Source organism: Kitasatospora sp. NPDC004615 (genome assembly GCF_042873545.1).
Classification (GTDB): domain Bacteria; phylum Actinomycetota; class Actinomycetes; order Streptomycetales; family Streptomycetaceae; genus Kitasatospora.
The window spans coordinates 114,902-169,400 of the sequence record NZ_JBIALQ010000004.1; the positions used below are offsets into that span (position 1 = coordinate 114,902).

At 72.0% G+C, this 54,499-nt stretch carries 57 protein-coding genes and 2 pseudogenes (1 of these 59 only partly in view); 32 read left to right on the plus strand and 27 right to left on the minus strand.

Annotated features, from left to right (window positions below; genetic code table 11):
* Positions 1-1,638, plus strand: the 3' portion of a protein-coding gene (locus tag ACFYS8_RS15355; RefSeq protein ID WP_387640953.1) for an RICIN domain-containing protein. 843 nt of this gene lie to the left of the window's left edge; the window shows 1,638 of its 2,481 coding nt (coding positions 844-2,481); its start codon lies beyond the left edge, outside the window; its stop codon occupies positions 1,636-1,638.
* Between the two features lie 59 nt (positions 1,639-1,697).
* Here the strand turns inward: ACFYS8_RS15355 and bioD are convergent, their stop codons facing one another.
* The 6 genes from bioD to ACFYS8_RS15385 form a co-directional block, all read right to left on the minus strand.
* Positions 1,698-2,432 (minus strand): dethiobiotin synthase, encoded by a 735-nt coding sequence (gene bioD, locus ACFYS8_RS15360; RefSeq protein WP_387640956.1) that lies wholly within the window; start codon positions 2,430-2,432, stop codon positions 1,698-1,700.
* A gap of 22 nt (positions 2,433-2,454) precedes the next feature.
* Positions 2,455-3,705: an adenosylmethionine--8-amino-7-oxononanoate transaminase gene (locus tag ACFYS8_RS15365; RefSeq protein ID WP_387642134.1), complete on the minus strand. Its 1,251-nt coding sequence runs from the start codon at positions 3,703-3,705 to the stop codon at positions 2,455-2,457.
* A gap of 59 nt (positions 3,706-3,764) precedes the next feature.
* Positions 3,765-4,988, minus strand: coding sequence for a biotin synthase BioB (gene bioB, locus ACFYS8_RS15370; RefSeq protein ID WP_387640958.1), 1,224 nt, complete (start codon positions 4,986-4,988; stop codon positions 3,765-3,767).
* Positions 4,989-5,144: 156 nt separating this feature from the next.
* The gene (locus tag ACFYS8_RS15375; RefSeq protein WP_387640961.1) at positions 5,145-5,750 is read right to left on the minus strand and encodes a DUF4328 domain-containing protein; all 606 of its coding nucleotides are present in this window, start codon (positions 5,748-5,750) and stop codon (positions 5,145-5,147) included.
* Between the two features lie 101 nt (positions 5,751-5,851).
* Positions 5,852-6,649, minus strand: a complete 798-nt coding sequence (locus ACFYS8_RS15380; protein WP_387640964.1) for a DUF1963 domain-containing protein — start codon at positions 6,647-6,649, stop codon at positions 5,852-5,854.
* A 69-nt stretch (positions 6,650-6,718) separates the two neighbouring features.
* Entirely contained in the window at positions 6,719-7,540 is an 822-nt protein-coding gene (locus ACFYS8_RS15385) for an SAM-dependent methyltransferase (protein WP_387640967.1), read from the minus strand.
* A 203-nt stretch (positions 7,541-7,743) separates the two neighbouring features.
* On the opposite strand from ACFYS8_RS15385, the gene ACFYS8_RS15390 reads away from it, so the two are divergent.
* The 4 genes from ACFYS8_RS15390 to ACFYS8_RS15405 all read left to right on the plus strand — a co-directional run bounded on the left by ACFYS8_RS15390 (position 7,744) and on the right by ACFYS8_RS15405 (position 9,585).
* Positions 7,744-8,007 carry a hypothetical protein gene (locus ACFYS8_RS15390; protein ID WP_387640969.1) on the plus strand — a complete coding sequence of 88 codons (264 nt, stop codon included), beginning with the start codon at positions 7,744-7,746 and terminating at the stop codon, positions 8,005-8,007.
* Entirely contained in the window at positions 8,004-8,264 is a 261-nt protein-coding gene (locus ACFYS8_RS15395) for a hypothetical protein (protein ID WP_387640970.1), read from the plus strand. Before ACFYS8_RS15390 ends, ACFYS8_RS15395 begins: the two co-directional genes overlap by 4 nt.
* A 4-nt stretch (positions 8,265-8,268) precedes the next feature.
* Positions 8,269-8,691: a hypothetical protein gene (locus ACFYS8_RS15400; protein ID WP_387640972.1), complete on the plus strand. Its 423-nt coding sequence runs from the start codon at positions 8,269-8,271 to the stop codon at positions 8,689-8,691.
* Positions 8,692-8,847: 156 nt separating this feature from the next.
* A complete protein-coding gene (locus ACFYS8_RS15405) occupies positions 8,848-9,585 on the plus strand; it encodes a hypothetical protein (RefSeq protein ID WP_387640975.1) in 738 nt (245 codons plus the stop codon).
* Here the strand turns inward: ACFYS8_RS15405 and ACFYS8_RS15410 are convergent.
* From ACFYS8_RS15410 to ACFYS8_RS15445, 8 genes are all read right to left on the minus strand, one after another.
* Entirely contained in the window at positions 9,572-10,780 is a 1,209-nt protein-coding gene (locus ACFYS8_RS15410) for an MFS transporter (RefSeq protein ID WP_387640977.1), read from the minus strand. The two genes, ACFYS8_RS15405 and ACFYS8_RS15410, sit on opposite strands and share 14 nt — an antisense overlap.
* 208 nt (positions 10,781-10,988) lie before the next feature.
* On the minus strand, positions 10,989-11,477 hold the full coding sequence (locus tag ACFYS8_RS15415) for an RrF2 family transcriptional regulator (protein WP_387640980.1): 489 nt from the start codon (positions 11,475-11,477) through the stop codon (positions 10,989-10,991).
* 62 nt (positions 11,478-11,539) lie between these two features.
* Complete coding sequence (locus ACFYS8_RS15420) at positions 11,540-15,394, minus strand: hypothetical protein (protein ID WP_387640983.1); 3,855 nt, start codon at positions 15,392-15,394, stop codon at positions 11,540-11,542.
* Between the two features lie 144 nt (positions 15,395-15,538).
* Positions 15,539-17,173, minus strand: coding sequence for an MFS transporter (locus tag ACFYS8_RS15425; RefSeq protein ID WP_387640986.1), 1,635 nt, complete (start codon positions 17,171-17,173; stop codon positions 15,539-15,541).
* 121 nt (positions 17,174-17,294) lie between these two features.
* A complete protein-coding gene (locus tag ACFYS8_RS15430) occupies positions 17,295-17,639 on the minus strand; it encodes a VOC family protein (protein ID WP_387640988.1) in 345 nt (114 codons plus the stop codon).
* Between the two features lies 1 nt (position 17,640).
* The gene (locus ACFYS8_RS15435) at positions 17,641-17,829 is read right to left on the minus strand and encodes a CopG family transcriptional regulator (protein WP_387640990.1); all 189 of its coding nucleotides are present in this window, start codon (positions 17,827-17,829) and stop codon (positions 17,641-17,643) included.
* Between the two features lie 68 nt (positions 17,830-17,897).
* On the minus strand, positions 17,898-19,682 hold the full coding sequence (locus ACFYS8_RS15440) for an acyl-CoA dehydrogenase (protein WP_387642137.1): 1,785 nt from the start codon (positions 19,680-19,682) through the stop codon (positions 17,898-17,900).
* A gap of 146 nt (positions 19,683-19,828) precedes the next feature.
* Positions 19,829-22,333, minus strand: coding sequence for a penicillin acylase family protein (locus ACFYS8_RS15445; RefSeq protein WP_387640993.1), 2,505 nt, complete (start codon positions 22,331-22,333; stop codon positions 19,829-19,831).
* Positions 22,334-22,489: 156 nt separating this feature from the next.
* Between ACFYS8_RS15445 and ACFYS8_RS15450 the strand changes: the two genes are divergently transcribed.
* Positions 22,490-23,080, plus strand: coding sequence for a GrpB family protein (locus ACFYS8_RS15450; RefSeq protein WP_387640996.1), 591 nt, complete (start codon positions 22,490-22,492; stop codon positions 23,078-23,080).
* A gap of 5 nt (positions 23,081-23,085) precedes the next feature.
* Here ACFYS8_RS15450 and ACFYS8_RS15455 read toward each other — a convergent pair whose 3' ends face one another.
* On the minus strand, positions 23,086-23,469 hold the full coding sequence (locus ACFYS8_RS15455; protein ID WP_387640999.1) for a VOC family protein: 384 nt from the start codon (positions 23,467-23,469) through the stop codon (positions 23,086-23,088).
* An 87-nt stretch (positions 23,470-23,556) separates the two neighbouring features.
* On the opposite strand from ACFYS8_RS15455, the gene ACFYS8_RS15460 reads away from it, so the two are divergent.
* The 5 genes and pseudogenes from ACFYS8_RS15460 to ACFYS8_RS15480 form a co-directional block, all read left to right on the plus strand.
* Positions 23,557-24,138 (plus strand): hypothetical protein, encoded by a 582-nt coding sequence (locus tag ACFYS8_RS15460; RefSeq protein ID WP_387641001.1) that lies wholly within the window; start codon positions 23,557-23,559, stop codon positions 24,136-24,138.
* A 193-nt stretch (positions 24,139-24,331) separates the two neighbouring features.
* A pseudogene (locus ACFYS8_RS15465) lies at positions 24,332-24,496 on the plus strand (Tn3 family transposase); the annotation flags it as partial.
* A 61-nt stretch (positions 24,497-24,557) separates the two neighbouring features.
* Positions 24,558-25,100 (plus strand): RNA polymerase sigma factor, encoded by a 543-nt coding sequence (locus ACFYS8_RS15470; RefSeq protein ID WP_387641003.1) that lies wholly within the window; start codon positions 24,558-24,560, stop codon positions 25,098-25,100.
* On the plus strand, positions 25,097-25,648 hold the full coding sequence (locus ACFYS8_RS15475) for a hypothetical protein (protein WP_387641005.1): 552 nt from the start codon (positions 25,097-25,099) through the stop codon (positions 25,646-25,648). Before ACFYS8_RS15470 ends, ACFYS8_RS15475 begins: the two co-directional genes overlap by 4 nt.
* An 84-nt stretch (positions 25,649-25,732) precedes the next feature.
* A pseudogene (locus ACFYS8_RS15480) lies at positions 25,733-25,852 on the plus strand (ABC transporter ATP-binding protein); the annotation flags it as partial.
* 180 nt (positions 25,853-26,032) lie between these two features.
* Here ACFYS8_RS15480 and ACFYS8_RS15485 read toward each other — a convergent pair.
* Positions 26,033-26,788 (minus strand): maleylpyruvate isomerase N-terminal domain-containing protein, encoded by a 756-nt coding sequence (locus tag ACFYS8_RS15485; protein WP_387641007.1) that lies wholly within the window; start codon positions 26,786-26,788, stop codon positions 26,033-26,035.
* A gap of 127 nt (positions 26,789-26,915) precedes the next feature.
* Here ACFYS8_RS15485 and ACFYS8_RS15490 point away from each other — a divergent pair, with 127 nt between their 5' ends.
* Positions 26,916-27,809 (plus strand): class I SAM-dependent methyltransferase, encoded by an 894-nt coding sequence (locus ACFYS8_RS15490; protein ID WP_387641009.1) that lies wholly within the window; start codon positions 26,916-26,918, stop codon positions 27,807-27,809.
* Positions 27,810-27,824: 15 nt separating this feature from the next.
* Here ACFYS8_RS15490 and ACFYS8_RS15495 read toward each other — a convergent pair whose 3' ends face one another.
* The 6 genes from ACFYS8_RS15495 to ACFYS8_RS15520 form a co-directional block, all read right to left on the minus strand.
* Positions 27,825-28,733 carry an aminoglycoside phosphotransferase family protein gene (locus tag ACFYS8_RS15495; protein WP_387641012.1) on the minus strand — a complete coding sequence of 303 codons (909 nt, stop codon included), beginning with the start codon at positions 28,731-28,733 and terminating at the stop codon, positions 27,825-27,827.
* 110 nt (positions 28,734-28,843) lie between these two features.
* Entirely contained in the window at positions 28,844-29,374 is a 531-nt protein-coding gene (locus ACFYS8_RS15500) for a hypothetical protein (protein ID WP_387641015.1), read from the minus strand.
* Between the two features lie 63 nt (positions 29,375-29,437).
* The gene (locus ACFYS8_RS15505) at positions 29,438-30,205 is read right to left on the minus strand and encodes a hypothetical protein (RefSeq protein ID WP_387641017.1); all 768 of its coding nucleotides are present in this window, start codon (positions 30,203-30,205) and stop codon (positions 29,438-29,440) included.
* 96 nt (positions 30,206-30,301) lie between these two features.
* Positions 30,302-30,595: a hypothetical protein gene (locus tag ACFYS8_RS15510; protein WP_387641018.1), complete on the minus strand. Its 294-nt coding sequence runs from the start codon at positions 30,593-30,595 to the stop codon at positions 30,302-30,304.
* Between the two features lie 117 nt (positions 30,596-30,712).
* Complete coding sequence (locus tag ACFYS8_RS15515) at positions 30,713-31,141, minus strand: carboxymuconolactone decarboxylase family protein (protein WP_387641020.1); 429 nt, start codon at positions 31,139-31,141, stop codon at positions 30,713-30,715.
* A 131-nt stretch (positions 31,142-31,272) separates the two neighbouring features.
* Complete coding sequence (locus tag ACFYS8_RS15520; RefSeq protein WP_387641022.1) at positions 31,273-32,283, minus strand: zinc-binding dehydrogenase; 1,011 nt, start codon at positions 32,281-32,283, stop codon at positions 31,273-31,275.
* 268 nt (positions 32,284-32,551) lie between these two features.
* Here ACFYS8_RS15520 and ACFYS8_RS15525 point away from each other — a divergent pair, with 268 nt between their 5' ends.
* The 6 genes from ACFYS8_RS15525 to cpt all read left to right on the plus strand — a co-directional run bounded on the left by ACFYS8_RS15525 (position 32,552) and on the right by cpt (position 36,211).
* Entirely contained in the window at positions 32,552-33,088 is a 537-nt protein-coding gene (locus ACFYS8_RS15525; protein WP_387642140.1) for a TetR-like C-terminal domain-containing protein, read from the plus strand.
* Positions 33,089-33,168: 80 nt separating this feature from the next.
* Positions 33,169-33,897, plus strand: a complete 729-nt coding sequence (locus ACFYS8_RS15530) for a maleylpyruvate isomerase family mycothiol-dependent enzyme (protein ID WP_387641024.1) — start codon at positions 33,169-33,171, stop codon at positions 33,895-33,897.
* A gap of 158 nt (positions 33,898-34,055) precedes the next feature.
* Complete coding sequence (locus tag ACFYS8_RS15535) at positions 34,056-34,928, plus strand: MBL fold metallo-hydrolase (RefSeq protein WP_387641026.1); 873 nt, start codon at positions 34,056-34,058, stop codon at positions 34,926-34,928.
* A gap of 70 nt (positions 34,929-34,998) precedes the next feature.
* On the plus strand, positions 34,999-35,178 hold the full coding sequence (locus ACFYS8_RS15540) for a hypothetical protein (protein WP_387641028.1): 180 nt from the start codon (positions 34,999-35,001) through the stop codon (positions 35,176-35,178).
* A 5-nt stretch (positions 35,179-35,183) separates the two neighbouring features.
* The gene (locus ACFYS8_RS15545; protein WP_387641030.1) at positions 35,184-35,648 is read left to right on the plus strand and encodes a hypothetical protein; all 465 of its coding nucleotides are present in this window, start codon (positions 35,184-35,186) and stop codon (positions 35,646-35,648) included.
* A complete protein-coding gene (gene cpt, locus ACFYS8_RS15550) occupies positions 35,645-36,211 on the plus strand; it encodes a chloramphenicol phosphotransferase CPT (protein ID WP_387641033.1) in 567 nt (188 codons plus the stop codon). Before ACFYS8_RS15545 ends, cpt begins: the two co-directional genes overlap by 4 nt.
* A 131-nt stretch (positions 36,212-36,342) precedes the next feature.
* Here the strand turns inward: cpt and ACFYS8_RS15555 are convergent, their stop codons facing one another.
* Entirely contained in the window at positions 36,343-38,877 is a 2,535-nt protein-coding gene (locus ACFYS8_RS15555; protein WP_387641036.1) for a DEAD/DEAH box helicase, read from the minus strand.
* A gap of 156 nt (positions 38,878-39,033) precedes the next feature.
* Between ACFYS8_RS15555 and ACFYS8_RS15560 the strand changes: the two genes are divergently transcribed.
* The gene (locus ACFYS8_RS15560; RefSeq protein ID WP_387641039.1) at positions 39,034-39,345 is read left to right on the plus strand and encodes a hypothetical protein; all 312 of its coding nucleotides are present in this window, start codon (positions 39,034-39,036) and stop codon (positions 39,343-39,345) included.
* 1 nt (position 39,346) lies between these two features.
* Here ACFYS8_RS15560 and ACFYS8_RS15565 read toward each other — a convergent pair whose 3' ends face one another.
* Positions 39,347-40,297: a beta-ketoacyl-ACP synthase III gene (locus ACFYS8_RS15565; RefSeq protein ID WP_387641041.1), complete on the minus strand. Its 951-nt coding sequence runs from the start codon at positions 40,295-40,297 to the stop codon at positions 39,347-39,349.
* Between the two features lie 699 nt (positions 40,298-40,996).
* Here ACFYS8_RS15565 and ACFYS8_RS15570 point away from each other — a divergent pair.
* The 3 genes from ACFYS8_RS15570 to ACFYS8_RS15580 all read left to right on the plus strand — a co-directional run bounded on the left by ACFYS8_RS15570 (position 40,997) and on the right by ACFYS8_RS15580 (position 43,667).
* The gene (locus ACFYS8_RS15570) at positions 40,997-41,398 is read left to right on the plus strand and encodes a spore-associated protein A (RefSeq protein WP_387641044.1); all 402 of its coding nucleotides are present in this window, start codon (positions 40,997-40,999) and stop codon (positions 41,396-41,398) included.
* Positions 41,399-41,700: 302 nt separating this feature from the next.
* Positions 41,701-42,039, plus strand: coding sequence for a hypothetical protein (locus tag ACFYS8_RS15575; protein ID WP_387641047.1), 339 nt, complete (start codon positions 41,701-41,703; stop codon positions 42,037-42,039).
* 467 nt (positions 42,040-42,506) lie between these two features.
* The gene (locus ACFYS8_RS15580; protein WP_387641050.1) at positions 42,507-43,667 is read left to right on the plus strand and encodes a hypothetical protein; all 1,161 of its coding nucleotides are present in this window, start codon (positions 42,507-42,509) and stop codon (positions 43,665-43,667) included.
* A 13-nt stretch (positions 43,668-43,680) separates the two neighbouring features.
* Here the strand turns inward: ACFYS8_RS15580 and ACFYS8_RS15585 are convergent, their stop codons facing one another.
* A complete protein-coding gene (locus ACFYS8_RS15585; protein ID WP_387641052.1) occupies positions 43,681-44,115 on the minus strand; it encodes an ester cyclase in 435 nt (144 codons plus the stop codon).
* Between the two features lie 237 nt (positions 44,116-44,352).
* Between ACFYS8_RS15585 and ACFYS8_RS15590 the strand changes: the two genes are divergently transcribed.
* The 3 genes from ACFYS8_RS15590 to ACFYS8_RS15600 are packed head-to-tail and all read left to right on the plus strand — an operon-like array spanning position 44,353 to position 46,510.
* Entirely contained in the window at positions 44,353-44,964 is a 612-nt protein-coding gene (locus tag ACFYS8_RS15590; RefSeq protein WP_387641054.1) for a TetR/AcrR family transcriptional regulator, read from the plus strand.
* 28 nt (positions 44,965-44,992) lie between these two features.
* The gene (locus tag ACFYS8_RS15595) at positions 44,993-45,556 is read left to right on the plus strand and encodes a YrhB domain-containing protein (protein ID WP_387641057.1); all 564 of its coding nucleotides are present in this window, start codon (positions 44,993-44,995) and stop codon (positions 45,554-45,556) included.
* A gap of 57 nt (positions 45,557-45,613) precedes the next feature.
* Positions 45,614-46,510 carry a serine hydrolase gene (locus ACFYS8_RS15600; RefSeq protein ID WP_387641060.1) on the plus strand — a complete coding sequence of 299 codons (897 nt, stop codon included), beginning with the start codon at positions 45,614-45,616 and terminating at the stop codon, positions 46,508-46,510.
* 7 nt (positions 46,511-46,517) lie between these two features.
* Here ACFYS8_RS15600 and ACFYS8_RS15605 read toward each other — a convergent pair whose 3' ends face one another.
* On the minus strand, positions 46,518-46,883 hold the full coding sequence (locus tag ACFYS8_RS15605; RefSeq protein WP_387641063.1) for a VOC family protein: 366 nt from the start codon (positions 46,881-46,883) through the stop codon (positions 46,518-46,520).
* Positions 46,880-47,485: a TetR/AcrR family transcriptional regulator gene (locus tag ACFYS8_RS15610; protein ID WP_387641065.1), complete on the minus strand. Its 606-nt coding sequence runs from the start codon at positions 47,483-47,485 to the stop codon at positions 46,880-46,882. Before ACFYS8_RS15610 ends, ACFYS8_RS15605 begins: the two co-directional genes overlap by 4 nt.
* A gap of 117 nt (positions 47,486-47,602) precedes the next feature.
* Here ACFYS8_RS15610 and ACFYS8_RS15615 point away from each other — a divergent pair, with 117 nt between their 5' ends.
* From ACFYS8_RS15615 to ACFYS8_RS15645, 7 genes are all read left to right on the plus strand, one after another.
* Positions 47,603-48,064: a hypothetical protein gene (locus ACFYS8_RS15615; RefSeq protein WP_387641068.1), complete on the plus strand. Its 462-nt coding sequence runs from the start codon at positions 47,603-47,605 to the stop codon at positions 48,062-48,064.
* Between the two features lie 193 nt (positions 48,065-48,257).
* Entirely contained in the window at positions 48,258-49,100 is an 843-nt protein-coding gene (locus ACFYS8_RS15620) for a nitrilase-related carbon-nitrogen hydrolase (RefSeq protein WP_387641069.1), read from the plus strand.
* A 5-nt stretch (positions 49,101-49,105) separates the two neighbouring features.
* Entirely contained in the window at positions 49,106-50,494 is a 1,389-nt protein-coding gene (hydA, locus tag ACFYS8_RS15625; RefSeq protein WP_387641071.1) for a dihydropyrimidinase, read from the plus strand.
* Between the two features lie 17 nt (positions 50,495-50,511).
* The gene (locus ACFYS8_RS15630) at positions 50,512-51,513 is read left to right on the plus strand and encodes a TIGR03842 family LLM class F420-dependent oxidoreductase (protein ID WP_387641074.1); all 1,002 of its coding nucleotides are present in this window, start codon (positions 50,512-50,514) and stop codon (positions 51,511-51,513) included.
* Positions 51,510-52,976: a multicopper oxidase family protein gene (locus tag ACFYS8_RS15635; protein ID WP_387641076.1), complete on the plus strand. Its 1,467-nt coding sequence runs from the start codon at positions 51,510-51,512 to the stop codon at positions 52,974-52,976. The genes ACFYS8_RS15630 and ACFYS8_RS15635 overlap by 4 nt, the downstream gene beginning before the upstream one ends.
* Before the next feature lie 39 nt (positions 52,977-53,015).
* Positions 53,016-53,495 (plus strand): macro domain-containing protein, encoded by a 480-nt coding sequence (locus ACFYS8_RS15640; RefSeq protein WP_387641079.1) that lies wholly within the window; start codon positions 53,016-53,018, stop codon positions 53,493-53,495.
* Between the two features lie 101 nt (positions 53,496-53,596).
* Complete coding sequence (locus ACFYS8_RS15645; protein WP_387641082.1) at positions 53,597-54,454, plus strand: nitroreductase/quinone reductase family protein; 858 nt, start codon at positions 53,597-53,599, stop codon at positions 54,452-54,454.
* The last annotated feature ends 45 nt before the right edge of the window (positions 54,455-54,499 follow it).

The following is a 54,499-nucleotide window of genomic DNA, read 5'->3' on the forward strand; positions in this document are numbered from 1 at the left end:
GCCTGGAGCGAGGCCGGCGTCGGTGGCCGGGAGTCGAACATGGTGCCCGTCGGGGCGTCCAGCAGCACCGGGTACACGCCCGTCTCCGGCGAGTACGACCCGGCGAACGCCGGCACCTCCGCCCAGCAGATCGCGGCCGGTCAGATGCCCGCGACCTCGCCGCTGTTCGTCATGGACGTCACGTACAACGCCTACCTGGGGCTGTACATCGGCGAGCCGCAGGCCGTCGACCAGAGCGGCAACGCGCCGCAGCAGTTCTACGCCACCGACAACCTCGCCACGCAGAAGTGGTACCCGATCGGGGACACCGGCGGGTACCACACGGCGTCCTGGTACCGCTGGTTCCTGGACGGCGCCAACCGGACCAGCTCGGCGATCGTCGGCAAGTCGTTCCGTTCGTACTGCGCGTTCGGCTGCTCCGGCGGTGCGTCAGGGCAGTACGTGAACGTCAGCATCGACTCCACCGCGCCCGCCGCGGCGCCGGTCGACCTGACGAAGGCCTACCGGATCGCGACCAGCGGCGGCCGGGTGCTCGCCCAGGCGTCCGGCACCGCCACTTCGGTGGCCGCGCCCACCGGGTCCGCGCTGGAGTCGTGGACCTTCGCGGCCAACGGCGACGGCTCCTACCGGATCGCCAACTCCTCGACCGGGCAGCTGCTCGGCGTCAACTCCGGTGCGGTGGCGGGCCGGGCCTGGGGCGCGCAGCCGACTGTGACGGCCGCGCCCGTCGGCGGGCCGAGTGTCGGCCAGCAGTGGTGGGTGCTGCGCGGCACCGACGCGAACGGCGCCGCGGACGGCACGGTCAAGCTGGTGAACCGTTACAGCGGCCTGGCGCTCGGCCTCTCCGCCGCTACCGGCCGACTCGCCGAGACCGTCCCCGCCCGCTCCTGGACGGACACCAGCGGCAGCGCGGTGGGCGCGGGCCGCACCGCGAGCGAGCAGGCACTCACCCTCACGGTGGCCGGCAGCGCGCCCGAGACCGTCACCGTCACCAACCCCGGCAACCAGGCCACCAAGGTCAACACCGCCGTCTCGCTCCAGCTCGGCGGCAACGACTCGGCCGGCAAGGCGCTCAGCTGGACCGCCACCGGACTGCCCGCCGGACTGACCATCAGCCCGGCCGGACTGATCACCGGCACCCCGACCACCACCGGCTCCGCCACCGTCACGGTCACCGCCTCCTCCGGGACGGCCAACGGCTCGACCACCTTCACCTGGGCGGTGAACCCGGCGCTCACCGGCACCCATACCCTGACCGTCTCCGGAAAGGCCCTCGACAACCCCAACCACTCCACCACAGCCGGCACCCAGCTGATCACCTGGGCGCTCAACAGCGGGCAGAACCAGCGTTGGATCTTCACCCCGCAGGCCGACGGCAGCTACCAGATCAGCAACGCCGAATCGACCCTGTGCATGGACGTGAACGGCGGCTCCGGCCGCGCGGGCGCGGCGATCATCCAGTACACCTGCACCGGCGGCAGCAACCAGCGCTGGATCGTCAGCGCCGTCGGCAACGGCTACACCGTCGCCTCGCAGAAGAGCGGACTGCTGGTCACCACCGCCTCCACCGGTGACGGCGCCCTGGTCACCCAGCAGCCGGACACCGGCTCGGCGCTCCAGCGCTGGACGATCGGCTGACGGGTAGACGAAGAAACGGCGCGACGGGGGATCCCGTCGCGCCGTTCCTGTGTGCCCGCTCAGCCGGGGTGGTGCGCCGCCGCGAACGCCTCGGCGTCCCAGTGGCCGCCCAGCGACGGGGCGAGTGCGGACGCGGCCAACTCCCGGAAAGCGGCCGGGGACCGGTCGGCTGCCGCGCCTTCCGGGAGGGCGCCCAGCAGCGGGGCGCCGGCGGCGGACGGCAGGTCGGCCAGGTTGCAGCGGGCCGCGAGGTCCGGGTCGGCGGGCCAGCTGCCGACCACCACGCCGCGCAGCGCCAGGCCCCGGTGGCGCAGCGCCTCCGCGGTCAGCGCCGTCGCGTTGAGGGTGCCCAGGCCGGCCGCCGCGACCAGCAGGAACTCGGCCTGGACGCCCGCGAGTTCGCAGGCGGCGGCGAGGTCGGCGAGGGTCCGGCCCCGCTCGTCGTAGCGGACCAGCAGCCCGCCCGCGCCCTCCACCAGCACGCAGTCGAAACGGTCGGCCAGGTCGGCCACGGTCTTCGCCACCTCGTCCGGCGCGAGGGTCGGCAGACCGGACCGGCGGGCCGCCGTGTCGGGCGCCAACGGCTCGGGGTAGCGGGCCAGTTCGACGCCGTGCACCAGCGGCCCGGCCAGCCGGGCCACCTCGTCGACATCGCCCGGCTCGCCCGGCGCCAGCCCGGTCTGGCCGGGCTTGAGCACTGCCACCGGATCGGTGCGGAGCGCCGCGAGGGCCGCGGTGGTGACGGTCTTGCCGACCTCGGTGCCGGTGCCGGTGACGAACAGTACGGGCGACATGGTGCTTCCTCAGGAGGGTGGTTCAGTTGCTGTGCGCCGCGTGGGACGCGGCCGCCGCCGCGGCGACGGCTCGGCCGATCGCGGCCACGTCCGCGTCGTCGGTGACGAACGGCGGCATGGTGTAGATCAGGTCGCGGAACGGGCGCAGCCACACGCCCTGTTCGGCGGCGGCCGCGGTGGCCGCCGCCATGTCGACCGGTGCGTCGAGCTGCACCACGCCGATCGCGCCCAGCACCCGGACGTCCCGTACCCCGGGCTGTCCGGCGCACGGTGCGAGGGCGTCGCGCAGTGCGGTCTCGATGCGCTTGACCTCGGTGCGCCAGTCCTGGCGCAGCAGCAGGTCGATCGAGGCGTTGGCGGCGGCGGTGGCAAGCGGGTTGCCCATGAACGTCGGGCCGTGCGCCAGCACCGGGACCTCGCCGCGCGAGATGCCCTCCGCGACCCTGCTGGTGCACAGGGTGGCGGCCAGCGTCAGGTAGCCGCCGGTCAGCGCCTTGCCGAGGCACATCACGTCCGGGGAGACGCCCGCGTGGTCGGCGGCGAACAGTTCGCCGGTGCGGCCGAAGCCGGTGGCGATCTCGTCGAAGACCAGCAGGACGTCGTGCGCGTCGCACAACTCGCGCAGGGCCCTCAGGTAGGCGGGGGAGTGGAAGCGCATGCCGCCCGCGCCCTGCACCACCGGTTCGACGATCACGGCGGCCAGCTCGCCGGCGTGCCGTTCGATCAGGTCGGCCAGGTGCGCCAGGTACTCCGGGTCGGCCGGGGCGTCGTACCCGGCGGGCGGCTCGGCGGCGAACAGCTGCTGGGGCAGCACCCCGCCCCACAGGTGGTGCATCCCGCCCTCGGGGTCGCACACCGACATGGGGTGGAAGGTGTCGCCGTGGTAGCCGCCGCGCCAGGTCAGCACCCGCCGCTTCTCCGGCCGTCCGAGCGACTGCCAGTACTGGAGGCACATCTTCAGCGCGACCTCGACCGCCACCGAACCGGAGTCGGCGAGGAACACGTGCTGCAGCGGCTCGGGCGTCAACTCCACGAGCTTGACGGCGAGTTCGACCGCCGGGCGGTGGGTCAGCCCGCCGAACATGACGTGGCTCATCCGCTCCAGCTGGTCGCGGACGGCCGCGTCCAGCTCCGGGTGCCGGTAGCCGTGGATCGCCGCCCACCAGGACGACATCCCGTCGATCAGCTCCTCGTGCCCGCCCACCGGCTCGGCCAGCCGCAGGCGCACGCCCGCGGCCGACTCCACCACGAACGGCCGGACCGTCCCCGGCATCGGACCGTACGGGTGCCAGACGTGCGCCCGGTCCAGGTCGAGCAACTGCGCGTTGCCCGTCACGCGTTGGGCGCCAGTTCGGTGCCCGCGCCACGACGGCGCACCCGCACCAGGTCGGTGCGCGCCTCGTCCTCGGCGGCCTCGGTTTCCGTGGTGGCCGTCTCGGCCTCGTCGGCCTGGTGGCCGCCGCACGGGCCGCAGCCGCCGCCCGTCCCGCAGGTGGTCTGCTCCTCGTGGCTGCCGCAGGCCGAGGCACCGCCGCCGCAGCCGCCGGCCGACGCGCGGTGACGGGGCAGGGTGGTCTGCTCGGCGCCCTCCACCTCGAAACCGGCGTCCTTGATCATGTCGAGGTCGGCCTGTCCGGCCTGGCCCTCGCTGGTCAGGTAGTCGCCCAGGAAGATCGAGTTGGCGATGTGCAGGCCCAGCGGCTGCATCGACCGCAGGTGCACCTCGCGGCCGCCCGCGATCCGTACCTCGATGTCCGGGCAGACGAACCGGACCATCGCCAGGATCCGCAGGCAGCGCTGCGGCGTCAGGTTCCACTCCTCGGCGAGCGGGGTGCCCTCGAACGGGATCAGGAAGTTCACCGGCACCGAGTCCGGGTCCAGCTCGCGCAGCGCGTAGACCACGTCCACCAGGTCCTCGTCGCTCTCGCCCATGCCCGCGATCAGCCCCGAACAGGCCGACAGGCCCGCGCCGTGGGCCTTCGCCACGGTGTCCACCCGGTCCGCGTAGGTGTGGGTGGTGGTGATCTCGCCGTACGTGCTCTCGGAGGTGTTCAGGTTGTGGTTGTACGCGTCCGCGCCGGCCGCCTTCAGGCGCTCCGCCTGATTGTCTGACAGCAGCCCCAGGCAGGCGCACACCTCGACCTGCTCGTCCGCGTCCTTGATCGCCGCGATGGTGTCCGCGACCCGGTCGATGTCCCGGTCCGTCGGCCCGCGGCCGCTGGCCACCAGGCAGACGCGCTTCGCGCCGCCCGCGACACCCGCGGCCGCCGCCTCGGCGGCCTGCTCCGGCTTCAGCCAGGTGTACTTGAGGATTTCCGCCTTCGACCCCAGCCGCTGCGAACAGTACGAGCAGTCCTCCGGGCACAGCCCGCTCTTCAGGTTCACCAGGTAGTTGAGCTTCACCCGGCGCCCGAACCACTGCTGGCGCACCCGCCCGGCGGCCGCAACCACATCCAGCAGCTCGTCATCCGTGGTGGCCAGTACGGCCAGCGCCTCCTCGCGGGTGGGCAGTTCCCGGCGAAGGCCCTTGTCGGTCAGCGTGTCGAGGAGATCCATGGCCCGATCCTGCCCGGGCCGCCCCGCCGTCCGCCAGAGGGAACACACCAGAAGATCGCCCGGAGCGTGTGCGAGTAGTCACAACAGGCCTTGACCTGCCGCTTTACGCACGATCTGACGGTATTCCGATAGCCGGCGGACGCTGCGAGACATTCCTCACACGGTCACGGTGGTTTGCGCCCTGCCGCTCAGCTTCCCTTCCTGAGTGGACGTGATCTGTCGGATCACCAGAATCGCGAGCACCGCCGAAGCCAGGCCGGTCACCACGTCGAAGGCCGAGTAGCCGTTGTCGCCCGCGCCGAGCTGGTCGAGGACCGTGGCACCGACCGTCTGGGCGAGCCAGGCGGCCCACCAGGCGTTGATCAACCAGGTCTTGCCGGCGGGCTCGGTCGCGCGCCAGATGTCCAGCGCGATCCGGCGCGGAATCCACCACATCGCCAGGGGGACGAACCAGGCGCCGACGGCCCATCCGGCCGAGTACTTCTGAATATCCGGACCGAAGCGGTCGACGTTGAGCCGACAGCGCCGGAACCAGAGAACGAATGCGACGCAGCTGCCGACGACCAGCACGACCAGGAGCGGCACGAGCATCGGGAACACCGCCGACCGGGTGCCGCCGGCCGCGGCGACCGCCGCCTGCGAGGCGGCCTCAAGGCCGATCAGCACCTGCGCGGCCAGCGCCAATCGCCGGACGCCGGTGGCCGATCTGTCGTCGGGCAGGGACTGCGGGCCCGGCATGTGGTGAACGTTCTCGGAATGCACGGAGATCCCCCGCCGAAGTGGTGCCTGCGGTGTGGATCACTCGCAGTGATGGCGTGAAGAATAGGGGTCTCGTTCGAATTCTCAAAGCGAGTTGCCCCGGCTCAACAACTACGCACCGCGGCCTCGACCTTGCCGAAGTCCCCCACCGCGAAAGCCTTCGCCGGGATGGTGAAATACATCGTCCCCGCGTCACCCCAGCCCCAGCCGAGACCGGTGTCCTCGGCGAGTTGGAGCAGATGGACGGCGGGCCCGCCGGCGTCGCGGCCGGTCACCGCATAGGCGTAGGAGGCGTCCGGCCAGCCGAAGGCGCAGTGCTGTCCGGCGGTGTTCCCGTCGAGGTCGCCGAACGCGGCGAGGATGAGCGACGCCGCGCCCCAGTGCCTGTCGGAGTCGAACTCGACGTCGTGGTCCTCGACGTCCCAGGCGTCCGGGAGCATGGTCGACCCGACGGCGCGGACGGGGCGGGCCGGATAGTTCCTCGCCGGTTCGTGCGCGGTCCTTTCGACCGCTCGTGCGGGGTCCGCCGGAATCACCCGGTGGGCCTGCGGGCCGGAGGTGTCCAGTTGTCGGTAAGTCTCGTACGGCACATCCGGAGCGAGGGAGAAGAAGTTGAGCAGGCCCGGCCGGGTGGGCAGTTCACTGCCGAGCGGGGCGGCGAGGGCATCGGTGTCGAGGACGGCGAGCAGGGACAGCGGAACGCCGTCGAGCTCGGGCCACCGGGTTTCCGGTTCGAGGAGGGCCGGGCCGCCGAGCCGGCATCGGCCGGTGGCCGGGGCGCCACCGCTCGCAGGCTCCAACCGGAAGCCGCGGCGGGCCATCGCGGCGAACTGCGGGCCGGCTCGCTCTCCGAGCCGTTCGACGCAGACTCGGTGCATCTCGGCAGTGTCGTGGAATTCCATGCCGTCATCGTCTCAACTGCCGCCCACAGTCGGCTTTGCGCCGATGCGAACACAGCTCGGTCGAGGCTCCTACGGCTTGCGTGCGAGGGCGCAGGAGATCATCCGTTCCCACACCGTCGGTTCGTGCGGGGGCGTGCCGGTGTTGGGGGCCGGGGCGGATTCCGGGCGCCAGAGTGAGCAGTTGACGAGGCCGGGTTCGAGGAGTTCGAGGTCGCCGAACAGGGCGGTGATCTCTTCGTCGGTGCGCCAGCGGCCGCGGCCGAACGCGTCCTGCAGTTTCTGTTCCGCGATCCGGGTCTGTTCGTTGTCGCCGTCGCCGGTGCGGAAGTGCGAGATGTAGATCCGGCTGTCCGGCGGCACCCGGTCCGTCCACCAGTGCACCAGCTCGCCGGGCTGCTCGGCGTCGTTGAGGTGGTGCAGGACGGCGCTGAAGACGATGCCGACCGGCTGGTCGAAGTCGATCAGGCGGGCCACGTCGGGGTGTTGGTGGATGCTCTCCGGCTCGCGCACGTCCGCCCGGATCACCGCGGTGCGTTCGTCGGCGGCCAACAGGGCGCGGCCGTGGGCGAGTACGGTCGGGTCGTTGTCGACGTAGACGACGCGTGCGTCGGGGCGGTGCCGTTGGGCGACCTGGTGCACGTTGTCGGCGGTGGGCAGGCCGCTGCCCATGTCGATGAATTGACGGATGCCGTCGTGGGTCATCGCCGCCACGGCGCGGATCAGGGCGCGGCGGTTTTCGATCGGGACCGCCACCGAACCCGGCAGTTCCTCGAGGAAGAAGTCGCCGATTTCGCGGTCGACGGCGTAATTCTCCGTGCCGCCGAGCAGATAGTCGTAGATGCGAGCGATGCTCGGCCTGGACGGATCGATCCCCGCGGTGTCGTTGGGCATCGGGACCAACTCCTGTCGCTCGGACTGTCGGCGCCCCAACTGTAGGAGAGCACCCGCCCGCCCGGGACGGCGAATCGCCGGGTCCGCGCACCTGGTGGCGGCCGTGGCCACGGCGGGGCGGTGAACAGTTCGTTGGGGAAAGGTGGCAGACGGATCGGGCCTGCCCGGGTACGGTCGGAGGCATTGGGACGGGAGGGCAAGGCATGACGGCAATGGCGGAGTCCGGCACGCTGCGGGTGCCGCGGAGCATCAATGGCATCGGGCATGCGCTCACCTATGACGAACGGGCCCGGTTTTACGGCGAGTTGGGGCCGGTCGAGGATCCGCTCGACCGGGAGGCCGTGATCACGTCCTGGTGGCTGCGCGCCATGTCCGCGGCGTACGGCAGCGACCGGTCCGGCTTCCGGGCCGCCGTGGGCCCCGTACTTGCCGCCGCCCGGTCGCGACAGATCGGGGCCGTGGCGTGAAGGGTTGGCGGTTCTGGCTCCAGGACCAGCCCGCCCAGACGATGATCGAGATCTCCAAGGCGGACGACCTGCTGTTCGCCCTGGTCACCGCCGCCCTGGTGACACTCGACGGCCGGGCCGGCTCCGCCCTCGACGAGTGGGGCGACCTGCGCAGCGCGGTGCTCGCCCCGTCGGTCACCGCCGAACTGTTCGTCAACCCCGAGGAACGCACCATCGACGTCCTGCGCCTGGTGTGGGTGCCGGGGCTCGGTGAGTGACTCGATGGGTGCCGAGGTGGTGGTGGCCGGCGCCGATCGGCGAGCCGGCGCGTCGCCCGGCGCCGTCAGTGTGTTGATGAGGCAGTGGCGGCAGGAGGTGGAGGGGGTCGAAGAGGGGTACTCGTGGTGCGCGCCCGAGTTGATGAACGACCTCGGGTGCCGCACCACGCCGGCGGAGGAGTGGCCGCAGCTGGCCGCGGCGGTTCGCGAGGCCTGGGAGCCGGAGCTCCGCGGGCTGGACGAGCGATTCCGCGCCGCCACCATCCCCTGGCCCGGGCACGGCGACGGCGACGGTCAGTGGTGGATGTGGCGGATTCCGCGCCTGATCTATGCCGAACCGGGGGAGCGGTGCGACGAGCGGGGCTGGCCCGCGGGCTGGGACATGATGCCGTTCGCCAAGCCGGATGCGGTGCGAGTGATCTTCTGACAGTCGCCCAGTGTCCGGTCGGCGCGCGCAAGTTGGACATAACGTCATATCTGCCGATAAGTCGATTGGTGGCTCCGGGCCTGCAATGGCAAGGGTGCTTCCGGTACGCCCGACCCGAAGGTGGGATTGTGGGATGACCTGCTTAGAATCTGCGCCATGACCATCCAGGGGGACGCGCCAGCAAGCACCGACGAGGACCTGCCGGTGGCCGGACATCGGGCCGTCGGCGAGCGGAGACGACTGGCCGTCCTGTGGAGCGTCGTCGCGGTACTGGCCGCCGGCGGCGTCTGGGTGGTGTCCACCCCGCACCCCGGCGACATCCTGCCCGGGCTCGGGCCGACCAGCACCCTGCCCGCTGCCGCCGCTGCCACGCCCGGGCAGGTGCCCAAGCCGCTGACGGAGTCTCAGGCATTCGGCGCGGAACGGTACTTCCCCGCCCAGCGCACGTACGACTACGACGCGTTCAAGGCCCGCCGGACCGCCGCCCGCGACGGCGCCGACTGCCAGAACGTCCAGATCGACAAAACGCACAATCTGCTGGAGAAGCTCGACTGCCAGAGCTGGCTCGGCGTCGCGCTCACCCGCAACGACCAGCCCGTGATCAGCAGCCTCACCGTCCTGCGCTTCAACGACCCGGGCGCCGCCTCACGGGCCGTGCAGGCCGTGCGCGAGCACGCGGCGGAGTTCGAATTCACCTTCCCCGACGGGCTGGTGGCCCCCGCCGCAGGCGTCAAGCCGATGGCCGCGACGCGGGTGGAGCTGGTCGGCCACTACATCACCATCGCGGTCTCGCGGTATGCGGACCAGCGGCCCGGCGACGGCCCGGACGACGTCCTGACCGCCAGCGCCAGGACCGCCGCCGCCATAGCCGGCCAGCCGTTCATGTGGATGTAGCACCGGATCGTTCTTTTGTGGTCACCCCGAGTGCGGTCACCCCGAGTGCGGTCACCCCGAGGAACCCCGCCGCGCCGCACGCCAGCACCGCCGCCAGGGCGAAGACCGTTGCTGCGCCCGACGGCAGGGCCAAGCCGCCCAGCACGGTGCCCGCGCCGATGCCCAGGTAGATCGCCGACGAGTTCAACGACACCACCAGCGGAGCCTGTTCGGCGGCTGCCGCCAGCAAGCGGTGCTGCTGCGCCGGGGTCTGGCACCAACTGCTCGCGCCCCACAGGAACGCCAGCGCTCCGGCCGGGATGCCGCCGCCGCCCAGATGCCCAGCCGCGAGCGCGGCCAGCACCGCGAACGACACCGCCATCGCCGCGTAGCCCGCCGTCAGCACCCGCACCGGACCGACCCGGTCCGTCCAACGACCTGCCAGCAGGTTGCCCGCCACCGCGCCCGCGCCGTACAGCGCCAGCGTGACCGGTACGGCGATCCGCCCCGAGACGCCGACCGCAGCCAGCACCGGCACGCTGTACGAGTACGGCACGTAGCAGGCCGCCATGCCGAGCACCGTCAGCGGCAGCACCGAGAGCACTCCGGGGTGGTGCAGCGCGGCGAGCCGCCTCCGCAGCGAAACGGGCTCGGCACCCGGGAGATGAGGAAGCGTCAGGGCGACCGCGAGAGCGCCCAGCGCGGACAGGGCCGCGACCGCGCCCAGTGCCGCCCGCCACCCCAGGCCGGCGGCGGCCACCCGTCCGAGTGGCACGCCGAGCGCCGTGGCCACCGTCAGCCCGCCGATCACCACCGCGAGCGCCCGCCCCCGCGAGTCGGCTCGCGCCAGCGCCGCGGCCGTCGCGCCGGCGGTCGGGGTGAACGCGGCCGCCCCGAGAGCCGCGAGGACGCGGCCCGAGAGCAGAACGGCGTACGTGGGCGCCAGTGCGGACAGCGCGTTCGCGGCGGCGAGCAGCACCAACGCGCCGACCAGCAGGGCGCGGCGGGGTAACCGGGCCGTGGCGACGGCCAGGAGTGGCGAGGCCAGCGCGTACACGGCGGCGAACAGGCTGACGGACTGACCGGCGGTGGCGGTCGACAGGTGGAGTGTGCTGGCCATGGCGGGGAGGAAGCCGGCGGTGATGAAAGCGTCGGTGCCGACGGCGAAGGTGCCGAGGGCGAGTACGGCGGCGGGCCTGGGGGTGGTGCTGGGCATGGTGGGGCTCCTGGTGGGATTCGGGATACTTGGTGTCCGGAATTTGCTGATGGGTGCGAAGGTGCGAAGTCAGGGCGCGGGGAACCGCGCGGCAAGCGCAAGGCCCGCCCGTCCGCAAGGTCGCGATCAAGTGCAGGTCATTGTCCTGCGCCGCGATCTTTCCGGCGGGTGCGTTCCCCTTCGGGCAGTTTTTCGTGCCCCTGAATGCTTACGCGGCGGAGGCCAGGCGCGCGTAGTTGCGGCGGACGCGGGTCACGGATGCCGCCGGGGCGTCCCCCGCGAGGTCGGCGATGGTGCGGGCGGCGAGTTCGCGGCGCCAGGCGAGTTCGGCCCGGCGCATGGCGGCGGCGATGCCGCAGGGGCGGGCGAACTCGCGGGCATTGGCGCCCTCCGCGGAGGCGCCGCGTTGGCGGATCTCGGCGCAGGTGAACAGGGGGTCGGCGCCCTCGACGGCCGTCACCACGTCCATCATGGTGATCCGGCCCGGGTCGCGGGCCAGGCGGACGCCGCCGCGCGGGCCGGGGGTGGAGGTCAACAGGCCTGCGCGGGTGAGTCGTTGGAGCACCTTGTTGAGGTACGTCGGCGACAGTTCGAACATCGCGGCCAGCCGGGCAGACGGCACCGGGTCGGGTTCGTCCAGCCATACCAGGGTGAGGCAGCAGTGCAGGCCCCACTCGACGCCTTCGCTCGTCCGCATATTCGGGATACTAGCTGTCCGGAAAGCTCCCGTGCCAGCAGGTGGCCGCGCAACGGGGGCCGTCAGTAGGGCAGTTGGTCGGTATCGGCCAGGATCTGTTCGAACTGTGCCACCACCCGGTCGAATTCGGCGGGCTGCTCGGCGGCCAGCCCCCGGTAGAGGCCGAGTGCTTCGAGCGCGGCGTCCCGCGCCTGTGCGCGGTGGCCGAGGCTGAGCCGGACGACGGCGAGGATGCGCAGGGCGGCGGCCAGTGGCGAGAGGTGCAGGGCCGGGTCGGCGCGGTGGAGTTCGCGGCAGATGCGGACGGCTTCCAGAGCCGGGGAGAGCGCGTCCGGCGCCCGGCCGGCCAGGCCGGAATGGGTGGCCAGAACGATCAACGCGTGGGCCAGCAGCGGCCGATGGGTGTCCGGGTCGGTGGCGGCGAGGGTGCGGCGGAGGGCGGTCGACTCCTCGGCCAGGGCCAGGCCCTCGGCGAGCTGCTCCGGTTCGACCAGGCAGTCGGCGAGGCTGGTCAACGCGTCGGCCAGCAGCGGGAGATGGCTGCCCGGGGCGGTGTCGGCCAGCTTGCGGCTGTGCTTCAGCGCCTCGCGGGCAGGGGCGACGGCGATGGCGGGGCTCCCGGTGAGCCGGAGTTCCTCGCTGAGCAGGATCAGGGCGCCGACGAGCCGGGGCAGGTGGGTGCGCGGGGCGGACTCGGCCAGGACGGTACAGACCTCCACGGCGTCCGCGCAGTACAGCACCGCGTCGAAGTGCCGCCCCAGGGAGCCGAGCAGGCGGGCGATGCTGTCCAGCGACTCGGCCAGGTAGGGGAGGCCGGCGGTGTGTTCGAGCTTCCGGAGGAGAAGCACCACTTCGAAGCGGACGTCCATCTCCTCCTCCGTCCGGCCCAGCTGGTGGAGGTGGTTGGCGCGATGCTGAAGTGCCATGCCGAGCTTGACCGTGTGGGCGGACGGGGTGGCGGAGTCGAGTGAGTGGTAGAGCCCGATCGCCTCCTGAGCCACCGTCAACCCCTCTTCGGCGCTGTTCTGCCTGCCCAGGTGACGGGAGAGGCAGAGCAGCGCGGCGGCGAGTGCGGAGCGGTTGGCGTCGGAGGGGGCGGCGTTCAGCGTGCGGGCGGTGGCCACCAGTTCCCGGGCCAGGGCCAGCGCCTCGGACTGCCGGTCGAGAGCGCTCAGGTGGTCGGCGAGCGTGGTGAGGACGGTCAGGAGTCTGGGCAGGTAGGAGTCCGGGTTGCGGTCGGCGAGTCTGCGCAGCAGCTCGGCCGCCTCCTCGGCGGAGGTCAGCCCGTGCTCCGACCGGAAGAGCAGCCCGCAGATCTTGGATTCGTTCGCGAGCGCCATGGCGAGGTCCGGCAGGTGGGCGTCCGGGTCGAACTCGGCGAGCGTCCGGCACATGGTCACCGTCTGGCGGGCGACGGCCAGGCTCTCCGTCAAGTGGCCCAGGTCGCCCAGCCGGATGGTGAGGCCAGTCGAGGCACTCACCAGCTGCCCGAGCTCCACCTGCCCGCCGCTCTCGATGCACCGCAGGTGCAGCGCGACGGCTTCGTGAACGGCGGCCAGCCCGTCGCCGTGGTTCCCAAGGGTGCCAAGAACGGTGGACAGGTTGAGGAGGGCGCCGGCCAGCCCCGACAGGTCCGTCTCGGCGCGGGAGCGGTGGAGTTCGATGCTCTCCAGCGCGAGTTCCAGCCCCTCCTGGGGACGACCGACTTCGGTGAGCCGCAGGGAGAGGTTCCCGAGCATCGTGGCCAGGCCGACGGTGTGGCGCTCCGGGTCGGCCGCGAAGAACGTCCGGTACAGCCCGATCGCCTCCTGGAGCGGCGCCAAGCTCTCCTCACCGCGGCCGAGTTGGTCCAGCCGGATGGAGAGTTCGTGCAGCGCGAGGGCGAGCGGCAACCCGTACCGGCCCGGGTCGGCGGCGGCCGGCCCCCGCAGGCGGCCGGCTAGGGCCCGGGCGAGCCGCACCGCTTGCTGGACCAGGACCTGACTGCTGTTCGGGAGAAGCAGGTTGAGCTCCTCCAGTGCGTCCAGCGGCGTTCCGGGGTCGGCGGTGACCGCGTCCAGCGCCGACAGCAGCGGCCCCGGACGGGGGCTGCGGGTCGCCAGCGGGACGAAGTACGGTGCCAGCGTGGTGTGGTGACGCACGCATATGGCGGTCAGGTGCTGATCGAGCCGGCCCGCGAGTGCGGGATGCGCGGCGGCGCGGGTGTACACCGTCAGGAGCTGCGCGGTGCCGTCGGCGTCGAGGGCGGGCAGCAGCTGCTCGGGCAGGGTCGGGTCGGATTCGAGGACGCGGGCGATGTGGCGTTCGGCGAGCCGGTCGGGCGGCAGCGGGCCGAACGGCTGGGGTGCGGGGGCGAGGTAGAGCGCGCCGAGCCAGGCCGTCACCGTGTCGCGGCGGTCGCGGGGTTGGTCGGCCAGCGCCGGGAGTTGGCGCCACAGCCGGTCGGCCTGCTCGCGGTCGGCGGCGCCGGCCAGGTTCGCGGCGGCGACCACCGTGTCGAGTGCGCGCAGCGACAGTGCGGGGGAGAGGCCGAGCGCGGCCGCCGTCCGTTGCCAGTAGCGGCGTTCGTGGCCCAGCAGCCGGTCCTCGACCACGGCGGCCCCCGGCCGACCGGCGAAGTCGGCCGAGCCGGTGGTGTCGAGCAGGTCGGCGAGCGCGGCCATGTGGAGGGTCAGCGCATTGTCGTACCCGGCCCGGCCGAGTTCGGCGGGCACCGGCAGCGCAGCCGCGACGCCCGTCCAGTCCGGCCCCGACTGGCCGTCCACGAACGGCAGCGCGGCGGCCAGCGCGTCCAGCGCCGCCCGGTACGCGGCCGGGCGGGCGGCCGGCTCGTCCAGCAGCGGGTCCAGCCGCCGGGTCGGGGCGAACTCCAGGTGGTCCTGGGCCAGGTCGTCGGCGGTGACGGCCTGCTGCCACCAGTCGCCGTCGGTGCGGGCCAGCAGCAGGAGCTTGAACGCCGTCGGACCGCGGTGCGCGGCCGCCGCCTTGACGAGGGCCGCCAACTGCTCGGTGCGGTGCTCGGCGTAGTCCAGGACGATCAGCAGCGGACGCGCCGCCCGCCGACAGTCCGCCAACTCCTCGGCCCCGGCGTCCGGACGCGGCCACAGCGCCGCCCACTGCCGCTCCGACAGCCGGGCCGCCAACTCGTGCGCCAGCCGGGTCTTGCCCTGACCGCCCGGGCCGTGCAGCAACCAGGCGCCGAAGCCGCCGCGTTCGCACCACTCGACCAGTTCGCCCAGCAGCTCCGTCCGCCCGTGGAACGGCACCACCTGCCGGGCCGCCCGCAGCAGCGCCGCAGGGGAGCGGACCGGACCCGCCGCCCGCTCCGGGGCGACCGCCGGATCGGCCAGGTGCTGCAACTCGACCGGCTCCAGCGCCGCCGCCGGAACCCCGTGCGTCGCCAACACCGCGCGGAACGACGGATCGTGGTGCAGAACATAGGCGGGCACCAGGTTCAGCTGCGCGCCGCCCGAGTGCGCCCGTTCGGAGGCGACCACCCCCACCAGCAGGTCCTCGCAGTGCACCGCCGCCCCCGACAGGCCGCCCCACGGGGAGCCGGTGGACCACTGCGGCGGGTGCTGCCGCAGGTCCAGCACGTGCCGGTTGTCGACGTAGCCGGTGCCCGGGTTCAACTCCCCGACCAACTGCACCGCTTCGGCCGGACGCCCCGGGCGCTGGCCGACGTCCGGCAGTCCCCAGGTCTCGCAGGCCGTCCCCGGACGGTCCGTCACCAACCGCCCCCACCGCACCGGCCCGGGCGGCTCCGCCCACAGCGACTCGTCGAGCAGCAGCAGCGCCGCATCGTCCCGCCCGCCCGGCGTCCCGCACCACAGCACCTCGGCGCCGACCGGCCCCGCACCCGCCGGCTGGAACACCTCCAACGGCCCGTCCCCGCCCACCACATGAGCGGACGTCAACACCAGCCGCCCACCGACCGCCCACCCCGAACCCGGACCGCCCGGCCCACCAACCCCCACCAGCCGTGACCGCTCCACGACGCCCCCTGTTCACGCTGCGAATCGCCATCACCCTAGACGAGCAGCGAACGGTGCCACGAACCGTCACCGGCGGTCCGGCCCGGGCTGCTTCGGGGTCGGCCGCGGCTCGGGTCGCGCGGCCGCGGCCACCACGGTGGTGGCGGACCGGTGTCGGCGGACGAGGAGGCAGGCCACGGCGCCCAGCGCGACGACCGTGACGGGGAGGGCCAGGGTCGGCCCCATGGCGTGGACGATCCCGTGGTCGAACGCGGCCGTCGCGGCCCGGTCGACCTGCCGGGCGAGGTCCGCCGGGGTGCCCGGGGGCAAGGCGGGTGTGATGCCGAGGCCGGTCTCCTGGCCGGCGCCGGCGGCGTTGCGGAAGGCGGCGAGGAACGGTTCGCGGACCTCGGCCGGGAGGTCGGGCGCGCGCCGGACCGCCTCGTCGTGCAAGGCGACGGCCAGGCGGTTCTGCAGGACGGCCCCGACGGCCGCGCTGCCGAGGACGGTGCCGATCTGGCGGATCGTGTTCAGCACGCCGGACGCCGCCCCGGCCATCGACGGCTGCACGCGGTACATGGCGACGGTGACCATCGGACCGAACACGCAGCCGATCCCGACTCCCGTCGTGACCAGCGCGGGCTGGAACTCCCACCAGGCGCGGCCGACATCGGTGGCTGCGGCGAGCCAGGCCATTCCGGCCGCGAACAGCGTCAGCCCGGCCATCAGGACGTACGTGCCGCCGACCCGGTCCGCCAGCCGTCCCGCGACCGGCGACAGCACTGCCGACACCAGCATGGCCGGCGCCATCACCAGCCCGGCGGCGAGGGCGTTGAAGCCCAGCACCGACTGGAGGTAGATCATCACCGGGAGGAACAGGCCGAGCATGCCGACCTGGACGGTCGCGGCGACGAAGCTCATCACCGCGAAGTCGCGGTCCCGGAAGAGCGCGAACGGGAGCAGCGGTTCGTCGTTCTGCCGGGCGCGCTGGTGGAGCAGGAACAGCACCAGCAGCACGGCCGCCGCGCCCAACAGCGACCGGATTCCGGCGTTCCAGGCGTACCGCTGGCCCTCGGTGAGTGCGAAGGTCAGGCACACCAGCGTCGCTGCGGCGAGGACCACCCCCACCACGTCGACTCGTCGGCGGCTGCCGGGCCGGAGGTCGGGCACCAGCGCCACGGCCATCGCCAGCACCAGCGCCCCGATCGGGACGTTGACCAGGAAGATCCACCGCCAGCCGGCCGCGCTGACCAGCAACCCGCCGAGGGTCGGCCCGGCGATGGTGGCCACGCCCGCGACGCCGCCCCACACGCCCAGCGCGGTGCCCCGGCGTTCGGCGGGGAAGGTGCCGATGATGATGGTCATGGTCTGCGGCATCAGCGCCGCCGCGCCGAGGCCCTGCAGGGCCCGGGTGGCGATCAGTTGGCCCGGGTCCTGGGCCAGCGCGCACAGTACGGACGCCGCGGTGAACAGGGCGACACCGCCGACGAACATCGCGCGCGGCCCGCGTACGTCGCCGAGCCGGCCGAACGTGATCAGCAGTGCGGCGAGCACCAGGATGTAGACGTTGATGACCCACAGCATCTCGTCCAGCGAGGCGTGCAGGTCGCCGATCATGCTGGGGATGGCCACGTTGACGGCCGTCAGGTCCAGCAGGGTCATGAAGAACCCCAGGCTGAGCGTGACCAGCACCGCCCAGGGATTGCCGCGCCAACGACTCATTTCGCTTTCCCTCCTAGCGTGTCCCCCACGGAAAGCGCCCCCTCGTTCCGGCTTGGAGCGTTCCGGCTTGGAGCGTTCCGACTTGGAGCGTTCCGGCTCGGAGGAGGGGGCGGGCGGTGCGTCAGTTCTTGGCGGGGGCCTGGAGGCTCCACACCCGGCCGTCAGGGTCCCGGACGGTCATCTCACGGGTGCCGTAGTGGGTGTCCTGGAACGGGGTGACGACCTCGACGACCGGGTCGGGCCGGAACCCGTCCGGGTCGGGCACCTTCAGTGCGAGCTGCACGCCGGGCTGCCGGTCCTCGGGGATCTCGACCACGACCAGGTAGGGGCCGTCGCCGTTGCGGAACACGCCGGAGCCGTCGCCGCTGGTGGGCTCCAGTCGGTAGCCCAGTTCCTGGAAGAACTTGGCGCTCCTGCCCCAGTTGTGGGTCTCCACGAAGACGGCCTCGAAGCCTTCGGTTGCCATGTCAGGACTCCTTTTCGGAAGAGGGCTGCTGCTTGCCGGCCTGCTTGCCGGCGTCTTCGAGGTAGGCGCGCAAGGCCGCCGCGACCAGAGCGGACAGTGACATGCCCGTTTCGATCGCGTGGATCTTGACCTGCCTGATCAGCCCCAGCGGGAGGTACACGTTGAACTGCTTGACGTCCGCATCGCTCACGAGCCCATGCTAGCTCGCTAGATTGCTAGCATGCTAGCCCGCATTTCCGGAGGCCGCCGGGAGATCACTCAGAACCACTCCGGCGGCGTGTCGGCGGCCGTCCGGTCCAGCGCGTCCAGCAGGTCGAACTGCGGGCCGGTGCGGGGGAGTTCGACGCGGAGGAAGTAGCGGGCGGCCTGCCGCTTGCCGTGGTGGAAGGGGGTGTCGGCGGTGCCCAGGGCGAGGTACTGCTCCAGCCAGATCCAGGCCAGCACCACGTGCCCGACCGCCTCCAGGTACACCGAGGCGTTCGGCAGCGCGACGTCCGGGTCTCCCGCCGACCACAACGCGCCGGTGGTGTGCCGGATCCGTGCGGCGGCGGCGTCCAGCGCGGACGCGAACTCGGCTGCTTCGCCGCCGAGTTCAGCAGCCCGTGCCGTGGTGGCGGCGAACGCGCCGAGCAGCGCGGCCAGGCCCGCGCCGCCGTCCAGGACGACCTTTCGGCTCAGCAGGTCGAGGGCCTGGATGCCGTGCGTGCCCTCGTGGATCGCGTTCAGGCGGTTGTCCCGGTAGAACTGCTCCACGGGGTGGTCCCGGGTGTAGCCGTACCCGCCGTGCACCTGGATCGCCAGGTCGTTCGCCGCCAGGCACCACTGCGCGGGCCAGCTCTTCGCCACCGGCGTCAGCACCTCCAGCAGGCGCCCCGCCGCCGCCCGCGCGGCCGGGTCCGGCGCCGTGCGCTGCTCGTCGATCAACCGGCTGCAGTACAGGCTGAGTGCCAACGCCCCTTCTACGTAAGCCTTCTGGGTGAGCAGCAGGCGCCGGACGTCCGGATGCCCGATGATCGGAAGCTGCGGTGCGGACGGGTCGCGGGCCGTCAGCGGGCGGCCCTGCGGGCGGGTGCGGGCGTACTCGAGTGCGTGCAGGTAGCCGGTGCAGCCGAGGGCCGCCGCGCCGAGTCCGACGCCCGTCCGCGCCTCGTTCATCATGTGGAACATGCACGCCAGCCCGCGGTGCAGCTCACCCACCAACTCGCCCACTGCGCCCGGCGCTTGGCCCGGAAGGTGGCGGCCCTCGCCGAAGTTCAGCACCGTGTTGACGGTGCCCCGGTACCCCATCTTGTGGTTCAGTCCCGCGAGCACCACGTCGTTCCGCTCGCCGAGCGAACCGTCCGCCTCCACCAGGTACTTGGGCACCGCGAACAGCGACAGGCCCTTCACGCCCGCCGGCGCGCCCGGGGTCCGGGCCAGCACCAGGTGCACGATGTTCTCGCTCAACTCGTGGTCGCCGCCGGAGATCCACATCTTGGTGCCGAACAGCCGGTAGCTGCCGTCCGGTTGGGGCTCGGCCCTGGTCCGGACATCCGCCAGCGAGGAGCCCGCCTGCGGCTCCGAGAGGCACATCGTCCCGAAGAACCGCCCCGCCGCGAGCGGCCGCACCAGCCGCTCGCGCTGCTCCGAAGTCCCGTACACCGCCAGCAGATTGGCGTTCGCGACGGTGAGGAACGGGTACGCCGCCGTCCCCACGTTCGCCGCCTGGAACCACGCCATGCAGGCGTTCGTCACCAGCGTCGGCAACTGCTGACCGCCCAGGTCGTGGTCCATCGCCGCCGACATCAACCCCGAGGCGACGAACGCCTCCAGCGCCGGCTTCACCTCCGGATGCAGCACCACCCGCTCCCCGTCGAACCGGGGCTCCTCCAGATCGTTGCGGCGGTTGTGCGGGGCGAAGTGCCGCACGGCGAGATCCTCCGCGAGGTCCAGCACCGCCTCGAACGTCTCCCGGTCGTGCTCGGCGAACCGCTCCCGCCCGGTCAACGCCTCCGCACCCAGCCACTCGAACAGCAGGAAGTCCAGATCCCGACGCGACAGCACCAACCCGGCCACGGCACACCCCAATTCGGCGACGCAGGACGCCCTGAGGAGACGTCCAGTGGCCGCAGATCATAGGCCGGACCGGCCGCCGAACACGCACGGGCCGCCGCCGTTCGGGGAACGGCGACGGCCCGGGGTCGGTGCGGTCAGCGGTGCAAGGTGGTGACGGTGAGGCCGGGGGCGGAACGGATCTCGGCCTCGGTGAAGCGCTCGGTCACCCACTGCTTGGCGGCGTAGCGGCGGGTCTGGTCGGTGAAGTGCGGGGAGGTCGGGTCGGCCGACTGCCCGTAGGCGAGCAGCGTCCGGGTGCGCGGGCCCTGCTGGGTCAGCTCGGTGGCCATCAGGAAGCTGGAGCCGTGCGGGACGCCCGCACCGGCCGCCGGGTAGGTGCCGCCGCCCGCGCCCGAACTCGGCTGGGCGGTCAGCACGTTGAAGCAGCCGAGCTGACCGGCGCAGCCGTGCAGCGGGATGCCCGCCCAGCGCTGGACGGCGCCGATCGGGGCGTCCACCGGCAGCCCGGCGGCCGCCAGGCGGCGGACGGCGTCGGCGAACGCGCGCTGCGCGTCGGCGTTGTCGGCGGCGATCCCGCGCGGGGTGGTCAGCGGCCGGGTCGGGTCGTACGGGACGGTCTGCCAGGCCGTGGTGCGGGTGCCCGCCAGCGCGTCGCGGTACGCCTGCCACAGGACGGTGCCGCGGCTGTCGGCGTCGGCCCGGGTGTCCCAGGCGGCGAGCACGTCGCACGCGGCGCGCACGTCGACCCGGGTGCCGTCGGACGCCGTGAGCGCCGGGTGGGCGCGGCACAGGGCGACGGCGTCGTCGCGGTCCAGCTCGGCGCTCTGCACGCGGTTGCCGAACATGGTGGCCCGGAGCGTGTCGAGGGTGAAGCCGGGCGCGCCGAGGCCGTCGGTGCCGGCCCGCCGGTCGGCGATCATCCGCAGGCCCAACTGCGGGCGCGTGGCGATCCGTTGAGCGGCGTTGTAGACGGTGGGCAGGCCGGCCATCGGCGCGTCCGCGTTGGTCAGGTAGGGCCCGTTGTTGGAGTTGGCCACGTAGTCGGTGCGGGTCAGCGCGGGGTGGTTGGCCGGGCCGAAGATGCCGGGCACCAGTGCGTCCGGGTCGCTGCCCGGGTCGCAGGCGGTGGTCGAACCGTCCAGCACGCCGGTGGACCAGGGGCCGGGCACCAGGCAGCGCGTCAGCTGCGCGTCGGGCAGGTGCGGGACGGCGGAGGAGTCGGTGAAGTAGGCAGTGCCGGTGGAGTCCACGGCCGTGGTGTACGCCCACGGGTTGCCCTGGTAGGTGCGCTGGGCCTGCCGAAGCTGGTCGAGGTTCTGCGAACGGCTGACCGCCAGCCACTCGTTGAGCGAGCGGAGGTTGCCGGCGTTGGAGTCGCGCAGGGTGTATGCCTGCTCGCCGGTCCAGCCGTCGGCCAGCACGTAGCCCTGCCGGGACCGGTAGAGGCTGCGGTCGACGGTGGAGAGCGTCCCGTCGGAGGCCCGGACGGTGACCTTCACGGTCTCCGTGGTCATCCGCTCGGCCTTGCCGTCCACCAGGTACGCGGTCGGGTCGCCCGGCACCAGCGACAGGCGGTACAGGGTCGCGTGGTCGGCGTAGCTGGTGGTGTGCGTCCAGGCGAGGCCCTTGGTGTGGCCGATCTGGATGAACGGGAGGCCGTACAGGCCGGCGCCGGCGACGTCCACGACGCCGGGGATGGTCAACTGCGCCTGGTAGAACCGCTCCGGGCCGGTCCACTGGAGGTGCGGGTTGGCCAGCAGCAGACCGTGGCCGTCGCGGTCGGCGTCCCGTCCGATCGCCCAGGCGTTGCTGCCGGTGTCGGGGGTGTCGTCCGCGCTGTGCGACCAGGGCGCAACGGTGGGGGCTTCGGCGGCGGTGGCTCCGGCGGGTGCGGCGGTGGTGGCGGCTTGGGCGGCGGTGGCACCGGCGGGTGCGGCGGGTGCGGCGGTGGTGGCGGCTTGGGCGGCGGTGGCTCCGGCGCCCGGGACGGCCTCGGCGAACTGGGTCTTGGCCACGCCCGACATGGTGTTGACGTTGTAGAGGACGCTCCAGATGTCCTCGGCGGTGATCGGCCCGACCCAGCCCTTCCCCCGGCAGGACGGGTCCGGGAGGTGGTCGACGCCGGTGTCGTGCAGGTAGCGGTTGTACCCCGCGACGTACCCATCGACCAGCTGCCGCGCCTCACCGGTCGGGCCGAGCGGCGCGGGTTCGGCCATCAGCCGCCGCACCGTCCCGGCCTGCAGCAGGCCCCGCTGGTAGGTGTCGCTGTCCAGGTTGCCGGTCCGGTCCGAGGACCGGCCGTCGGCCCCGAACCAGCGCGAGCGCTCGCCGCGCAACGTGACCACCTGGTCGGCGAGTTCGCAGAGGTTGTCCTGCGCGAAGGCGTAGCCGTAGCCGTACCCGAGGCCACCGAAGTCCTGCGCGAGCACGTGCGGGACGCCGTACTCGGTCCGCCGGATCTTGGCGGTCCAGCCGGCCCCCTGGCCTGCTGTCAGTTCGGTGTCGGCGGCGGCTTGTGCCGAGGCGGGCGTGAGCGCGGTCAACAGCCCGGCCGCCAGCCCGAGGGCGAGCGCCCCCGAGGCCAACCGGCGCATTTTCGCGCGAGACTGACGAGCCGTCAGTTTCGTGTTCTCCGTCATGGCCCCACGCTGCCGTTACGGCGTGGGCCGGTCATCGCTCCACGGGACGAGGCGGCCCTCGCCCGCGAGACGTACCCGGGTGCCTCCGGGGTAGGGGCATCCCTTACATCCCTGGGCCCACGGGCGATCCGGGCCGCACGAACTAGAGTGGGGCGAATGGCCGACCTTCAACCCATCGTGGTCTCCCCCTACGACCCAGCCTGGCAGGCGCAAGGACTCGCCCTCGCCGCCGAGTTGCGCGCGGAACTCGCGCCGCTGCCCCTGCACGTCGAGCACATCGGCAGCACCGCGATCCCCGGCATGGCCGCGAAGCCGGTCTTCGACCTCCAGATCAGCGTCACCGATCTCGCCGAAGCCGAACGCGCCTTTGACGGGCCTTTGGCCGCGATGGGATTCCGGTGCTCCCCGTACCAGCGCGACCACGTCCCGGCCGGGCTGGACGACGCCCCCGGCCGGTGGGCCAAGCGGCTGTGGCTGCGCCGCGGACAGGCCGGCGCCGACTGCAACCTGCACGTCCGGCTGCTCGGCTCTCCCAACGAGCGCCTGGCGCTGCTCTTCCGCGACTGGTTCCGCGCGCACCCCGAGGCGGTGCCCGCCTACGCACAGTTCAAGACCGTGCTGGCGGGCGCGGTCGGTGACATCGACACCTACTCCGACGTCAAGGACCCGGTCGTCGACCTCGTCATAGCCGTCGCCAACTCCTGGGCTGCTGCCACGGGTTGGGCCCCGCACAGCAGCCTGGCGTAGCGCGTTCAGACCGCAGGGATGCGGGCGCGCAGGAGGCAGAAGACGTTGCCCTCGGGGTCGGCGAGGACGTGCCAGCTCTCCTCGCCGGTCTGGCCGACGTCGGCGGGTTTGGCGCCGAGGGCGAGCAGGCGGGCGAGTTCGGCGTCCTGGTCACGGTCGGTGGGGCTGACGTCGAGGTGCAGGGGCAGCCTGGCCGGGCGCGGGTCGGTGGTGGGGCTGAGGATCAGGGTGGGCTGCGGGCCGCCGAAGCCGGTGCCGGGCGGCCCGATCTCGATGCCGCCGTCGGGCTCGCGGCCCAGTTCGACGTAGCCGAGCACCTCGCACCAGAACGCGGCGAGCAGTTCGGGGTCGGCGCAGTCCAGGATCAACTCGCTGATGCGGCATGACATGTGGGGCAGTCTAGGCCGGAAGGGGTGCCGGGCGGGTGGGCGCCGGGGATAGGCTGCGCGGGCGGTTCGGGTGAACGGGGGTGGGGCGTGGACGTTCTGCGGGGCAGTCACCGGGTGCACTTCGTCGCGGCGTGGGTCCTCTGCGCCGTCGAACTCCTCTGCCTGGCCGCCACCGCGCCCCCGCTGCGCTGGGCGGCCCCGGCGTGGCTGTGGGCCCCGACGCTCGGCGCGATCGTGCTGGTCTTCGGCACGGCGCTGGTGCGTTCCTGGTCGGTGCGGTTCCTGCGCCGGGGCAGCGGCTTCGGCCTCCTCAAGTACCTGTGGCTGCTGCCGCGCGGCGTGCGGCTCTGCTACGCCGTCGCGGTCTGCCTGATCGCCATCGGGCTGGCCACCGCCGGCGACGCGGCGGAGGTCCGCAACGACGAGTCCGGCCACTACTGGACGAAGCGTGAACCCGGCTCGCACGGACAGAAGTTGGTGCCGGTCCGGATCGACGCGAACGAGTACGCGCGGCGGCGCGGAGCCGAGATCCGGATCTTCACCGGAGTCCCTGCGGCGTTCGCTGTGATCGGCAGCTTCCTCGTCCTGACCGCCGCGCAGACCGCGCACGGAGCCGCCGACGCCGCGGACGCCCCCCAGGAGAGCGGCCGACCGCGACGACGGCGGTAGTGCGCTCGGGGCGACTGGTAGCCGAACAGGACACCCTCTACAGGAGAACCAGCGACTGTGGGAGACCCTGCACGGCATGCCGGCACCGGGCCAGCGGGCAATGCCGGACGAGCTGCTGGCGGTGCCGGCCGGAGCGCGGGTCTCGGAGCTGGACCGGCTGCGGCGCGGGCCGGTGCGGGTGCACCTGACGACCCGCCGGGGCGGCGCGAGCTGGCTCAACATGATCAACGACCAGGCCGCCGGGCCGGGTGGGAAGGTGGTGACCAGCACCCCGCGCGACTCGCTGTACGTGCTGGACCTCCTCTACGACCGCGACGGCGGGCGGCGCCCGGAGACGATCGTCACCGACACCGCCTCTGTAATGGTTGGCGCTGTGCCGGACATTTCCTGGTGACAGCTGTTTCAGAGGAAGGGCGCACATGCCAGGTCAGGAGGATCCGCGGGAGCGGCATCGGTGGCTGGAGGCACTGTACGGGGCCCATGCCGACCGGGTGATGGGCTACCTGGTGCACCGCACGGATCGTGATACCGCGCAGGAGATCGTGTCGGAGACGTTCCTGCTGGCCTGGCGCAAGCAGAAGTCGGTGCCGGACGATGCGCTGCCGTGGCTGCTTGCGGCGGCACGCCGGCTGCTGGCCAACCGGGTGCGCTCGGACCTGCGGCGCCAGGCGCTCGCGGAACGCATGCAAGCGGTGCTGAACGACGCTCCTTCGACGGCCTTTGAGGACCGCGTCGCGGACCGCGAACACGTCTTCCGGGTGCTGATGCTCCTGACCGAGACCGACCGAGAAGTCCTGCTACTCGCCGGCTGGTACGACCTGACCGCGCAGCAGGCCGCCACGGCGCTGGGCTGCAGCAGGGCGGCCTACACGCTCCGCCTCCACCGCGCCCGAAAGCGGTTCCGCACGGCTCTGGAACAGCAAGCGTCTCTCACCACCATCAACTCGGAGGTACCCGCGTGAGGAACGACCCGGTGCTGAACACCATCCAGCAGCTACGCCCGCAGGACGCTGAGGGCTGGGCGCAGTCACCTCAGGGGCAGCAGGTCCTCGATTCGGTGCTGAGCCAGGCACAGGCCCCGGCCGAGCGGAGGCGGCCGTCGCGGACGGTGGTGGTCGGCGGCGCGCTACTGGCCATGGTGGCAGGCGGTGGCGCCATGGCTGCCGCAGGCGGGCTGCCGTGGAGTGAACCGGGGCAAACCGCGATGTGCGCGCGGACGCTCTCCCCGGACGCGGACCTCGCCGAGGTGTCCACCACGAAGGGCTTCGATTCCCGGAATCCGGGTGCATCCTGCGCCCGGCAGTGGACGCAGATGTGGGGTCCCTCCGAGCCCGTGCCGACGTCCTTCACCGCATGCTTCCACCCAGGTGCCGACGTCACGGACCCCGACGGCGGCTACCACCGTGACCCGCATGCCCCCGGCGGGCCGGTCATCTACCCCGCTGATGGCCTGAGCCCGGAGCAGGCGTGCGCCCACATCGGGGCCAAGCCCATCCCGGTCGGCCCGTAACTCTTTCCGGCGCGGGGACGACGACAATGGCGTCGCACCGGCCCGGGCCGCGCTCACGCTGCCTGCTCTACTAAGGACGATTCCTTGATCGAATTACAGGGCCTGACCAAACGCCACGGTGCCAGGACGGTCGTTGACCGGCTCAGCTTCCGGGTGCGGCCCGGTGTCGTCACCGGCTTCCTGGGGCCCAACGGGTCCGCTGAGCGAGATGGCGCAGACCGCCGACCACCTGATCGTGATCGGGCAGGGCCGGCTGCTGGCCGACGTTGGCAGGTGGTGTGGAGCATGGCCTTGATGTCATCGGGAGGCGCGCCGGAGGGAGTGAACGGTGTCGCTCCGTCCGGCGCGGCCTCGTTGTGGTTTCGTCGCGGCCTCGTTGCGGACTCAGCCCAGGCGGGGCCAGATGAGCAGGTGGGGGAGTAGGGTCGGGTCGTCGCCGGTGACGCGGACCGCGGTGGGTGGGTGGCGGCGGTGCAGGGTGAGTAGCAATTCGCTGGCGGGTGCGGTGAGTTCGAGGGCGACGGGGTGCTCGTCCGGGGCGAGGCGCTTCGGGCCGGACGCGGTGATTTCCGCCAGCCAGCTCGGGCCCTCGTCGGTGCGCAGGCGGATGCGGGCCGGGCCGTGTTGCCAATCGGTGGCGGTGCCCCAGGAGAGGGCGAGGAACTCGTCGATGCCGTCGACGGCCACGGCCGGTGCGACCGGTTGCGGTGTGCCGACGGCGAGTTGGGCGTCGTAGGCGTGCACGGCGGCCTCCTGCACCTGGTGCCGGGCGGCCGCCCCGGTGTCCTGCGGGGCGTCGGCTTCCTGCCACCACGTCCAGCAGGGCCGTTGCGGCCCTGCCTCGCGAAGTGCCTTGAGGAGGGCGGAAGTTGCCTCTGCCGAGGCGGCCAGTGCCTGTTCGGGGGAGAGGTCGGTGTCCGGCCTGATCCTGATCGGGACGAAGCCGGGGCCGGCGGTGACGGCGGCCGTCCAGAAGCGTTGGACGACGGTGAGGTGCGCGAGCAGGTCGGGCAGCTGCCAGTCCGGGCAGCTGGGGACGGTGGCGTGCGGGTCGGGCGCGGTGGCGATGGTGTGGCGGAGCATCGCGGAGTGTTCGTCGATCTGGTTCAGCAGCGCCGGAAAGGCGGGAGTGAAAGCCATTGCACCTGCCTATCACGCAAGACCGGCGCCCCGCGCGGGAATTGTTGCGGAAAGCACACTGAATGGCACTATCGAAAAATTGTTGAATATGATATGCTGTCAGAAAGTGCTATTAGTGTTTCCGGGCATGGAAAGCCATGCACAGCCGAACGCCCACCAGCCCAGCCGGACCGCCCTGATGTCGGCCGCCGCCCGAGCCGCCCACCTGCTCGTCGACCAGCAGCCGCCGATCTTCGCCGACACCCTCGCGGTCACCCTCCTCGGCGAGAGCGCCGAGCAACTGATCGGCTACCACCGCCAGTTCGGCACCCACCCGATCCTGGCCGGCGCCCGCACCACCGCCGTCACCCGCAGCCGCTGCGCCGAGGACCGCCTCGCCGAGGCCGTGGCCCGGCGCGGCATCGACCAGTACGTCCTGCTCGGCGCCGGCCTGGACTCCTTCGCCTGCCGCAGTGAACTCGCCCGCGGCATCCGGGTGTTCGAGGTGGACCACTTTCGCACCCAGAGCTGGAAGCGGAACCGTCTGGCCGTCTCCGGGATCACCGTCCCGCCGGCGGTGTCCTTCGTCCCGCTCGACCTCGAACAGGGCGGCGCCTGCGCCCTGACCGCCGCGCTGACGGCCGCCGGCTTCGACCCGCAGCGGCCGGCCGTGGTGAGCTGGCTGGGCGTCACCATGTACCTGAGTGTCGAGGCGATCGGCCAAGTGCTGTCCACTATCGGTGAGTTCGCGCCGGGCACCGAACTGATCGCCGAATACCTGCTCCCCGCCGAACACCGCGACCCGGCCGGGCAGACCTACGCCGAGCAGGTGCAGGCCGCGGCCGCCGAGGGCGGCGAGCCGTGGCGAACGTTCCTCACCGTCGAGGAGATGGACACCCTGCTGGGCGCCCACGGCCTGCGTTCGCTCGCCCACCTGCGGCAGCGCGACACCGTGGACGCCCAAGTGTGGGAGAAGCGGACCGACGCACTGCGCCCGTTCGAACTCTCCGTGCTGGCCCATGCGGTGGTGCCGGAGCGCTGACCGTCGGCGGGGCGGTCAGAGCCCGGCCGGGTCGTCCAGGACGGCGCGCAGGCGGGCGACGCACTCGGCGACGAAGGCCGGGTTGCTCGTCCAGTAGTACGGCACCCCGCTGATTGCTGCCGCCACTGCCCAGCCACAAGCCCGTTGCCAGGTCTGCTCGTTGAGGTCCAGCGCCGCCCGGTAGGCGTGGCGGGCGGCCGCCGGGAAGTCCCACAGCGGGGCGTGTTCCGCATCCGGGAACCCGACCGACAGGCCGCCGAAGTCGATGATCGCGCGCAGCCGGCCGTCCCGGACCAGCAGGTTGGACGGCTTCAGGTCGCCGTGCAGCCACACCCGGGGGCCGGACGGGGCGGGCAGGGTGAGCGCCTGGTGCCAGATCGCCTGGAGCCGGTCGAGGTCCAGGTCGAGGCCGGAGAGGGCGTGGGCCTGGGCGAAGGACTCGTCGATCGCGTCGGCGATGGCCGTCAACTCCCCACCCCGGTACCAGTGCAGGCCGCCCCACTCGCTCTCGTCCGGCAGCGGGACGGCGTGCAGACTGCGGACCGCCGCCGCCAACTCCGCCCCGAACGCCGCCCAGTCGGGCACCGAATCCGGACCGGGTTCGGTGCCCTCGATCCACCGGTACACCGACCACGGCAACGGGAACCCACCCCCCGGCACCCCCTCGTGCACCGGCTCCGGCACCCCGCACGCCAACTCCGCTGCCAGCCGCGGCAACCACACCTGCTCCTTGCGCACCGCGCCGGCCGTCCCCGGCGTCCGGGGCAGCCGCACCAGCAACTCGTCCCCGAGCCGGAACATCCGGTTGTCGGTGCCCGACCCCGCCGCGAGGATCGGCAGCTCGGCCCACTCCGGCCGTTGTTCGGCCAGCAGGCTGCGGACCACGGATTCGTCGGTCGGGATCTCGTCCTCGTGCAGTGTCATGCCGCGAGTATTCAATACGGGCCCGTTCCGCTGCGAACGGAATTCCGGCCCGCGCAAGCAGGGAAGGGGCCGCTCGCCGGGTGCCGTCCGCGGACCCGGCGGGCGGCCCCTCACGCCTTCTCGACCGTGTAATACACCTCGTACTGCCAGGAGTTGACCGCGCCCGGCTTCGAGCTGCACGTCCACTTCTTGTCGGTACCCGGCTTCAGGTCCTTGATCGGCACGTCCAGGGCGAGTTGCCCCAGCTTGTCGTCCGGGTCGAGTCCGCCGAGGACCGCATTCGCCGCCGTGCCCGCGGTCGACACGAGCAGCTCGCCGGTCGGGACGGGTAGCGCCCCCGCCGCGGCGGTGATTCTGGCGGCCGCGTCCCCGCGCCGCTGCCAGTCGCGCTTCGAGTCCTGGTTGTAGGCGGCAAGCCCGAGATGCAGCGTATCGGTGTCCCTGACAGGGCCGTTGAAGACCACACGCTGGTCGGCGGGGAACGGAAGCTCCTGCCCGTCCTTGATCTGCATGGGGGAAACCAGAGCCGGCTGGGTCTTTCCTCCGGCGACGGTGGCTCCCACCACGTAGAAATCGTCGGCTCCGCTCTGGTTCTCGGTGTTGATGCACTTGACGCGGTTGAGCGTGATCCTGAGATTCATGGCAGCCTTCCGATGCTGTCCGCGAGAGATGTTCATGGGCCGGCGGACCTCGAGGGGCTACCGTCACACGGACCCGCGAGGGCGCCGTCGAGGTCCGGGCCAGGGGTAGCCGAGTTGATCGGCGAACTTCTTCGAACCTCCGCAGACCTCGGCGACCTCGCGAGGATCCTCGGCCGTGAGGTGCGCCTCAAGGGCTTCCGCCTGGTCGGCGGGGCGGTCGGCCGAGATCGGGACGGTCAGCTTGAACTGAATCCAGGGGCGGTCCTCGCTGATCGCGGCGCGGCCGGGGTGAAAGAACAGGACGTTGATCCGGTCGGGTTCCCAGGGCCAGGCGGAGACGTCCTGCAGCTCGCACTCCCAGGCGGTCAGCCACTCGGTGCGCTCCCGGAGTCGTTCCGCCAGCAGCCTGGCGACTGTTCGGGCCGGCCATTCCCAGGAGTGATCCGCCCCGGCCCGGCGGAGCTCGGCCGCGTACTGGGCGGCGTCGAACCGGAACTCCGGGAGGTCGACGCCCTCGGCATCGACCGGGTTGCGCCAGCCGTCCCAGACCACGTGCGGCCCGTCGCGCCGGACAGTGACGTAGATCGCGCCGCAGCACGCCTCGGTGCAGCCGGCCTCGGCGAGCCGCACCTCGCGAGGGGTGTCGGTTGCGAGCAGCGGCGTTTTCGGGCCCAGCAGATCGCGGGGATCGACGGCCGGGCCCTCGTCGAACACCTCGGCCAGGACGTCCCGTCCGTCGACGATCGGCCGGCACTCCACCGCTGTGGCCTGCCGGTCTCCGAGCCGCGGTACGACGAGGCGGAGGGACAGCAGGTGCGGTTCTGTGGTCACTGCCCGATGGTCTCGAAGGCAGCGGCGGTTGTCAGCTGCGTTACTGCCTGGAGGGCAGCTGGGCACCCCGCTTGCCGGGAGCGGGCCGGGCCGTCGCTACTTGATGAACACGCTGGCGCCGAACTCCTGGGTCGTGCTGCCGCCCGGAGGAACGACCGCGATCACCTGGCCGGTGCAGTTCGGGCCGTCGTAGACGAGGGCGTACTCGTCGGTGTCGTTGCGCAGGATGAGCGGGAAGATCTGCGCGTTGTAGCAGCCGCTCGGATTGTTGATGGTCTGGTTGGGAGCGATGATCAGCGTTCCATTGGCCGCCAGGGCCGCGCCGGGCAGAGTGAGGGCGATGGTGCCCGCGGTGGCGAGGGTGCCGAGCACGGTTGCGAGACGTCGCACGGTGACTCCTTGGGATTGGGGTGAGCGGGGCCGAAGTGCCCCGGGCCCAACCTCGCTTCCCGACGGAGCCGCCGCAATTCCCGTGCGCCGAGCGGGCGTACGCGTACGCATGGACGGTCACGCGGGGACGACGGGCAGCAGACCGCGTTCGGCGAAGACCTGCTTGGCGGCGAAAGTGGCGTTCAGGGCGCGCGGGAAGCCGCAGTACACGGCGGAGTGCAGCAGCGCCTCGACGATTTCCTGCGGCGTCAGGCCGACGTTGAGCGCCGCGTTGACGTGCACCCGGAGCTGCGGCTCGCAGCCGCCGAGCGCGGTGAGCATGCCAAGGGTGACCAACTGGCGATCGCGCGGGGCGAGTTCGGGGCGGGAGTAGATCTCGCCGAAGCCCCAGGCGGCGACCTGGTGGGCGAGTTCGGGCGAGATGTCGGACAGTGCGGCGAGCACGTTCTCGCCCGCCTCGCCGTCGATCCGGCCGAGGACGTCGAGGCCGTGCTCGAGACGCTGCTGGCGGGTGGTGGCTTCGGGGTGCGCGGCGGTGGGGGTCATGAGAGCGGTCTCCAGTGGTTGGTCGGTGTCGGGGGAACGACGGACACCGTAGGAGTTGGAGTGCGCTCGAACGCAAACGGCCCGGCCCGCCCCGGGAGATGACGGGACGGGCCGGGCCAACTGGCCGGACGTCAGGGCTTGAGGATCAGGCGGATCGGGTTGCCCTGCTTGGTGTGCAGGCGCTCGACGGCCTCCGCGGCCTGCTCCAGCGGGAGCACCTCGCTGACCGAGCGGGAGAAGTCCAGCCGGCCGCCGGCGGCGAGCGCGATCAGCTGCGGGACGGCGTTCTCCTCCGAGCCGTAGTGGCCGCGGATCTGCTGCTGGAGGTAGGAGAACCGGACGCTGTTGGCGACCGTCAGCGGCTGGTCGGTGAGGCCGACGAGCACCAGGCGCCCGTGCGCGCCGAGTACCGTCAGCGCCTGCTCGCGCACGGCGGGGACGCCGGCGAAGTCGAACGCGGCGGCCAGGCCGGCCCCGCCGGTCGCGGCGCCGATCTTCGCGGCGAGCTCCGGGTCGGCCGAGTCGAGGACCAGGTCCGCGCCGAAGGCGAGGGCCCGCTCGCGGGCGGCGGGGGACGGGTCCACCGCGATGACCGGGTTCGCGCCGATCGCCCGCAGCAGCTGCACGCCGTGCGCGCCGAGACCGCCGACACCCCACACGCCGACCGGCTCGGCCGGGCGGATCTGGCCGGTCGTGGTGATGGCGCCCCACGGGGTGGAGACCGCGTCCGGAATGATCGATCCCTGCTCGAACGGGATCGACTCGGGCAGCCGGATCAGCGTGTCCTTGCGGGCGAGCGCGTACTCGGCCCAGCCGCCGTCGTAGTCCACACCGCGCGTCCAGGTGGTGCCGTCGCGCTTCTCGCCGGCCTGCAGCACGACCCGGTCGCCGACCTGCCAGGCGCCCGCGTCCGGGCCCAACTCGGCGACGGTGCCCGCGACTTCGTGCCCGAGGGTGACGCTCTCGCCCGGCAGGTACAGCGGGGTGAGCGAGCCCTCGATCAGGTGCACGTCGGACAGGCAGACGCCGGCCGCCTCGACCTTGATCAGCACCTGGCCGGCGCCGGGGACGGGACGCTCCACCTCCTCGACGCTCAGCTTGCGGGTGGGCAGGTGCAGACGGACGGCGCGCATCCGGGCCATGGTCGATCCTCTCCGGCCGACGGCGAACTCGTCGGCGGCCTCGTTGCCGCAGCGCCCTGCCGGGGTATATCGCAAGGCGACTTGCATTGCTGAGGCTACGACGCGACACACCGCAATGCAAGGAGGCCTGCGTTAGGCTTCGGGCGTGTCGAAGGAGAAGCGGACGGGATCCACGAAGAAGCCGGGCGGGCCTGCGGGGCCGGATTCGACCGGCGACGCACTGCCCGAGGGGAGGTCCGCCACCCCGCTGCGCCGGCGCGGCGCCGCCATGCGACGGGCCGTGCTCGACGCCACCGTGCGCCTGCTCGCCGAGGGCGGACTCGACGCCGCCAGCGTCTCGGCCGTCGCGGCCGCCGCCGGCGTGCACGAGACGTCCGTCTACCGCAACTGGGGCACCCGCGAACACCTGCTCCGCGAGGCACTCGCCGACTACACCGACCACGCCCTGCCACTGCCCGACACCGGCAGTCTCCGCGAGGACCTGCGCCAACTCCTCACCGCCCTCGGCGCGTTCCTCGACACCCCCGAAGGCCCCGCCCTGCTCCACCTGAGCATCGCCCCGGCCACCGCCGAGACCCGCAGCGGCCGCGACGCCTACTGGGCCGAGCGGCTGCAACGCGCCGAGATCCTGCTGCGCCGGGCCGCCGAACGCGGCGAGATCCGGCCGGACGTCGATGCCCGGGCGGCGGTCGAGGCGCTGATGAGCCCGCTGCTCGCGCGCCACCTGCTGCTCGGGGAGCCCGTCACCGCCGAGTTCCTGTCCTCCCTGGTGGACCTGGTGGTGGACGGCCTGGCCCCGCGCTGAGGCCGACTGCCGTGCGCTGACCGGCGACGGTGCTGGTCCGGGTCCGGTTCGGGGGAGGGTGTGCCGGGCATGTCCGGGGGATGACCGACCCCACCGACTTCGACCCGGCGGCGGCGCTGGAGCAGCTCGCCGCCGCGACCGGCCAACTGCTTCGGACGGCGTCCGGGTTCACCGACGCCGACGTCCGCGCGCCGTCGCTGTTGCCGGGCTGGTCGCGCGGGCACGTGCTGACCCATCTGGCGCGCAACGCCGACGGTGGCCGGCGGTTGCTCGGCTGGGCACGGACGGGGATGGAAGCGGCGGAGTACCCGAGCCTGGCCGCCCGGGACGAGCAGATCGAGGCGGGCGCGGGCCGCGGCGCGGCCGAGCTGCTGGCCGACCTCCGGTGCAGCGCCGTCGCATTCGAGGCCGAGTACCGGCGGATGCCGCCCGAGGCGTGGCACCGGACCGTCCGCTGGACTCGCGGCCAGGAGCGCCCCGCGTTGCGCGCCGCCGATGCCCGGCTGTGCGAAGTGCTGGTCCACCACGCCGACTTGGACGCGGGCTACACGCCGGCCCACTGGCCGGCCGACTTCGTCGAGGCGATGCTCGGCCGGGTGGTGGCCTCCTTCGCCGCACGCGAGCACGCACCCGCGATGCGACTGCACGCCACCGACACCGGCGCCACGTACGGCACCTCCGGGCCGCGTCAGCCGGTGGTCGGCGGGCCGCAACATGCCCTGCTGGCCTGGCTGATGGGTCGATCCTTGGGCGCGGACCTGCTGGTGCGCAACGCTCTCGCGCTCCCCGCGCCGCCGTTCCTCTACTGAGGCGTCCGGCCGGATTGCGAGCCGTCCGTAGTCAGAGCGTCACTCTCGCCGAATCACAAGATCTACGCCTCTTCCACTTTTCGCCCCGCTCGGGATACCTCTTGAAGTGCCGGGCCGCACCGGCCCGTTGACGGAAATCGACTCTCCGGAGGACAGCCATGGGCGAAGACTGGTACGTGGACGACCGATGCACCGGGTGCGACGTGGCGCGGCAGCTCGCGCCGGGCCTGATCGTGCAGGTGGGCCGGGGCTCCGAACTGGTGCGACAGCCACGCGACGCAACGGAGCTGGCGGCCGTGAATGCCGCCGCGTTCGCCTGCCACACCCGTTCGATCCGCCGGCACTCGGGCCCGCTGGACCCGGCGGCGGACCCGTTCCCGCTCGCCATCGACGCCAACGTCCTGCTCTGCGGCCACAATTCGCGGCGCACGGCCGCCGCCAACTCCTACCTGCTGCGGCGGCCGGACGGCACCGTGATGATGATCGACACGCCGCGCTGGTCGGAGTCGCTCGCCACCCGCTACGAGAAGCACGGGCGGGTGACCGACGTCCTCCTGACCCACCGCGACCACGCCGCGCACGGCCGCGTCTACGCTGACCGACTTGGTGCTCAACTCTGGATCCACGAGGGCGACTTGGACTCCTCACCGGACGCCGACCGGGTGCTGCGCGGCACCGATCCGGTCGAGATCGCCGAGGGCGTCGTCGCTCACCCCCTGCCGGGCCACACCGAGGGCAGCGTGCTGTTCCTCGCCGACGACCGGTACTGCTTCAGCGGCGACAGCCTCTACTGGTCGCGCGCCGCCGGGGCGTTGGCCGTCGCCGAACACGTCACCTGGTACTCCATCGAGGAACAGGCCGCCTCACTCGCCCGCGTCGCACCCCACCTCCGGTTCGAGTGGATCCTCCCGGGCCACGGCGACCGCAACCACCTGCCCGCCGAACAGATGGCCGAACAACTGTGCGCCCTGGTCGCCCACGTCGGCCAACTGGCGCCCGTGCCAGTGGATTTCGACGCCCATCAGTGGTGAGGACGGCTGTCACCGGCGCTTGGGATCATGGTCGTTGCCGGCGTGGGCACGCGGGCATCACGACCCGGAGGTGGCTCGAACGGACCCGTGGCAGAAGCTGTCGGCGTTGGTGGAGGAACGGCTGAAGGCGGCCTCGCCCGGTGAGCGCGGTGTTTTCGCCGCCGGCGTCGCGGAACGGCTCATGGGCCGGCACGTGGCGCTGCCCGAGGACGAGCAGGCGCCTTCACGCTGCGCCTGCGCCCCCTGCTGAATGCCGTGTGGGAGGGCGTCCTCGGCGACTCGACGGCCTTCCCGGCGGTCAACCGCGGCGTCGCCGAGTTCATGCTCAGCGAGTACTGCCACAACGACGGCCAGAACGGCCCGGACGACGCGGACGAGCCCGCCGCGGCGGCGATACTGTTCGCCGCGCACGCCTACCTGTTCGGCTGCCACGACTTCGCCGTTCGGGCCGGCGGCCGGGCGGTGGAAGCCGTTGACCACCACCTCCAGTACCTGCCCGAGACGGCGGAGGACGAGCTTCCGATCGACTCCGACGAGGCGCTGGCCGCCGACCTGCGGCGCCAGCTCCGGGATCTCGATCTCATCGCCGACTTCTCGAAGGAGCTCCGCCACGCAGAGATGGGACTGCCCATCGACACCTCGATCCGCCTCCACGCGGAGCTGCGGACCCCGCTCTCCGGTCAGGAGTGGGCACCCGAGGCGGGTACCGTGGCCCGATGACCATTCGGGTGATCGTACTCAACGGCGGTTCCAGCAGCGGAAAGAGCAGCCTCGCGCGCGCGTTGCAGGCCCAACTGCCGGAGCCCTGGCTGACGTTCGGGATCGACGGGCTGATCGAGGCGATGCCCCCGGAACTGCTGGCCGGGGACGCCGGGCTCGACCTCGGCGGGGACGGCACCGTCACCGTCGGTGACACCTTCCGGCGGCTGGAGGCCGCCTGGATGGCCGGTGTGGCCGCCACCGTGCGGGCGGGGGCGGGCGTGATCGTCGACGACGTGTTCCTCTCCGGATCGGAGTCCCAACAGCGCTGGCGCGAGGCCCTGTTGGGCCTGGACGTGCTCTGGGTCGGAGTCCGCTGCGACCCGGCCGAGGCGGCCGCGCGCGAGCGGGCCCGGCCCGATCGGACGACAGGCATGGCCGAGGACCAGGCGGAAAGGGTGCACCAAGGCGTCCACTACGACCTGGAGGTGGACACCACCCGCACCCGGCCCACCGAGTGCGCCCGAGCGATCACGGAGCGGCTGGCCCGACCGGGCCCGAGGACTGTCGGTGGTCGTCGCTAGCGTGCAGCGGTCCGATCGACCGACTGTGCAGCGAGGTTCGCGATGACCGTCCGATTCCCGGCCGAGTGGTGCAACACCACGACCTGGCAGCGGCCCCCCGCGGGCTGAGTGTGCGGGGGGCCGCCGGGGCGTCAGTGCGCGCCCACCGCCGTGATCTTGACGACTGCGCGGCCTTCCTCGTCGGAGCCGTACAGGTCGACCTCGGCGGAGATGCCCCAGTCGTGGTCGCCGTTGGGGTCGTCGAAGATCTGGCGGACGCGCCACAGGCCCTCGTCCTCGACCTCCTCGATCAGCAGCATCTTCGGGCCGCGGGCGTTCGGGCCGGTGAAGAGGTCGTCGTACTCCTCCCAGTACCCGTCCATCGCGTCCGCCCAGCGGTCGGCGTCCCAGCCGTCCTCGCCGTCGAGTTCGGCGAGGGAGTCGTAGTGCTCCAGCGCGCACAGCTCGACCCGGCGGAACAGCTCGTTGCGGACCAGCACCCGGAAAGCGCGGGAGTTCGCGGTGACCGGCGCCGGCTTGTCGTCGAGGCGGACCTCGCCCGCCTCCGGCTCGGTCGGGTTGGCCAGCGCCTCCCACTCGTCCAGCAGCGAGGAGTCGACCTGGCGGACCAGCTCGCCCAGCCAGGCGATGACGTCCTTCAGGTCGTCCGTCTTGATGTCGTCCGGGACGGTCTGCTCCAGCGCCTTGAACGCGCCCGCCAGGTAGCGCAGCACGATGCCCTCGGTGCGCGCCAGCTCGTAGAAGCCCACGTAGTCGGTGAACGTCATGGCGCGCTCGTACAGGTCGCGGACCACGGACTTCGGCTGCAACGGGTGGTCGCCGATCCACGGGTGCGCCCGGCGGTACACGTCGTAGGCGTGGCCGAGCTGCTCCTCCAGCGGCTTCGGGTACGTGATCTCCTCGAGCCGGTTCATCCGCTCCTCGTACTCGATGCCGTCGCGCTTCATCTCCGCCACGGCCTCCCCACGCGCCTTGTTCTGCTGCGAGGCGAGGATCTGCCGCGGGTCGTCCAGGGTGGCTTCGACGACCGAGACCACGTCGAGCGCGTAGGACGGCGACTCCGGGTCGAGCAGTTCGAACGCGGCCAACGCGAAGGTGGACAGCGGCTGGTTCAGCGCGAAGTTCTCCTGCAGGTCCAGGGTCAGGCGCACCCTGCGGCCCTCGGAGTCCGGCTGGTCGAGCTGCTCCACCACGCCGCCCTGCAGCAGCGAACGGTAGATGGCGATCGCGGTGCGGATGTGGCGGCGCTGCGCCGGGCGGTCCTCGTGGTTGTCGGTGAGCAGCTTGCGCATCGCCTCGAACGCGTTGCCCGGGCGGCCGATGACGGACAGCAGCATCGCGTGGCTGACCTTGAACCGGGAGACCAGCGGCTCCGGGTCGGCGCCGATCAGGCGCTCGAAGGTCTCCTCGGTCCACGAGACGAACCCGTCCGGGGCCTTCTTGCGAACGACCTTCTTGCGCTTCTTCGGGTCGTCGCCGGCCTTCGCCAGCGCCCGGTCGTTCTCCACCACGTGCTCGGGCGCCTGCGCGACCACCTGGCCGACGGTGTCGAAGCCGGCCCGGCCCGCGCGCCCGGCGATCTGGTGGAACTCGCGGGCCCGCAGGATCCGCACCCGCTGCCCGTCGTACTTGGACAGCGCGGTGAACAGCACCGTGCGGATCGGCACGTTGACGCCGACGCCGAGCGTGTCGGTGCCGCAGATCACCTTCAGCAGACCGGCCTGCGCGAGCCGCTCCACCAGGCGCCGGTACTTCGGCAGCATGCCGGCGTGATGCACACCGATCCCGTGCCGGACATAACGCGAGAGGTTCCGACCGAACTTGGTGGTGAAACGGAAGTTTCCGATCAGCTCGGCGATCGCGTCCTTCTCCTGCTTCGAGCACATGTTGATGCTCATCAGCGACTGCGCCCGCTCCACCGCCTCCTTCTGCGTGAAGTGGACGACGTACACCGGCGCCTGACCGGTGTTCAGCAGCTCCTCCAGCGTGTCGTGGAGAGACGTCCGCCGGTACTCGTAGAACAGCGGCACCGGGCGCTCCGCCGAACGCACCGCGACCGTCGGGCGGCCGGTGCGGCGGGTCAGGTCCTCCTCGAAGCGGCGGACGTCGCCGAGGGTCGCCGACATCAGCAGGAACTGCGCCTGCGGGAGTTCGAGCAGCGGGATCTGCCAGGCCCAGCCGCGGTCCGGCTCGGCGTAGAAGTGGAACTCGTCCATCACGACCTGGCCGATGTCGGCGCGCGGGCCGTCGTGCAGCGCGATCTGCGCCAGCACCTCGGCGGTGCAGCAGATGATCGGCGCGGTCGGGTTGACCGAGGCGTCGCCGGTCATCATGCCGACCTGCTCGGTGCCGAAGATCTTGCACAGGTCGAAGAACTTTTCCGACACCAGCGCCTTGATCGGCGCGGTGTAGAACGTCCGCTTCCCCTCGGCCAGCGCGGCGAAGTGCGCGCCCGCCGCGACCAGGGACTTTCCGGAGCCGGTCGGCGTCGCCAGGATCACGTTGTTCCCGGAGACCAGCTCGATTAGCGCCTCCTCCTGGGCGGGGTAGAGGGTGATGCCGCGCTCCGACGCCCACTCGGCGAAGGTCTCGAACAGCGAGTCGGGCGTGGCGGGTTTCGGCATCAGGTCCAGGAGGGTCACTCCGCTATCTTGCCCGTCCGACATGACCATGAGCAAAGCTCGGGCCCGCACGGTCCGCCCGTGCTGCCGCCGACGCGCCCTGGCGATTCCGGTCCGTGCCTGGCTTGTCGCCGTGCGTTACGGGATGATCGGGCGGCCCGCCCCCGGAACCGTCGGGGGCGACCCGACGGAAGGACCCTCATGCGCAAGCGAGTTGCCGGCCTGGCTGTTGCCGCCCTGGCGATGGCGGCCGGACCGGCCGCGGCGTTCACCGAGACGGTGGCCGCGACCGGCGCCCCGAGCGGAGTCGTCGCGATCTGCCCCGAGGGCGTCAACCCCTCGGACGTGCACGTGACGAACGGCGACGGCACCCCGCTCGGGCCCGACCAGCGCGTGCACACCACGGCCGTCGGCGCCACCGGCGTCGGCGCGTGGATCGCCCCCTACCAGGACTCCCCGCCGCCGCCGGCTTCGATCCGCCTGACCATCACCTGCACCGACTCCGGTCAATGAGTCAGGGGCAGGTGACGACCTGACCGGCCCAGGACAGGCCGCCGCCGAACGCGAACAGCAACACCCGGGCGCCGGACCGCAGTTCACCGCGCTCCACCAGCTTCGCCAGCGCCAGCGGGACGGACGCCGCCGAGGTGTTGCCGGAGTCCACCACGTCCCGGGCGATCACCGCGTTCTCGGACAGGCCCAGCTTCTGCACCAGCGACTCGATGATCCGCAGGTTCGCCTGGTGCGTCACCACCCCGTCCAGCTCCGCCGGGCTCAACCCGGCCGCCCGGCACGCCTGCTCGGCCAGCGCGGGCAGCTCCGTGGTCGCCCAGCGGAACACCGCCTGCCCGTCCTGCTCGAACCGCGGCTGCCAGGCGTCCAGCAGCCGCACCGCGCTCGCCCGCGACGGATCCGACCCCCACACCACCGGCCCGACACCGGTCCCCGGGCCGTCGGTCGCCGACAGCACCGCCGCGCCCGCGCCGTCGCCGAGCAGGATGCAACTGCGGCGGTCCGTCCAGTCGGTGACGTCCGACATCTTCTCCGCGCCGATCACCAGCGCGTGCCGGGCGGCGCCCGCGCGCAGCGAGTGGTCGGCCAGCGAGAGCGAGGTGCAGAAGCCCGCGCAGCCGTTGTTCACGTCGAACGCGACGGCGGACGGGATGCCCAGGCGGGCCGCGACCTGCGCCGCGATCGACGGGCAGCGGTCCATCGCGCTGCACGTCGCCACCGTGATCTGCCCGATCTCCGCCGGTTCCAGCCCCGATGCCGCCAGCGCCTTCGCGGCGGCGGTCGCGGCGAGGTCCGTCACCGACTCGTCCGGCCCCGCGATCCGGCGGGTGGCGATACCCGTCCGGCGCCGGATCCACTCGTCATTGGTGTCCACCATGGCCGCCAACTCGTCATTGGTCAGCACCCTGCTGGGCTGGTGGTGGCCGAGACCGGCGATACGGACTCCGGGCATGGCAGTTCCCTTCCGCAACAACGGCCACCGGCCGCGCGCCGGAGGCAACGGCCTGGAATATAGCAACCGACCGATCGGAAGCTAAACGCCGCGCGTCACGGCTCCGCCGGACAGCCGACCGGCGGGAGGCCCGCTACGTGGCGTCCTGCCGGTGCTGATGGTGGTCCCCGCTGGTGGTCACAGCCCTCTTCGCTGCCCAGGGATCCACCGCGAGATCCGGACGGTCGGAGCTTCGACGCATTCGTGCCGGTCGGATCCGAACGCATGCATCGACTTGGCCTCCGCACTCATGGGCTCACCGGGACTCTGAAGCGCCCCACCCGGCCGTCATCGTCCGTCGTGGGGCGGCCCACAATTTTTCAAATCCCTTCGTACTCGTCAAGGCCGTATCCGACTCAAGTGGCTGGCGTGACAGAATTCCGCCATGCGGGGCCATGTCTGCTTATGCCTGGTATGCCCAATCGTCGAGATCATTTTCATCACCAATATTCGGAAATCGATCTTCGGATCCTGGAAAAGAATCTTGAGTGCCGTTCTGTCGGGCCCCTTGACGGTCGGTCGAATGCGGTGCGAATGTTCTCGCCGTTGGTCCGGAGCGAATGCGGGCCATGTTCTGTCCGCGAATTCCTGGTAGGGCTGGTGGGGTCGGAAGATGTCCTTCTGGTGCGTACCTGGAATCGGTAAGACTCGGAGGGGAACATGCTCAAGAACGTCAAGCGGCTCGTAACCGGTGCGGCTGTGCTGGCCACCGCCAGCGCCGGTCTGATGATCGCCCCGTCCGTCGCCCAGGCCGCCACGTACAACGGCGCCTGCGGCTCGGGGTACTCCGTGATCGGCATCCTGCCGGTCACCGGCGGCACCGTGTTTCTGACCTACAACGGCTCCACCAACTGCGTTGTGACGGTGCGCAACAGCCCGGGGTCGGCCGTGTACATGGGCGCCTGGATCGAGCGGTCCGACGGCAGCGGATACCAGGGGGACTTCGGGAACTACACCACGTACGCCGGGCCGGTCTACGTCTACGCGCCGGGCTCGTGCATCGACTGGGGCGGCAACATCGGCGGCTCCTACGCGTCGCAGTCGAACTCGCACTGCGGCTGATGCCGCAACCCGCGTCGCACTGACCGGGTAAGCGGAAGAATGGCCGGCGTCCCATGTCGGCCATTCTTCTGCCATTTCTTGGCAATGTCCTGAAATTTGGAATCGAGGCCCTCGGAGTTCGCGGTAATTCGCTTCTCGGGATTTCGGTCAAGTCCCTTCTTGGCGCGATTTTGGCCATGCTCGGGTAATGCCCGGACCGGCATCGACGGAGACCTCCATAACGGCACAAAGCCCTGCGGCGCAGGCGCCTTTTCGCGTTCCTTGACTCGCGCGATGGCCAATCGGACCCGAGGTGCCGACAGTTGAGCGCCACGTATTGTGGTGGCGCGGTGAACCGAACGATCTTCCGGCCATTGCTGCCGCTGCTGGCCACCGCCACGGACCTCGACGCGACTGGCCCGGCCGATTTCGAACTGGGGGACGGAATCCGGGGCTGGCCGGAACAGTTCGCGCGGGCGGCCACCGGGGACGTGTACTGCTTTATCGGCGAAGGCGGCGAGGCGCGCCCGGTGGCGCACGTCAGCCTCGACGGCCAGGCAGAGCCCGGACGTGCTCGGGCTGCTCCGGCTCTGCCTGATGGCCCCGCGGTGGTGGGACGCGGTGGGCTGATGTGCTGCGCGGCGCCTCACCTGTCGCCCTGATGCTGCTGGTGGTCACCGACTTCCGGGGCATCGCCGCCGGCCTGGCGGCCCGGAACGGTGCCACCGTCCAGGACGTGGTCCTCAAGGGTCACGACGCCGGCCGCTTTCTGTTATTCGGCAGGAGCCGCACGGCCGGTGTTCTCCTCCTGGTCCGGTCCGGCTTCGGCCTGCTGCTCGTCGTCCCTCTGCAGATGGCGGTCCCGGACGGCGGAGGAAGCCGGACCGTGCTCCGGCCGGGCTCGGCGGGGCGGAACGCCGTACGACCTGGTGTGGCCGCTGACCTCCCCGGGTTTTTGCTCTGCCCTCGGCGAGGCGCCGTCCGACGCGCTCCGGCTCTGCTTCGACGTCGTGGCGATCCTTCGGCACGTGCTCGACGCCTTCGCAGCCGCGAGTTGTCGGTGGGGGAGGGCATGATCGTCGCGGTCGGCGCGGGGTGCGTCGGTGTGGCGGACTCGTGGGCGGCTCGAATGGACACCTGGCAGGAACTCGACGCGGTGGTGGCGGAGCGGCTGAGGTCGGTGTCGTCCGAGGAGCGGCAGGTCTTTGCGGCGGGCGTCGCGGAGCGGCTGATGCGTCGGCATGAGGCTCTGCCCGAGGGTGAGCGGGCGCCGTTCACGCTGAGCCTGCGGCCGCTGCTGGACGCCGTGTGGGAGGGCGTGCTCGGCGACTCGACGGCTTTCGCGGCGATCAACCGCGGCGTCGCCGAGTACATGCTCAGCGAGTACTGCCACAACGAGGGCCAGCACGGTCCGGACGACGCCGACGAGTCTGCCGCGGCGGCCGCGCTGTACGCCGCGCACGCCTACCTGTTCGGCTGCCGGAAGTACGCGAGCTGGAACAGCGGCCGGGCGCTGGAGGCCGTTGAACAGCACCTGGAGCAGCTGTCCGAGACGGTCGAACTCTCCGATGCCGACCCGGACGAGGCGATGTCCGCCGAACTGCGGCGGCAGCTGCGCGACCTCGACCTGATCGCAGGCTTCTCGAACGAGCTCCGCCACGCCGGCCTGGGCCTGCCCGTCGACACCTCGACGCGCCTCCACGCCGAGCTGCGCGCACCGCTCTCGTCGGAGTTGCTGCTGCCGCTGCTGGCCGGCGACGAGGACGCCGTCGCGTTCTTCGCCGCCGTCGCGGACCTCGACGCGACGAGCCCTGACGACCACGAGCTGGAGGACGGGGTACGGCTCGCGTCCGGGGCCCGGCTGGAGCAGTTCGCGCGGGCGGCCAGCGGGGACGCGTACTGCTTCGTCGGTGAGGGCGGCGAGGAGCGTCCGGTGGTGTACGTGAGCCTCGACGGCCAGGCCGGGTTGCTCGCCGTCGGGCTGCCCGAACTGGTGCGCCTGTGCCTCGCCGTGCCGTGGTGGGGAGAGGTGCGCGGAGGTTCGCTCGACGGGCTCGGGGACGCTGCCGACGACTACCGGGCGGACATCCCCGACCTCGGCGCCCGCCGGGACCGCGCCGCCCGGGCCCTCGGCCTCGACCCGGCCACGCTGCCCTCCGAGGCGACGGCCCTCGCCCGGCTCGCCGAACTCTCCCGGGGGCCGGTGGCCGCGGTGAGCCTCGTCGTCGGTCCGGACGGAGACCCGTTCGACCCGCTGTTCGACGCCGATCGGGACGCCGATCAGGGCTGAGTGCCCACCCGGCCTACTCGGGCGGCCCGTCGAGCGGCGGGATCACGTCGAGCTGCTGGAGGAAGCCGAGGACGTCCTTGTCCGACCACTTCTCGGCGAGCTTCCCGTTCTCGATGCGGTGGACCACCGTCGCCGTCATGGTGATCGGCCGCCCGGTCGCCGGGATGCCCGGCAGGTCGCCCACGCATGTGCCGCGGCCCGTCAGCCGGGTCACGACCTTGTCGCCCTCCGCGATCTGGTCCTCGATCTCGTGCACCCCGGGCGTAGCCTCCCAGAACAGGCGGAACGCCTGCTTCAGCCCCTCGCGTCCGGGCGCGAGCCCGGGGAACGGCGGCGGTGAGTGGTCCACGTAGTCCGCGGAGACCAGCTCGTCCATGGCCTCCAGGTTGCCCGCATCGATCTCCCGGTAGAACCGGCGGACCAGACTTTTGTTCTCTTCGATGGACATGGGTGCCTCTCCGCACGTTCGGCCGCGCCGTCGGACCGGCGCACGACGCCCGAATCCTCCCCCCGCCCCGTCCCCGGCGCGCATGGACGCGGTGGCCGTTCACTCAGAAGCAGCCACCCGGGTCACTCGCCACCGCCCGCACCCTGACCTGCCGCTCCACCCGGCAGCCGGGTTCACCGCACCAGGCCGGCACCACGTAGGATTTCCGGACCGCACCGCGCGACCGAGAGGGGAACGATGAGCCCGCGCAACACCGTGGCCGAGGCGCGTCGGACCCGGGACCGGATTGTCGACCGGAGCGTGGCGCTGGCGTCGGTGGACGGCCTCGAAGGGCTCACCATCGGGCGGCTGGCCACCGATCTCGGGCTCAGCAAGGCCGGCGTGCTGGGGCACTTCGGCACCAAGGAGACCCTCCAGCTCGCCACCCTGGAACGGGCCTCCGCGCTCTTCACCACCCTCGTCTGGGAGCCGGCCGCGGACGCCGAACCCGGGCTGCGGCGGCTGCGCGCCGTGTGCGAGAGCTGGATCTCGTACCTGGAACACGCCCGCGAGGTTTTCCCCGGCGGGTGCCTGTTCACCACCGCCGCCGTCGAGTTCGACGCGCATGACGGGCCCGTCCGCAAGAACGTCGCCCGGCTGCTGCTGGTGTGGCGCCGGCGCCTGGCCGGCGAGGTCCGGCTCGCGATCGAGGCCGGGGAGCTGCCCGCCGACACCGACCCCGAGCAGATCGTCCACGAGCTGACGGGGATCTACCTGGCGCTCAACCAGTCCCTCCAGCTCCTCCGCGACCCGCTCGCCGCCACCCGCACCCGTCACGCCCTGAACCGCCTGCTGCCCGCCGCGGCCTGACGACCGGCCCGGGCGGGATGCTGGGGGCATGATCGAACGAGAGACCGCGATCCGGGTCGTCGAGGAGCAGCTGGAGAGCGAGTACCGGCGCCAACCGGTCGCGGGGCGGCAGCGGATGGTGGTGACGGGCGCGGCCGAGCACGAGCTGGTCTGGATCGTCGGGTACACCTCCGAGGAGTTCGCCCGCACCGGGGACCCGGCGCACATGCCGGGCGGTTGCGGTCTGTACCTCGTCGACCGGCTCGACGGAGGCCTGCACTCGGTCGGCACCGTTTCCGCCGTGACCGGCGACTGGGAGGCCGACTACCGCGCCCGGATCCGCGGGCTCCCAGTGCGCACCGCGGTGGACGATCTGCACGACGAGATCCGCGAACTCGACACCGGGCAAGGGAATTTGCATGCCGTGCGGGCGCTGCGCCGGAGACTCCCGGTCCTGACGCCCACCGAGGCCCTCCAGTACGTGCGCGCCCTGCGGGACGGTGGTGTCCCGGCACACCTGGCGGCCGTCCCGACGGCGGAACTCGTCGAGCCCCTCAACCCGGTGCTCGCCGTCCACACCGTCCGGGCCGGCGGCGGAAATCCGATGGTGTGAGGAGCCGGGGGTCACCACGTGGTCGTTGCGCGCCGCGTCACTGGCAGTATCGGGGCCATGACACACGACATCCGCGAGATATTCGAACAGGCAGGCTGCGAAGGCGCGTTGTGCGTCCGGCCGGTGGTGGGCGACGGCGAGATCGTGCTGAACGCGGATCAACCGGTGGTCCCGGCCTCGGTGTTCAAGGTGCAGATCGCGCTGGAGGCGGAGACCGCGTTCGCCGACGGCCGGTTGGACCCGCGTGAGCGGGTGACGCTGACCGCCGCCGAGCGGACGCCGGGTCCGGTCGGGAGCTCGCTGTTCGCGGACGACGCGGTGCTCTCCTTGCGGGACATGGTTGTCCTGATGCTCACGATCAGCGACAACCCGGCAACCGACGCGCTGCTGCGCCGCGTCGGCGTCGACGCGGTGAACGCGACGGCGGCGCGCCTCGGGCTGACGGGCACGTTCGTCACGGCCGACCTGCGGACCATGCTCGACACCATCGGCGAGGATCTCGGGCGCGCCGACTGGGCGGACCTCCAGACCTGGGCGGCCGGCGCCCCGGCGGAGGAAGTGGCCCGGGCCGACGCGGAGCTGCCGGGCGTCCGCGCGATGGACCCGTCGCAGGGGACCCGGACCACCCCGCGCGACATGGCGGCCCTGCTGCGCCTGATCTGGACGGACCAGGCGGGCCCGGCCGCCGCGTGCGCGCGGGTGCGGGAGGTGATGGGGCAGCAGTTGACCCGGCACCGGATCGCCGGTGGGTTCCGGCCGCCGGTGCGGGTCGCGGCGAAGAGCGGCAGCCTGCTGGGCATTCCCCGCAACGAGATCGGCGTGGTCTCCTTCCCCGACGGCCGCCAGTACGCCGCCGCCGTCTTCACCCGCTCGCTGCCCGGCTCGGACGACGCCGCGATCAACCGCGCCATCGGCACCGCCACCGCCCGGGCCGTGGCTGCCCTGGGTGCCTGAGACGGGTTCACGCGGGGGACATCACCTCGAACAGGTTGCCCGCGTCGTCCGTGAAGTAGAGGCCCCGGGCGCACAGCGGGTGGTCGATGCGGCCGTTGTCGGGCGCCGACGGGTCGTTGCCGTACGGGGTGCCGGTGGCGCGCAGCCGGGCGAGGACGCCGTCGAAGGCGGCCGGTTCGACGTCGAACGCGAGGTGGTGTCCGGCGGGGTCGGGGACGGTGAGGAAGTCCAGCGTCAGCGTGGAGTTGACGCGGACGGGGGCGAAGTGGCGGTCGGGGCCGGCGTACTCCAGGCCCATCACGGTGGCGAAGAACCGGGCCGCGGCCTGGTTGTCGACGGCCGGGACGATGGTGTGGTTCAGGGTGATGGTCACGATCGGCCTTCCGGGTCGTCGAGGGCGCCGTGCAACAGGACATCGACCAGCTCGGCCGGGTCCAGGGGCGGTGCGTCGGCCGCGCCGGCGAACAGCAGGGCGAGGAAGAGCGAGGCCAGGCGCTCGGCCGGCAGGCGGAGCAACTCCCGTTCCGGCTCCATGAGTTCGGCCAGTGCCCGGCGGACGGGGAGGGTGCCGGCCGTGCGGTCGGGCGCCTCGCCGGTGCGGGCGGCGGGTCCGCGCGTGGTGTGCAGCGCGCCGAGCAGGGCGCCCAGCCGGTCCAGGTGGGCGCGCAGCGCGGTGGCGGCCTCGGTGAGCCGGTGGGGGAGCGGCAGCGTCAGCGGGATCAGGGCGAGCCGGTCGAGCGCGGGTTCGGGGCGCAACGCTTCGGCGACGCACGCGTCCAGCACGGCGTCCTTGTCGGCGAAGACCCGGAAGATCGTCCCCTCCCCGATCCCGGCGGCCCGGGCGATCCGGCGGGTGGTCACCGCGCTGCCGTACTCGATGACCAGCGGCAGCGCGGCCCGGACGATCATTTCGCGCCGCTGTTCGGCGTCCATCGACGGTGCTCTGCGGCGCCGTTCGGTCGGGGTCCCGGTCATGGGCGCCAGTATCGGAGTGAGCGCTCACTCCGGTCAAGCCGGGCCAGGGCGAAAACCGGGTGACAGCACGGCACTTGGCGTGGCAGGGTGCGAGGATGATCAGCTGTCGAAAGGCCGATGCCGCGTAACCGGCCGGGCGCCCTGCGGGCCGCCGCCGTCGCGTTCGTCGATCCGCCGCCGAGGATCCGTGGCCTGTCCGCTGCCGCGAGCCTGGATGTGCACCGGGCCGAGTGCGAGCGGCCGAGTTTCTTCCTGCGCCCCGGCGCCACCGGGCTTGCGCTGCGGCGGTACCGGGCGTTCCTGCATCCCTTCGGTGGGCGGCCGTTGTACCCGCGGGAGTCCCTGTGCCCGTCCTGCCCGGGGTGCGCCGGCGACGACGTCCGGCACTCGCGGGACGTGCTGGGCGAGGTCCTGCTCTTCCTGCCGGGTCGCTCCCGCGCCGAACTCGGCCGGCTGGTGCGCCCGTTGGATGCGGAGTTCCGCCGTCGGACGCTCCCTGATCCGTTCGCGGGGGAGCGGTTGGGGGCGGGTCTGGGCTGGTGGCATTGGCGGCTGGGGGAGAGCGCGTGGGACCGGTGAAGCGGTGCCGGGGCGGCGAGTTGGCGGTGGACGGCGGGATGATTTCGGCACCGTAAAACGGACTATCCGTAAATCGCCCCTATGTTGACTTTCCGTCGTCTTCCGCGTGGCACACCGGCATTTCCCGTGCACCTCCTAGTCTCGACGATCTACGGTGCCTCTTCCGCCGGGCCTTCGAGCGAGGAGTACGACTATGAGTCGTGTCGTCAGGGCTGCCCTGTTCCAGACCGCGTGGACGGGCGACAAGGAATCGATGATCGCGGCGCACGAGGCCGCCGCCCGGGAGGCCGCCGCGCAGGGGGCGGGGATCATCGGGTTCCAGGAGGTGTTCAACGCGCCGTACTTCTGCCAGGTGCAGGAACCCGAGCACTACGGGTGGGCCGAGGCCGTCCCGGACGGGCCGACCGTGCAGCGGATGTGCGCGCTCGCGCGGGAGCTGGGGATGGTGATGGTGGTCCCCGTCTACGAGATCGAGCAGGCCGGGTTCTACTACAACACCGCCGCCGTGATCGACGCCGACGGCAGCTATCTCGGCAAGTACCGCAAGCACCACATTCCGCAGGTGCACGGATTCTGGGAGAAGTACTACTTCAAGCCCGGAAATCTCGGCTGGCCGGTGTTCGACACGGCGGTCGGAAAGGTCGGCGTGAACATCTGTTACGACCGGCACTTCCCGGAGGGTTGGCGGGCACTCGGGCTCGCGGGCGCGGAGATCGTCTACAACCCGTCGGCGACCAGCCGCGGCCTGTCCGCCTACCTGTGGCAGCTGGAACAGCCCGCCGCCGCCGTCGCGAACGAGTACTTCGTGGCGGCGATCAACCGGGTCGGCGTCGAGGAGTACGGCGACAACGACTTCTACGGCAGCAGCTACTTCGTCGACCCGCGCGGCCAGTTCGTCGGCGAGGTCGCCTCCGACAAGCGCGAGGAACTCGTCGTCCGGGACCTCGACCTCGACCAGATCGACCAGGTGCGCCAACAGTGGGCGTTCTACCGGGACCGCCGGCCGGACGCCTACGGCCCGCTGACCGAGGCGTGAGCGCCATGACCCGGACCCTGATCACCGGCGGACTGGTCGTCACGGCCGCCGAGGAGATGCCCGCCGACGTGCTGATCGAGAACGGCACCGTCGTCGCACTGGGCCTGCCCGGCCGCCACCAGTGGGCCGCGGACCGGGTGTTCGACGCCGACGGCAAGTACGTGATCCCGGGCGGCGTGGACGTCCACACGCACATGGAGCTGCCGTTCGGCGGGACGAACGCCTCCGACACCTTCGAGACCGGCACCCGGGCCGCCGCCTGGGGCGGCACCACCACCATCGTCGACTTCGCCGTGCAGTCCAAGGGCGCCTCGCTGCGCGCCGGACTCGACGCCTGGCACGCCAAGGCCGACGGGCGCTGCGCCATCGACTACGGCCTGCACATGATCATGTCGGACGTCAACGAGTCGACGCTGCGCGAGATGCCCGGACTGATCGGCGAGGGCGTCACCTCGTTCAAGCTGTTCATGGCCTACCCGGGCGTCTTCTACTCCGACGACGGCCAGATCCTGCGCGCCATGCAGCAGGCCTCCGAGACCGGCGCGCTGATCATGATGCACGCCGAGAACGGCCCCGCCATCGACGTGCTGGTCGAGCAGGCGCTCGCCCGCGGCGAGAGGGACCCCCGCTACCACGGCGAGGTCCGCAAGGCGCTGCTGGAGGCCGAGGCCACCCACCGCGCCATCCAACTCGCCCGCGTCGCCGGCTCGCCGCTGTACGTGGTGCACGTCTCCGCCCGCGAGGCGCTCGCCGAACTCGCCGCCGCCCGCGACCTCGGCCTGCCGGTGTTCGGCGAGACCTGCCCGCAGTACCTGTTCCTGTCCACCGACAACCTCGCCGAACCGGACTTCGGGGGCGCCAAGTACGTGTGCTCCACGCCGCTGCGGCCCAAGGACCACCAGGCGGCGCTCTGGCGCGGGCTGCGCACCGACGACCTCCAGGTGGTCTCCACCGACCACTGCCCGTTCTGCTTCAAGGGGCAGAAGGAACTCGGCCGCGGCGACTTCTCGAAGATCCCCAACGGCCTGCCCGGCGTGGAGAACCGGATGGACCTGCTGCACCAGGCCGTGGTGGACGGCCACCTGACGCGCCGCCGGTGGATCGACATCGCCTGCGCCGCGCCCGCCCGGATGTTCGGCCTGTACCCGCGCAAGGGCACCATCGCCCCCGGCGCCGACGCCGACGTGGTGATCTACGACCCGCACGCCACCCACACCCTGTCCGCCGCCACCCACCACATGAACGTCGACTACTCGGCGTACGAGGGCCGCACCGTCACCGGCCGGGTGGAGACCGTGCTGTCCCGCGGCGAGGTCGTCCTCGACCGCGGCCAGTACCTCGGCCGCCCCGGACACGGCGCCTTCCTGCCCCGTTCCACCTGCCAGTACCTCTGAGAGCGGAGATTCCCGCAGTGGATTTCGGACTCGTCCTGCAGACCGACCCGCCGGCCTCCAAGGTCGTCGAACTGATGCGCCGCGCCGAACAGCGCGGCTTCCGCTACGGCTGGACGTTCGACTCCGCCGTGCTGTGGCAGGAGCCGTTCGTGATCCACAGCCGGATCCTCGAACACACCGAGCGGCTGCACGTCGGCCCGATGGTCACCAACCCCGGCACCCGCAGCTGGGAGGTCACCGCCTCCACCTTCGCCACCCTCAACGACATGTACGGCAACCGCACCGTCTGCGGCATCGGCCGCGGCGACTCCGCGATGCGGGTGGCCGGCCGCCGCCCCAACACGCTGGCCCGGCTCGGTGAGGCCATCGACGCCATCCGCGACCTCGCCGAGGGCCGCGAGGCGATCGTCGACGGCACCCCGATCCGGATCCCCTGGATCAAGGACGGCCGCCTGCCCGTGTGGATGGCCGCCTACGGACCCAAAGCGCTCGCCCTGACCGGACAGAAGGCGGACGGCTTCATCCTCCAACTCGCCGACCCCTACCTCACCGAATGGATGGTCAAAGCCGTCCGCCACGCCGCCGAACAGGCCGGCCGCGACCCCGCCTCGATCACCGTCTGCGTCGCCGCGCCCGCCTACGTCGGCGACGACCTCGACCACGCCCGCGAACAGTGCCGCTGGTTCGGCGGCATGGTCGGCAACCACGTCGCCGACCTGGTCGCCCGCTACGGCGAACACTCCGACCTCGTCCCCGAGGAACTCACCGCCTACATCAAGGACCGGCACGGCTACGACTACAGCCACCACGGCCGCGCCGGAAACCCCTCCACCGACTTCGTCCCCGACGGCATCGTCGACCGGTTCTGCCTGCTCGGCCCCGTTGAGGCGCACATCGAGAAGCTGCGCGTCCTGCGCGAGGCGGGCGTCGACCAGTTCGCGGTGTACGCGATGCACGACGCCCGGGAAGCCACCATCGACGCCTACGGCGAGCACGTCATCCCGGCGCTGGCCCGTTGAACCGGCGCACCTTCCTCGCCCTCGCCGCACTCTCCGGCGCCACCGGCACGGCCGGCCTGGCCGCCGGCTGCGGATCCGGCACCGGGCACCACCCCGCGCCCCCGCCGCTCGACCTGTCCACCCCGCTGCGGATCCCGCCGCTGCTGCACCCCCCGGCGGATCTCGACGGCGTCCGCCGCTTCGAACTGATCATGGCTGCCGGGCAGTTCGAACTGCTGCCCGGCAAACCCACCACCACCTGGGGCTTCAACGGCGCCTACCTCGGCCCCACCCTGCGGGCCGGCCGCGGCGACCGGATCGCGATGACCGTCCGCAACGCCCTCCCCGAAGCCAGCACCGTCCACTGGCACGGCATGCGGCTGCCCGCCCGGATGGACGGCGGACCGCACCAACTGATCGCCGCCGGCCACCGCTGGACCCCCACCTGGACCATCGACCAGCCCGCCGCCACCACCTGGTACCACCCCCACCCGCACGGAGCCACCGCCAAGCACGTCTACCGCGGCCTGGCCGGGCTGTTCCTGATCGACGACGACCACGACGCCGAACTGCCCACCGGCTACGGCACCGACGACATCCCGCTGATCCTCCAGGACAAGAACCTCGACGACCACGGCCGGATCGACGGCGACCCGCTCAAAGGCCCCTTCGGCATCCTCGGCGACCGCATCCTGGTCAACGGCACCTACAACCCGCGCTTCGACGTCACCACCACCCGCCTGCGGCTGCGCCTGCTCAACGCCTCCAACGCCCGCATGTACCAGCTGGCGTTCGCCGACCGCCGCCCGTTCCACCTGGTCGCCACCGACGGCGGCCTGCTGGCCGCACCCGTCGAGACCGGCACGCTCGCCCTCACCCCCGGCGAACGCGCCGAGATCGTGGTCGGGTTCGACCCCGGCGACAACGTCGTGCTGCGCACCCTCGACACGGGCATCGACATCGGCATGGGCGACCTCGACCTGATTCGCTTCGTCGCCGCCGAGCAGCTGCGGCCCGCACCCGGCCTCCCCGCCGGCCTCCCCGCGCCCGCCCCCATCGTCCCGCCCGCCGACGCGAAGGTCCGTCACTTCACCCTCAGCGGACGCGACAGCATCAACGGCCGCCCGATGGACATGCAACGGATCGACGAGGTCGTCCCCGCCGGAGCCGTCGAGATCTGGGAGGTCGAGAACAGCACCGGCGCCTCCCACAACTTCCACATCCACGAAGTCGCCTTCCAGGTCCTGAACGCCCAAGGCACCCCCACCGGCGGCCACAAGGACACCGTCTTCACCCCCGCCCACACCACCGTCCGCCTGGCCGTCCAGTTCGGCCCGTTCAGCGACCCCGTCGAGCCGTACATGTACCACTGCCACGTCCTGCGCCACGAGGACGCCGGAATAATGGGCCAGTTCGTCACCGTCGCCCCCGGAACGGAGAGCGCGGTGCCGCGCACGTACGCGGGCCCCGCGCACGCGCACTGACCTGCAGGCTGTGTCGGTGCGGGCTGGGATGCTGCCCGGATGGAACAGACGATCAGTTATCTGCGCGGCGACGCCACCGCGCCGCAGGGCAAGGGCGTGCGGATCATCGCGCACGTCTGCAACGACCTCGGTGGGTGGGGCAAGGGATTCGTGCTCGCCCTGTCGCGGCGGTGGCCCGAACCGGAGGCCGCGTACCGGCGGTGGCACCGGGAGCGGGCGGGGAACGACTTCGGGCTCGGTGCGGTGCAGTTGGTGCAGGTCGAGTCGTACCTGTGGGTGGCGAACATGGTCGGCCAGCGCGGCATCAGGACCGGCCGCTCCACCGGCGTCCCCGTCCGCTACGAGGCCATCGACACCGCCCTCGCCACCCTCGGCGGCCATGCCCGCCGCCTCGGCGCCTCCGTCCACATGCCGCGGATCGGGTGCGGGCTGGCGGGCGGACGGTGGGAGCGCGTCGAGCCGCTGGTGGCCGCGCGGCTCACCGCGCGCGGGACGGCCGTGACGGTCTACGACTTCTGATCCGTCCTCAAGTCGATGTCCCGGGTGGGGTGTTGACCCGATGCCGGAGGTCTGCCTAGATTATCTTTGCTTGCAAACATAATCCGGAGTGGGGGAGAGCCATGGACGAGAGCTTCAACCAGCGGGTCATCAGGAAATTCCGGGCGCAGGGCGGACACGTCGAGGACTTCCCCGCGATCCTGCTCCTCACCACCGCCGGACGACGCACCGGCCAGCCCCGCACCACACCGCTCGTCTACCACCAGGACGGCGGCCGCTACCTGGTGTTCGGCTCCAACGGGGGCGACGCCGCGCACCCCCAGTGGTACCGCAACCTGATCGCCGCGGGCGGCGGCATCGTCGAACTCCCCGACGGCGAGGGCGGGGTGACCACCCTCTCGGTCCGCCCCGTCGAACTCGGCCCCGCCGAACGCGACCACCAGTACGCCGAACAGGCCCGCCGCGTACCGTCGTTCGCCACCTTCGAGGAGCGCACCGACCGCACCATCCCGGTCCTCGCGCTGCACCCGCTCGACCTCTCCGCCGACCCCGCACTCGCCGGCCGGGTGATCGAGCAACTCCGGCTCCACCACGAGGACCTGCGCCGCCAGCTCGCCGAGCTGCGCACCCGCCTGGACGGCGCCGGCCCCGTGCCCGGACCCGACCTCGCCGCCCAACTGCGCGAGCACTGCCTGAAGTTCTGCTACGGCCTCGGCATGCACCACACCCGCGAGGAGGGCGCCTTCACCGCCTTCGAGCAGCAGTACCCCCAGCTGATCCCGGCCCTCGCCCGGCTGCGCGTCGAACACCGCACCGTCGCCGAAGCGCTCACCCGCTTCGAGGAGCGGCTGGCGGCCCCCGGCGTCGAGGTCGCCGAGCTGCGCGCCGAACTCGACCGGCTCACCGACGGCCTGGAAGCCCACTTCGCGTACGAGGAGACCCACCTGCGGCCGCCGTCCGCCCCGCACCCGCCGCGCTGACCGGCCCGTCCGGTACGGTGAGGGCCGGCGGCCAGGAATCGGACA

Coding starts and splice junctions, on each gene's coding strand:
- ACFYS8_RS15555 (WP_387641036.1), bottom strand. CDS start 38,877: ATGTCGGACGGGCAAGATAGCGGAGTGACCCTCCTGGACCTGATGCCG.
- bioD (WP_387640956.1), bottom strand. CDS start 2,432: ATGTCGCCCGTACTGTTCGTCACCGGCACCGGCACCGAGGTCGGCAAG.
- ACFYS8_RS15470 (WP_387641003.1), top strand. CDS start 24,558: ATGCCAGGTCAGGAGGATCCGCGGGAGCGGCATCGGTGGCTGGAGGCA.
- ACFYS8_RS15535 (WP_387641026.1), top strand. CDS start 34,056: ATGGGCGAAGACTGGTACGTGGACGACCGATGCACCGGGTGCGACGTG.
- ACFYS8_RS15520 (WP_387641022.1), bottom strand. CDS start 32,283: ATGGCCCGGATGCGCGCCGTCCGTCTGCACCTGCCCACCCGCAAGCTG.
- ACFYS8_RS15365 (WP_387642134.1), bottom strand. CDS start 3,705: ATGCCGGGGACGGTCCGGCCGTTCGTGGTGGAGTCGGCCGCGGGCGTG.
- ACFYS8_RS15490 (WP_387641009.1), top strand. CDS start 26,916: ATGGAAAGCCATGCACAGCCGAACGCCCACCAGCCCAGCCGGACCGCC.
- ACFYS8_RS15585 (WP_387641052.1), bottom strand. CDS start 44,115: ATGTCCATCGAAGAGAACAAAAGTCTGGTCCGCCGGTTCTACCGGGAG.
- ACFYS8_RS15455 (WP_387640999.1), bottom strand. CDS start 23,469: ATGTCATGCCGCATCAGCGAGTTGATCCTGGACTGCGCCGACCCCGAA.
- ACFYS8_RS15565 (WP_387641041.1), bottom strand. CDS start 40,297: ATGCCCGGAGTCCGTATCGCCGGTCTCGGCCACCACCAGCCCAGCAGG.
- hydA (WP_387641071.1), top strand. CDS start 49,106: ATGACCCGGACCCTGATCACCGGCGGACTGGTCGTCACGGCCGCCGAG.
- cpt (WP_387641033.1), top strand. CDS start 35,645: ATGACCATTCGGGTGATCGTACTCAACGGCGGTTCCAGCAGCGGAAAG.
- ACFYS8_RS15405 (WP_387640975.1), top strand. CDS start 8,848: ATGACCATCCAGGGGGACGCGCCAGCAAGCACCGACGAGGACCTGCCG.
- ACFYS8_RS15530 (WP_387641024.1), top strand. CDS start 33,169: ATGACCGACCCCACCGACTTCGACCCGGCGGCGGCGCTGGAGCAGCTC.
- ACFYS8_RS15415 (WP_387640980.1), bottom strand. CDS start 11,477: ATGCGGACGAGCGAAGGCGTCGAGTGGGGCCTGCACTGCTGCCTCACC.
- ACFYS8_RS15525 (WP_387642140.1), top strand. CDS start 32,552: ATGCGACGGGCCGTGCTCGACGCCACCGTGCGCCTGCTCGCCGAGGGC.
- ACFYS8_RS15645 (WP_387641082.1), top strand. CDS start 53,597: ATGGACGAGAGCTTCAACCAGCGGGTCATCAGGAAATTCCGGGCGCAG.
- ACFYS8_RS15595 (WP_387641057.1), top strand. CDS start 44,993: ATGATCGAACGAGAGACCGCGATCCGGGTCGTCGAGGAGCAGCTGGAG.
- ACFYS8_RS15485 (WP_387641007.1), bottom strand. CDS start 26,788: ATGGCTTTCACTCCCGCCTTTCCGGCGCTGCTGAACCAGATCGACGAA.
- ACFYS8_RS15610 (WP_387641065.1), bottom strand. CDS start 47,485: ATGACCGGGACCCCGACCGAACGGCGCCGCAGAGCACCGTCGATGGAC.
- ACFYS8_RS15590 (WP_387641054.1), top strand. CDS start 44,353: ATGAGCCCGCGCAACACCGTGGCCGAGGCGCGTCGGACCCGGGACCGG.
- ACFYS8_RS15560 (WP_387641039.1), top strand. CDS start 39,034: ATGCGCAAGCGAGTTGCCGGCCTGGCTGTTGCCGCCCTGGCGATGGCG.
- ACFYS8_RS15515 (WP_387641020.1), bottom strand. CDS start 31,141: ATGACCCCCACCGCCGCGCACCCCGAAGCCACCACCCGCCAGCAGCGT.
- ACFYS8_RS15600 (WP_387641060.1), top strand. CDS start 45,614: ATGACACACGACATCCGCGAGATATTCGAACAGGCAGGCTGCGAAGGC.
- ACFYS8_RS15445 (WP_387640993.1), bottom strand. CDS start 22,333: ATGACGGAGAACACGAAACTGACGGCTCGTCAGTCTCGCGCGAAAATG.
- ACFYS8_RS15450 (WP_387640996.1), top strand. CDS start 22,490: ATGGCCGACCTTCAACCCATCGTGGTCTCCCCCTACGACCCAGCCTGG.
- ACFYS8_RS15425 (WP_387640986.1), bottom strand. CDS start 17,173: ATGAGTCGTTGGCGCGGCAATCCCTGGGCGGTGCTGGTCACGCTCAGC.
- ACFYS8_RS15400 (WP_387640972.1), top strand. CDS start 8,269: ATGGGTGCCGAGGTGGTGGTGGCCGGCGCCGATCGGCGAGCCGGCGCG.
- ACFYS8_RS15380 (WP_387640964.1), bottom strand. CDS start 6,649: ATGGAATTCCACGACACTGCCGAGATGCACCGAGTCTGCGTCGAACGG.
- ACFYS8_RS15385 (WP_387640967.1), bottom strand. CDS start 7,540: ATGCCCAACGACACCGCGGGGATCGATCCGTCCAGGCCGAGCATCGCT.
- bioB (WP_387640958.1), bottom strand. CDS start 4,988: ATGGATCTCCTCGACACGCTGACCGACAAGGGCCTTCGCCGGGAACTG.
- ACFYS8_RS15580 (WP_387641050.1), top strand. CDS start 42,507: ATGGACACCTGGCAGGAACTCGACGCGGTGGTGGCGGAGCGGCTGAGG.
- ACFYS8_RS15570 (WP_387641044.1), top strand. CDS start 40,997: ATGCTCAAGAACGTCAAGCGGCTCGTAACCGGTGCGGCTGTGCTGGCC.
- ACFYS8_RS15620 (WP_387641069.1), top strand. CDS start 48,258: ATGAGTCGTGTCGTCAGGGCTGCCCTGTTCCAGACCGCGTGGACGGGC.
- ACFYS8_RS15430 (WP_387640988.1), bottom strand. CDS start 17,639: ATGGCAACCGAAGGCTTCGAGGCCGTCTTCGTGGAGACCCACAACTGG.
- ACFYS8_RS15390 (WP_387640969.1), top strand. CDS start 7,744: ATGACGGCAATGGCGGAGTCCGGCACGCTGCGGGTGCCGCGGAGCATC.
- ACFYS8_RS15410 (WP_387640977.1), bottom strand. CDS start 10,780: ATGCCCAGCACCACCCCCAGGCCCGCCGCCGTACTCGCCCTCGGCACC.
- ACFYS8_RS15640 (WP_387641079.1), top strand. CDS start 53,016: ATGGAACAGACGATCAGTTATCTGCGCGGCGACGCCACCGCGCCGCAG.
- ACFYS8_RS15495 (WP_387641012.1), bottom strand. CDS start 28,733: ATGACACTGCACGAGGACGAGATCCCGACCGACGAATCCGTGGTCCGC.
- ACFYS8_RS15500 (WP_387641015.1), bottom strand. CDS start 29,374: ATGAATCTCAGGATCACGCTCAACCGCGTCAAGTGCATCAACACCGAG.
- ACFYS8_RS15615 (WP_387641068.1), top strand. CDS start 47,603: ATGCCGCGTAACCGGCCGGGCGCCCTGCGGGCCGCCGCCGTCGCGTTC.